The sequence below is a fragment of the Bradyrhizobium yuanmingense genome (genome assembly GCF_029167105.1).
GTDB lineage: Bacteria > Pseudomonadota > Alphaproteobacteria > Rhizobiales > Xanthobacteraceae > Bradyrhizobium > Bradyrhizobium yuanmingense_A.
Map to the genome: position 1 here is coordinate 56436 of NZ_JARFML010000001.1, position 55622 is coordinate 112057.

A 55622-nucleotide genomic window follows, 5' to 3' on the forward strand; every position below is an offset into this window, starting at 1 on the left:
TTCATTCCCGGCCGACGATTATGTCGGCAACGCGCTGGTCTGGGACAGGGACACGGCGCGGGCGATGACGGACGCGATCAAGTCGGCGACGGGCCTGAGCTGGGCGCTGGCGCTGTGCCGGAAGAAGAAATTCTCCGAGTACCTGCTTTACGGAAACTTCGTCGCGACCTCGCCAGAGCACATGGCGCGACATCGGATCACCGAAGACAGCATCGCGGTTTCGCACTGGGACGATACGCCGCTCGACCGCCCGGCCATCGAAGCGATGATGCGCACGGCCTCGCCCGAACAGGTCGCGCTTTGCATTCAGTCCTATTCGTCGACGTCGATTGCCGACATCCGCGACGTGTTCCGCCTCTCCTCGCGCGAGCGGCGCGCGCCGAGCCTGGCCCCCGATCATATCGGCGATGTGGCCGCGTTCGAAACGCCGAAGACACGCTGATCTCTAAGCGCCCTTCGTGAACTTGCTGATGACGTCCATGAACGGCTTCGGCTTGAACTCGCCGTCGAGCGGCAGCGGGCGGTTCGGCTGCTTGTCCTTGCGGGCGAAGGTGCCGTTGATCCAGCTGTAGCGGTCCGAGATGCCCCAGGTCAGGATCGACCGCACCGGGCCGCTCGCGGCAACGGCCGTCAGCAGGTCGTCGACGCGCTTGGCGACGACGGCGTCGCGCTCCGCAGGACTTCCCGCCAGCTTCTGGTCGTCGACGTCGAGCTCGGTGATGAGCACCTCGAGCCCCCACGAGCGCAGCTCGGTGACGAACTCGGCGAGCCCGTGCGTGTCGATCTCGAGCTCGGCGTGAAGATGCGCCTGCAGGCCGACGGCGTGGAGCGGAACGCCCTGATCGAGCAGGTCCATGATGAGGGTGCGATAGGCGGCCCGCTTGGCGATGAAGGAATCTTTCGCCGACTCGATGTCGTATTCGTTGATCGCGAGCTTGACGAAGGGGTCGGCCGCGGCCGCCGTGCGGAACGCCAGCGGAATCCAGCGATCGCCGAGATGTTGCGTCCAGAAGGAGTCGCGCCGGTCCTTCGGGCTGCGCGGATTGTCCGGGATCGGCTCGTTGACGACGTCCCACGACGTCAGCTTGTCCTTGTAATAGGAAACGACGGTGCCGATGTGGTCGAGATAGGCGCGCTCGACGCCCTTGCTGCCCTTGATCTGTTTGGTCCAGTCCGGAATGTCGTGATACCAGGCGAGTGCGTGGCCGCGCATGGTCAGATCGTTGTCGCGCGCGAAATCCAGGATCGCGTCGGCGCGCTCGAAGGCGAACGTATGGGCGTTGGGCCGCAGCATCGGCCACTTCAGCTCGAGCACCGGCACGACTTGCGTGCAATAGGTGCTGATGGCTTCGCCGAGCCGCGGATCGGCTTGCAGGTCCCAGAGCGTGGCGGCTGCGCCGTAGCCCGGGCGGCGCTGGGAGAACTTTGAGGCCGGCGCGGCTGACGTCGATGTAGCCGCCGCGAGCGTTGCGACACTGCCGAGCAGGAATTCGCGTCGGTCGAGCCCGGTCACGCGTGCCGCTGCATCGCGGCTTCCGCGATTTCGTAATAGTGAAGCGCGCCCTTCTCGAGCGTCAGGTGGTCCAGCACATAATCGCGCGGCGCGAAGCCTCCTGCGTCGACGTGCGACCAGAAACGGCCCCAGCCCGCCGCGAAGTTGCCCGCATCAGTGAAGGTCATGCCGCAGCGCGCGTCGAAATAAGGCACCGAGGACACGTTGCCCTCGTATCGCACCTTATCCGGAAAATATTTCGGATCCTGCCAGGGTCCGCCGCGATCCCAGGCGAAGACGGGCACGCCGCTCGACAGTGCTTGCTGGCAGGCGATGCCCTGGCTCTCGTGCTCGCAGAGGAAGATCATGCTGCGGCAGCGCGCCAGCGCGGCCTTGTAATCCTCTTCCTTGTAGTGGCCGTAGCGGATCGTTTCGACCGTGCGGCCGCTGGCTTCGAGAAACTTTCGGATCGGCTCGATCAGCTCCGGCTGATACCGGTCGTAATCCCAGCGGACCTTGTCGTAGAGCAGCACGTCGATCTTCTTCTGCGCGGCCGGCGTCGGGACCCAGAGATCCGTCTCGATGCCGACGGGCCAGGCACCGACATGGGGCCAGTGCGGACGGAACATGTCGGCATACCAGGCGCACGGCAACAGCACCCGCCTCACGTCGAGGTCCTTCAGACTTTCCGGTGCGTCGATCGGATGGTCATACATGGCGACGCCGAGCAGCAGCGGATTCTTCCACTCGAACCAATCGAGCACGAACGGCCGGCCGATGATGCAGGCCAGCTCCTCCGGATGCTTCCGGATGTAGCGATAATCGTTGACGCGGTAGCGAATGCCGAGCCGATCGAGACCTGCGCACAGATTGAGCAGAACGCGCCGCTGTCCGCTGATGAAGGACTTGCCCAGCAGCAACCGGCGCAGCAGCGGCCGAAGGTGACGGTCGCCGGGAAACCAGCGGTCGTCTCGTTCCTCGAAGAAGAGGTTGAGGACCATCCTGTCGCGGCCTTCCGCGCCGGGATACGCCGGAACCGCGGGAGCAGTGGCGGTTCGACGCGGGAGGGAGGTCGATCTCGCCCGTGTTCGTTCGACAACGTCCATATCAGTCACATCTGTGCGTCGGAGGAGTCGGGCGACCTTTCGCTATCAATACTTCTTTTCTGTGATCGCGCCCGCTCCTTCAAGAACAGGGCAAATTTAACGCTAACGCGCGATAACCGCGCGCTCGCTCCATTAGCGATCCGATTTGCAGGGTTATCCGGCTATCCTTGACCTATCCTCGACCTATCCTTGGCAATGCCAGCGGCGAGCCCGATTGTCGTACCCGATCGTCTTAACGACCCGTTAATCCTGATGGCTGCCCACGGTCCCGTGCTCGCATGCTGAACCGCCATTTCTCGATTTATCTCGTTGCCTACATCCTGCCTGCGGCGGTGGGCTTCTTCGCCGTCACGGCCTATACGCGGCTCCTCAGCCCTGCGGAGTACGGCGTCTATGTCGTCGGCATCAGCCTTGCCGGGATTCTGGGCGCGATCTTCTTTGCCTGGATCAAGCTGTCGGTGTCGCGCTATCAGGCGATGTCGGCGGAGGTCGATTTTCGCGGCACGGCGATCGTGGCGTTCGCGCTCACGGCCGCCGTGCTCTGCGCCACCACTCCGCTGGTTGTCCTGGTCCGCAGCGATCTCAGCGTCGAGCTGCTGCTCGCCAGCATGTTCGTCGCGATCATGGCCAATGCGGTCGATGTCGGCCAGGAGTTCGAGCGCGCCAAATTGCGCCCCTACCGCTTCGCGGCGATCTCGATCGTGCGCAGCGTCTCCACCGTCGGCTTCGGTCTTCTCGGCATCTGGCTCGGCTGGGGTGGATTGGGGCTGCTCGCCGCATTCGGCCTGGGGTCGCTCGCCGGCATCATCCTGAACCTCGTCGGCGACCGCACTGGGATCGCGCGCTTCCAGCGCAGCCAGTTCATGCAGCTGGCGCGCTACGGCCTGCCGCTGACGCTGGCGGGATTGTCCGTGGCGGTCTATTCGGCCTGCGACCGCCTCATCGTCGCTTATCTGCTCGGCAAGGATGCTGCCGGCATCTTCGGCGTTGCCGCCGATCTGCCGCGCCAGTTCATGGTGATGATCGCATCCAGCGTCGCTGCGGCGACGGTGCCGCTGGTGTTCCGGTCGTTGTCTGAGAACAACGGCGAGACGACGCGGGAGCGGCTGACCGAAAGCCTCGAGCTGCTGCTGGTCGTGGTGGCGCCCGTTGCGGTCTGGCTTGCGCTTGCGGCGGACCAGGTGGCCGGAACGCTCGTCGGGATCGACTTCCGCGCCGGCGTCTCGGCCCTGTTGCCGACGCTGGTGCTGGCGCGGCTTTTCGGCATCGCCAATCAGTTCTACGTGCAGATCAGCTTCCAGCTCGCCCAGCGGCCGTTCATGCTGGCGGCGCAATCTTTCCTCACGCTGGTGATCAGCGTGATCCTGATGTTCGCGCTGATCGGCGGCTACGGCCTTTACGGCGCGGCGCTGGCGACCTTGGCGACCGAGGCGATCGGCTTCCTCGTCGCACTCGTCCTGATGCATCGGGCCCATCCGGTCCCGTTCGAGCTCAATCGCCTCGCCGGCGTCGCTGCCTCCGCGGCCGCGATGGCCGCCGCGATCCTGATTGCGCGGTCGCAAGTGGGCGGCACCGGCCTCGCCTCGCTCGTCATCGTCAGCCTCGCCGGCGGCCTTGCCTATGCGGCTACTGCTTGGCTGCTGAATGTTGCGAACGTGCGAACGTTGTCGCTGCGTTTCCTGCGAACATTGAACCGCAAGGCTCTCGGCGTCTAGCGGAAGGACTATTCGCGCGTCCGTTCGGTTGCACCAAAAGGTGATCCGGACATTCTGCCGCAGCGATCGAGGCCAGCTCGGGCCGCCCTCGGCTGACGGCCGCCTTCCGCCTTCGCCAACCCTCGTATATGAGAGATTTGTCGCCCGAACGTACCGAATCCCGCCACAGACGGAACGTAAGGCGGCTGCGATTTCTTAATGCAATGATTCCAATCTGCTGTGACCGACAGCAGCAGGCTGGCAGCTCGACCGAGGATGGGCATGAAAAATCAACTGGCGACGGCGCAATTCACCAAGGCGGTGTGGCGCCGGGGGCCTGCCGGAATCATTGCGCTCGTGGCGGCGGCAACGCTTGCGGCGGCCTCCCCCGCGATCGCGGCCAAGCAGCAGCGCCAGGTGGCGGAGGCGGTCGCGCCGCGGGTGGCCGGCGATCCGATCATGGCGATCGTGTCGATCAAGAGCCAGCAGGTCACGTTCTACGATGCCGACGGCTGGATCGTGCGCGCGCCGGTATCGACCGGCACCACCGGACGCGAGACGCCGGCCGGCGTCTTTGCCATCCTCGAGAAGAACCGGGAGCATCGCTCGAGCCTTTATGACGATGCCTGGATGCCGCACATGCAGCGCATTACCTGGAACGGCATCGCCCTGCATGGCGGACCGCTGCCCGGCTATGCCGCCTCGCACGGCTGCGTGCGAATGCCGTTCGGCTTCGCCGAGAATGTGTTCGACAAGACCTATATCGGGATGCGCGTGATCGTCTCGCCGCATGACACGGTCCCGACGGAATTCTCTCATCCCTCGCTGTTCGTGCCAAAGCCGGAGGCCATCGCGGCCGTGCCCGGCCGGGCCGACAAGCTCTCCGCCGAGGCGGAGGAGGCCACAAGGGCGGCCGACGAGGCCAAGAAAGCTGCGTCCGCCGCCGCGAAGGAAGCCGCCGCGCTGCCGGCCGCGCTGCGCAAGCTCGAACAGCAGAAGACCCGCGCCGATGCCGAGCTCGCCTTCGCCGACAAAATGCTCGCAAATGCCAAGACGGATCAGGCCCGCGCCAAGGCCGAGGAGCTGAAGCAGAAGGCAGCAAGCAAGGCTGCCGACGCGGCGACGCAGCTCGAGGCCGCCAAGGCCGCCGCGCAGCCGAAGCGCGATGCGGTGGCCGCGACCAAGGAAGCCGCGAAGGCCGCTGCGGCCAGAAAGACTGAGGCCGTCAAGGCCGCGACCGACGCGAAGCTCGCGGGCGAGCCGGTCTCGGTCTACATCAGCCGCGCGACGCAGAAGCTCTATGTGCGGCGGAACACGCACAAGCCGGCGCCCGACGGCGGCGGCGAGGTCTTCGACACCAGCATCGAGGTCCCCGTCACGATCCGCAACCCGGAGCAGCCGATCGGCACGCATATCTTCACGGCGATGGCGAAGACCGGGACGGGCCTGCGCTGGAGCGTTGTCACGATCGAGAACGGCGATGAGGCGCGCAACGCGCTCGACCGCATCACCATCCCGCAGGACGTATGGGATCGCATCGGGCCGACCGCGTTGCCGCGCTCCTCGATCGTCATCTCGGACGAGCCGCTGAGCAGCGAGACCAATTACCGCACCGAGTTCGTCGCGGTGCTGAGCAACGAGCCGCAAGGCGGCTTCATCACGCGCAAGCCGACCGCGCCCGCCATGGTCGCCAGCGACGACGGCTGGGACAACGGCTTCGGCTTCTTCTACCGCGATCCCTACGTCCAGCCGGCCAACCCGCGCCGGCGCAGCCAGTACCAATATTACCAGCCGGCGCAGCCGTTCCAGCGCGGCTTCTGGTAAGGGGCGCTGCCTCGGCCAACGGGCCGCAGCTACAGGCGGGCCTCGATCACGATCGCCTGGATCTTGCCCTCCACCGGACCGGATCCATGACGGGCCCGGATTGCCTCCGCGACCGTATCGGTCGCGGCCTGAAGCTTGCCGGCATCCCGTGCCTCGATCTCGCTGCGCAGCGGCGTGCCCTGGCAGAGCGCAAGGGCGACATATTCGGCTGAAGGCGCACGGCTGATTTCGGATCGGGTTTCGATCGATATGTCGCGGAAGCCCGCTCGTTCGAGATCGCCCCTGATAACGGCCTTGTCGTGATAGCCGTGCGGCGTCCGGATCATGAAACGCGGCGGATCATCGGGAAACAGCCTTTCGAGCGCGGCCGTGGCTTCATGCGTCAGCACATTGTCCTCGATACGATCCCAGACGTTGAACACGAACGTGCCGTCGCCCTTCAGGACTCGTTTGACCTCTCCATAAGCCTTCACCCGGTCCGGAAAGAACATCGCTCCGAACTGGCAGCAGACCACGTCGAACTCGGAATCGCCGAAGGGCAGGGCCATTCCGTCCGCCTGTCGCCAGGTGATGCGATCGTCATTCGCCTGGCGCTGCGCTGCGACCGCGAGCATCGGCTCGTTGAGATCCGTTGCAACGTATCGAATGCCGCGCGGCAGCGCCGCCGCCACGGCGCGCGTCACGGCACCGGTGCCCGCGGCGATCTCGAGAAGCGTGGAAGGAGAGCGTGCGGCGACGCGCTTTGCGATCTCCTCCGCATAGACGGCGAAGATCATCGGGACGAGATACTCGTCATAGATTTTCGGAATCGAGCCGGCGAAAACCTTGTCAGTGTCGGGCATGCTCGCCTCGCTGAAGGTTCGGACACGAGGTGCACGTTACCATGGTTTCCCGCCAGAGCCAGCAACGGCGCAAATTGCGGGCGATCGGTTCTACGATCTCCCGCCGACCTCGCGGATCGGCCGCGTGCCGTCCCAGCTCATCGCGGCCTGGCGGACCTTTTCGAAGAACGGTCCCTTGGTGCCGCTGATGTCGGAGATCTCGATCACCGTGCCCGGATGCGCCTGCGTGTCGAAATAGGCAAAGCGTCCCTTCTCGCCGCCGATCTGGCCCTCATGGCCGATCCTGTAGCCGAGCCCGAGCGCCTTATCGTAGAGCGCCTGATAGTCGTGGCTCCAGTACGACATGTGCTGGAGGCCTTCATGCCCGGCATCTAGAAATTCCTTGTAGAGCGAGGGCGCGTCGTTGCGCTGCTGGATCAGCTCGATCTGCAGATCGCCGGAATTCGCCAGCGCAATGCTCATCTCGACGGCGGAATCCTGGCCGCGATGCCGGAACCAGTCGGTCTTGACCCGGTCCATGTAGTACCAGGGGCCGACGCCCATCACCTCGATCCAGTGCTTCATCGCGGCGTGGATGTCCCGCACCACATATCCGTTTTGGCGCACCGCGCCGAAGATGCGGCTCATGTCCGCGCTCCTGCTCTCTTCCTATTCACGAGGGGACCTCATCCTGAGGGCCCGCCGCAGGCGGGCGTCTCGAAGGATGGCCGCACGCAAGCTGCCTGCTCGCGCTCCCAATCACTTGACCTCGATGCCCGCGTCCTTGGCAACCTGCTTCCAGGCCGTGATGTCGCGCGCGTTGATGTCGCGCTGCTCCTCGCCGGGCACGAATTGCGGGGTGATGCCGAGCGCCAGCAGCTTCTGCTTCACGACATCATCGCCAAGGGCCTCCTTCAGCGCCGCCGACAGCTTCTGCGCGATCGGCGGCGCGACACCGGCCGGCGCATACATCGCCCAGGACAGGCTGCGGTCGAATGCCACTCCCTGCTCCTTGTAGCTGGCGATTTCGGGCAGGCTCGGCGACCGCTCGCCGCAGGCCGCCAGCGCCTTGATCGAGCCCTCCTTCACCAGCGGCGTTGCGGTGGCGACGTCGAGCGTCGCAAGCGAAATGTGGCGGCCGAGCAAATCGCCGGCCAGCTTTGCGATGCCGTTGAACGGCACATGGTCCATCCTGATGCCGGTCTGCTGCATCAGGATTTCCGCGCAGAATTGCCCGGTCGAACCGACGCCCCAGCTGCCGTACTGGATCGGCTCGCCCTTCTTGGCCAGCGCGACCAGACCCTTGATGTCGTTGGCGGCAAAGTCCTTGGTCGCCACCAGCATGATGGAGGAGACGCCGACGCGCCCGATCGTCGTGAAATCCTTGATCGGATCGTAGGGCAGTTTTGGATAGATCGCGGGCGCCAGCACATGCGTGGTCATGCCGCCGACGGTAATGGTGTAGCCGTCATTGGCGGATGTCGCGACCATCTGCGTGCCGATCGTGCCGGCGGCGCCGGTGTGGTTCTCGATATAGATGCTCTGCCCGAGCGTCTTGCCCATCCTGTCCGCAAGCAGCCGGCCGACCACGTCGCCACCGCCGCCGGCCGCATAAGGCAGCAGCATCCTGATCTTGCGGGTGGGGTAGGCGGCTGGGTCCTCGGCGCGGGCGGGCGCCGCCGCAGACAAGATCAGCAGCAATGATGCGACGATGCGAAGCGCTGCGATGGTTTGAGCGGGTAAAAGGCGAGCGTGGCTTGCCATGGCGTTGTTCCCCCAATTGCTCTCCGCTTATCGAGCGGAGTTGAAACGAACGATCGTTCGTACGGTTGACTAGCGAACGAGCGTTCGTTAGTCAAGCATCATGGCTGTCCACACCTCCAGCGCGGCGGCAGCGGCTGCGCCCACGACGCGCGAGCGCATCCTCACCGAAGCGCTCAATTTGTTCGCGCAGAGCGGCTATGGCGGCGCCTCGATGCGCGAGCTCGCGCGCCGCGTCGGCATCCGCGAGAGCAGCCTCTACAACCATTTCCCCGGCAAGGCGGCGATCCTCGAGGCGATCGTCAGCGAGCACGGTCCGGCCAGCTCGGCGAGCCGGCTGGAGGAGCCGCGCTACAGGCAGCTGGTGCGGCAGCCAGCGGAGTTCTGCCGGCAGTTCGCGCTCGACCTGGTCGAGCAATGGTCCGATCCGCGCGAGCACCAGTTCCAGAAGGTCATCACCGCCGAGCGCAACCGCGTGCCCGGCATCCGCGCCAAATTCGCCGATCATTTCTACGCGCGCGAGCAGAGGCTGATGACGGACTATTTTCGCGGCTTCGCGCTCGCCGGCCTGATCTCGACGCCCGACCCGCGCGAGACCGCGCGGCTGTTCGCCGCCGGTCTGATCTACATCCGCCTCGAGCATTACGTGATGGGCGCGGTGCCGTCGCCGCGGCCGAAGGTGATCGAGGCGATCGACCGCTATCTCGCCTTCTTCCTGTCGCTGATCGCGGCAGGCGGTGACGCCGACAACAAGAAACGAAAGTTCAAGGGAGAAACGCGTGGCAAGGCTGCCCCTGATTGATCCGGAGACGACGAGCGGCGACATCCGCGCCTCGTTCGACCGCATGCCGGTCAAGCTCAACATCTTCCGCATGATGGCCCATGCCGAGGCCAACATGATCCCGGCGATGCGTCTCGGCAATTCCATCCTGCACAAGCAGAAGCTCAGCGCGGTCAACCGCGAGCTTCTGATCCTCCAGTCCGCCCAGCTCGAAGGTGGCGCCTACGAGTGGCGCCAGCACGTGCCGATCGCGCTCGGCGTCGGCTGCACGCAGGACCAGATCGACGCCGTCGACCGTAGTGACTACGACGCCGCCGGCCTGAGCGAGGCCGAGCGCGCGCTGCTGAAGTTCGGCCGCGAGGTGGTCGAGAACGTCCGCGTGGCGGAAGTGACCTTCGCGGCCGTGCGAAAACATTTCAGCGACCAGGAAATCGTCGAAGCCATCGTCGCGCTCGGCTTCTACATGATGATGGCGCGCCTGACCGAAGCAACGGAAACCGATCTCGATCCCGCCGCCGGCATGCAGGTCTATGACGGCGGCAAGAAGCCAGGCGGCTGAGATGGCGGACAGCGAGAGCAAGCCGGAGCGCTATGTCCGTCCGCCCAGCAAGGAATCATCCGGGCAAGCGCCGGGCAGGGGGCGCCTGAAGGGACGCCGCGTCCTGATCGTCGGCGGCGGCCAGCGCGTGTTCGATGCTGCGAGCGATCCGATCGGCAACGGCCGCGCCATGAGCATCCTGTGCGCCCGCGAGGGCGCCAAGGTCGCGGTCGGCGATCTCGATCGCAGCTCCGCCGAGCAGACGGTTAAGCGCATCACGGATGAAGGTGGCGAGGGTTTTGCCATCGCGGCCGACGTCACCTCGGAGGCCGACGTCGTCCGCATGATCGACGAAGCGCACCGCGCCATGGGCGGGCTCGACGGCATGGTGCTGAACGTCGGCACCTTCGGCAAGGTCGGGCTCGATGCCGTCAGCCCCGAGGAGTGGAACAAGATCTACGACGTCAATGTCCGCGGCCCCATGCTGTGTTGCCGCGCCGGCTTGCCGAAATTCGACGATGGCGGCGCCATCGTCTTCATCTCCTCCATCGCCGCGCTGAAGGCGGGCTCGCAGATGGCGGTGTACGATTCCTCGAAAGCCGCGCTCGGCGGCCTCATGCGCAACATCGCCCATCTCGGAGCCCGCCGCGGCATCCGCGCCAATCTCGTCTATCCCGGCCTCGTCGACACCCCCAACGGCCGCGAAGCCGGCGCCGGCCGTCCCTCCCGCGGCAAGAGCCACATCCCGTTCGGCCGCCAGGCGACAGCCTGGGAGATTGCTTATGCCGTGCTGTTCTTCCTCTCGGATGAAAGCGTCTACGTCACCGCACAGACCCTCGCGGTCGATAGCGGCTTGAGCGGGATGTAGACGATATCCTATCGTTTGGCCGACCGCGCGCGACAAACGAGATGATCGAGCGAGATGTGCCCCGGCCCGTAAGCCATGAGGGCAAGTGCCATCGCTGCCCAGGTGAGATGGATCGGCCAGCCGTCGGGCACCGTGAGCTCGACGATCACCGTCATCACCAGCAGTCCAAGCGCTGCGAACCGAGTGCCCAGACCCAGCACCAGCAGGATCGGGAACATGATCTCGCCGGAGCCCGAGAGAAAGGCCATCACCGTCGGGGCCGGAAAGTGATAGGGACCGCCGGGCAGATGCAGCATGAATTCGTCGCTGAACAGCGTTACTGCCGTGTCGTTGAGCTTGAGGAAGCCGTCCCATTTGAGCAGGCCCGAGCGCCAGAACGGCACGGCGAGCGCAAGGCGCAGCACCAGCAGGACCAGCGATGGCACTGCGAGCGCCTGCACCAGATGATTGGCTCTGTCGATGAGTGCTCCGGGCGACGGCAGGCCGCTGGCGGGCGTCATGGGTTGCTCCGTGATCATGATGGGTCTCCGCAACAGAGCGAGGTGAAGGCGCCGGCTTCGATCAGCCCGGCAATGTTCGCGGCGATGTCGAATTCGCTTGCCGCCTCCAGCGCCGCCGCAGCGGCTTCGCCGAGCGGCCGGCCCGACACGAGATGGTGCGCGAAGACCGCGCCTCCGGGTGGCAGGCGGCGCACGGCGACGTCGAATTCGCCTCGCGTGATCAGGGCATCTTCCGGCGTCGAGGCATCGATTCGCATGACCGGTGCGTCGTCGCGGTTGGCCGCAAAGATCGTCACGGCAGCGTAATTCGAACGCAGGCATCGCGCGGCCGGGTGCGGAATGAACACCAGATCAGCCAGGCGGTCGGGTGTCACTGCCGAGAGCCGGGCCGGCGACAGCGGGACGGCGTCGGCGGCGTGATAGGCATCGAGCCAGGCCCGCTCGAGACGCGCGACGTCGGCGAGCCAGGGCATATCTTGCGCATGCTCGTAAGCTTCGATGAACTCCGGGAAATCGCGGCCGTATTCAAACAGCAGCGGCGATGTCGGCGGCTTGCTGCGCACATGCAAGCGCGCCATCGCGCGGAAGAAGTCCATGCCGGTGATGCGCTGCACCGCCGGATAGATCGCGGCGAGCGCGTCGATCAGGCTGACCGTGACATTGTTGCGGTAGACGTCGTAGCGCCGGCCAGCGGCCTTGCCGTTCGGGCCGGTCACGAGCTCAGGCGTGCTGCGCGCCGGATCCAGCAGCGCCGGCGCGAACGATGCGGCAAAGCACAGACCGGGCTCAGGCGGCATGACGCTCTCCTGCCGGCGCGGCGGACTGATGGCGATCGAGGATCGCCTGGGCGGCAGCGGCTTCCGCTTGCAGCACCGGCCAGTCCGGAATCTTGCTGTCCCATTCGATAAGGGTCGGCACCGGCCCGCGGCGGCGGATCACGATCTCGTAGAGCTTCCAGACGGCGTCGGCCACCGGGCCATCGTGGCTGTCGATCAACAGCAGGTCACCTTCGTCGTCGGCCTGCTCGGCATGCCCGGCGAGATGAATTTCCTCGACGCGCGACAGCGGGAAATCAGCGAGGTAGTCGAGCGCCGAATATCCATGGTTGGCCGCGGAGACGAATACGTTGTTGACGTCGAGCAGCAGGCCGCAGCCGGTGCGCTCCGCAACGGCGCGGATGAATTCGGTCTCGTGCATCGAGGATTCGCGGAAGGCGAGATAGGTCGACGGGTTTTCCAACAGCAGCGGCCGCCGGATCGCCTCCTGCACCTGATCGATGTGATCGCAGACGCAAGTCAGCGTCGCCGCGGTGTAGGGCAGGGGCAACAGATCGTTGAAGAAGCTGGTCTCGTGCGTCGACCAGGCGAGATGCTCGGAGACCAGTGCCGGCTGATAGCGCGCGACCAGGCCACGGAAGCGCGCCAGATGCGCCTTGTCGAGCGGCCGGGGCCCGCCGATCGACATGCAGACGCCGTGCAGCGAGAGCGGATGATCGCGGCGGATCGCCTCCAGTGCGCGATGCGGCGGCCCGCCGGCGCCCATGTAGTTCTCGGCGTGGACCTCGAAGAAGCCGCCCCGAGGCTTTGCCTCGAGGATTGCCGGGAGGTGCTCGGGCTTGAAGCTCGTCCCGGCAACGCCGCCGATCGGCGTTGCGAAGCGGAGCGGCAGCGCTGCTGGCGGGGCCGGCTTGATTGTGCTCATCGTGCTGCTCCGTTCGCGCTTGCCGTTGCGCCGGCCGTTACACCGGCTTCAGCGAACCCTTCTTGCCGCCCGGCAGCTCGATGCTGGTGCAGGTGCCGCCCTTGACGAATTTCCAGGCATTACCCTGGTAGTCCACGGTCGAGGTGCCCTGGCAGGTGGTGCCCGGTCCCGCCGCGCAATCGTTCTGGCCTTTCAGTGCGACGCCGAAGCACTTCTCTTTCTTGGCGGCGACGGCGGCATCGGCTTCGGCCTTGCTCAGAGGGGCGGCGGAGGCAAGGGTCGCGAGGGCGGTCGACATCGCACCGGCGAAGACCAGGGAGGTGACGGTATGTTTGGCAGACATCGAGGTTCTCCTGTTCGAGGTGGCATCGCCTGGCGGGGATGCGCGCATGGTCTCCTTCGCTCCGCGTGCCGCCCGCGTTACGGCGGACTGCTCACAAATCCGTGAGACCGGTTGGGATCGGGCGCACGGGCGGTGCGCTTGGGTGAGGAGTAGCGGGCAAGTGGGGGGTAAAGCCAATGCCTTGGCGCTATCGACACGTTAGAGCGAGAGCATTGGATGCGTCTGACCAAACTTGGCAGAGGTAACGGACGGTAGGAAATCTGCGTAGAGCGATGACAGGAGTCGCGCCCACCCAAAGGCGGATAAAACCATGAATGTCGATCCCGGACGCCAGCTTCGCGCGATCGCAAGGATGACGGTGAGCATCCGCCTTGCGGTCTCCGCGCTGGTCCTCGCCGCGATCCTGCTGACCGCGGCGCTCTCCAGCCTGCTATGGTGGCGCACGGCGGAGGCGGCCAGCCGGCAGCTCGCCTCGACCATCAACGAGCAGATCGTCGCGGCGGTGCGCAAGGAGGTCTCGGCCATCGTCGACGAGGCGCGGGCCGCGCACACCGCGATCCGCACGCTATTCCTCCAGAACGTGCTCGACACCCGCGAGGCCGACAAGCGCGAATTCGTCTTCCTCTCGCAATTGCAATCGCAGGCCACGATTTCCTGGGTCGCGTTCGGCTGGCCTGACGGCTCCTTCTTCGCCGCGCACAAGCTCGGCGATCGGCGCCTGGAGATGATGGAGATCTCGCTGACGGATCATCCGGGCGAGCGCCGCGTCGACGAATACGACGTGGTGCCCGGCGACATCGAGTTCGCCAACCGCCGCTTCGAGCCGACCGATTTCCGCGTCGCCGATCAGGCCTGGTTCAAGGCCGGCCTCGGCGCGGACGACCCGCAATGGTTCAGGGTGATGGACCACGCGACCGGCGAGCGGCCGTCGATCGCCTTCGCCGGCCCGATCGACGTCTACCAGGAGCGCCAAGGCGTGCTTGCCGTCATCATCGAATATACCAGGCTCGCGCGCTTCCTGTCGCAGCTGGAGGTCGGGCGCACCGGCACCGCCTTCATCGTCGACGGCAGCGGTGAGCTTGTCGCGGCGCCCGATAAGGACGCCGACGAGCTCCATCCGGCGCGTGGCGACACGGCGCTGCTGCCGCTGGCGCGCGCAGCGCTCGACCAGGCCGGGGACGCCGGCCGCAAGGAGGCGTGGCGAAGTCGGCTCATCTCGGGCGGCGCGGCCTATGAGGTTGCGCTGACGCCGCTGCCGTTTCCCGGCTGGTCGCTCGCGACCGTGATTCCCGAGGCCGAATTTCTCGGGCCGGTCGAGACGACATTGCACCGGCTCATCCTCGGTCTCGCCGTCGGCGCCGTGCTCGCGGCGCTGGCCTCGGCGATGCTGGCGCGGTCCGTCATCGCCGCGCCGCTGTCGCGCGTCGTCGGCGAACTGCGCCATGTCGAAGCCTTCGCGCTGGAGCAGGTCCGTCGCCATCCGTCGCGGCTGAAGGAGATCGCAAGCCTGTCGGGTGCGATCGCGGAGATGGCGGCCGGCCTGTCCGCATTCCGCAAGTTCATCCCGGCCGATCTCGTCCGTGGCCTGCTGCGCCAGGGCGTCGAGGCGAAGCCCGGCGGCAGCGTTCAGGAGCTCAGCGTGATGTTCATCGACATCGCCGGCTTCACCGGACTGTCGGAGCGGCTCGGCGATCGCGTCGTGCCGCTGCTGTCGCGCTATCTCGACCTCACCTCGGAGATCATCGTCGCCAATGGCGGCACCATCGACAAGTTTATCGGCGATGCCGTGATGGCGTTCTGGGGCGCGCCGCAGCCGCAAGGCGATCACGCCGCGCGATGCTGCCGCGCCGCGCTCGCCTGCCGCCGGGCGATCGACGAATCGGGCCTCGTCGACGATCTCGGTCAGCCGCTCCAGATCCGCATTGGCATCAATTCCGGCCGCATGCTGGTCGGCAATATCGGTTCGGAGCTGCGGCTGAACTACACCGTGATCGGCGATGCCGTGAACGTCGCGAGCCGGCTCGAAGGCGCCAACAAATCCTACGGCACACAGATCCTGATCGGCGCGGCGACCGAACGTCTGGCGCGCGGTGCCGTCGTCGCGCGCGAGGTCGACAGCATCGCGGTCTACGGACGCGAGGAGGGACTCTCCGTTCACGAGCTGATCGGGATGGTGAACGAGATGGCGGTTGGCAGCATCGGCTGGATCGCCGACTACGAGCGCGGCCTCGCCGCCTATCGCGCCCGCCGCTTTGCCGATGCGCTGGCCGATTTCGAGGCGGTGCTGAAGCAGCGCGGCGACGATCGCCCGGCCGAGCTGATGCGTGACCGCTGCCGTCGGCTCGCTGCAGCTGCGCCCGACGTCAGCTGGCGGCCTGTGGCGGCATTGGCGTCGAAATAGCGCTCTAACCGCGCTACAATCGGGTACAAGCCCCAACGTCCCGGACGGCCGCTAAGCATGAAAACGACGCTGTTCAATCCTGAAAACTACACCCGCTCGCCGTGGAAGAACGGCGGCGGCATCTTCACCGACATCGCCGATGCGCATCGGGCCGATGCGCCGCGCAAGGACTGGGACAGCCTGCTCTGGCGCTTCGCGTCGACGCCGATTCTTGCGCCCGGTCCCTTCTCCCATATGCCCGGCATCGACCGCTTGCAGATGGTCGTCGAGGGCCGCGGGCTGGTGCTGAAGTCGCCGACGCAGGAATTCGACGAGCGTGAACCTTTTACGACGGTGCGTTTCACCGGCGAGGATCAGATCGTGACCGCGCTCGAGGCCGGTCCCGTCGAGGTCGTGAACCTCATGGCGCGGCGCGGTGCGGCGGAGATCGATCTCCTAGCGCTGAAGCAGCCCGGCGAATGGCACCTCGGCGCCGGCACGCATCTGGTCTACGCCCCGCGCGGCGAATGCCGCATCCGCCTCGACAATGAGGAATTTGCGATTCCCCGCACCGGCACGCTGAAGCTGGAGCTGGCCGCGCCGTCGCAGCTTGCGCTCGTCGCGGGCCTGGCGGTGCTGGGGTCGATCCGGCTCTTGGTCTAGAACCTCGGACCGATGCGCACAATCCATGCAACTGGCCAGGTTGACGCCGCCCGGCCGGCACACGATATCTGCTTCGCTAAAGATGCCAGCTCGAGGGGCAGGATATGAACGCGCCAGACACATACGCCCCAACGCAGGCCGACGGCGTCATCGACTGGCTGACCAACGGCACGCGCGACGAGCGCTACATCGACGATATCTTCGCGCAGATGTGCATCCGCCTGCAGCAGGCGGGCATCCCACTCAAGCGGTCGACGCTTCACGTGATGATCCATCACCCGCAATGGCTGGGCGCCCGCATGATGTGGTCCGACGGCAAGCGCGAGGCGGAGATCACGCTGGCCGACTATGACGTTCGCGAGCGGTCCGAATATATCGGCAGCTCCGCCAACGAGATCCATGACGGCGCCGACGAGGTCCGCGAAAAGCTCGAACAGGATTCCTCGCTCGGTCGCAAACATGCCCTCTATGACGACATGCGGTCGCTGGGCATGACCGACTATGTGGCCTGGCCGCTGCTGCACACGCTCGGCAAGCGCCACGTTGTGACCTTCGCCACTGATCGTCCCGGCGGTTTCGACGATGTCCACATCGCCGGCCTGAAGAAGCTGTTGCCGGTGTTGGCGCTGGTCAGCGAGATCCGCATCAAGAACCGCCTGGCGCGCACGCTGCTGGAGACCTATGTCGGCTCGCATGCCGGCGAGCTGATCCTGGCCGGCGCCACAAGGCGCGGCACCGGCACGACGGTGCGGGCGGCGATCATGATCTGCGACCTCAGGGACTTCACCAAGATCTCCGACAACTGGCCGCGCGACGACGTCATCGACCTGCTCAACGATTATTTCGACGCGATGTCGGAGCCGATCGCGCGGCACGGCGGCGAGATTCTGAAATTCATCGGCGACGGGCTGCTCGCCATCTTCCCGCTTCAGCAGCCGAACGCCTGCGCCAATCTTCTGCACGCGGTGGCCGAGGCGAGGGGAGCCATGGCCGCGCTCAACGAGCGTAATGGCGCGACCGGCCGCGCGCCCCTGAACTACGGCATCGGCGTTCATGTCGGCGACGTCATGTACGGCAATATCGGATCGGCCCAGCGGCTGGATTTCACGGTGATCGGCCCTGCCGTCAACATGGCCTCCCGCCTGGAAGCGCTGACCAAGACGCTCGGCCGGAACGTGCTGTTGTCACGCGATTTCGCCGAGCTTGTCGAGAAGGAGTTCGCGCTGGAGCATGTCGGCCGGCACGAGGTGCGCGGCTTCAACGCTCCGATCGAGCTGTATGCCTATCCGGCACGCGCTATTTCCGGCTAGTTCCGGGGGCGTTCGGCAGGGCCTGCTGGCCGCCCTGGGTCTGCCTGGCCGGATCGTTGTCGCCCGGCCTCATGGTTGACGACTTCGCCGGTGCACTGGCGCCGCCGCTGTTGGCGTCCGATGACGTATTGAGGCTGGAGGCGCCCGCGCCGGTGGTGCCGCCGGTGCCGGTCGAGTTGATGCCGGAGCCCGTCCGCGACGGTCCCGCGCCGCTTTGCGCGAAGGCGGAAGGAGACGAGGCGAGCGCCGCGATGAGCCCTGCTATGACGAGTGCTTTCATGTCCGCTCCTGTGCTCGGCCTAGTGCATGATCCGGAAAAGTGCGCAGCGGTTTTCCGAAAAGATCATGCTCAAACAATAACCTAGAGCGCGATGACGGTTCATCCTAATCGCATCGCGCTCTAGGCGGCCCCGGCCCGGCATCCGGGGGCGGGGCTTGAGCCGAGGCCGCCATTTGCCGGAATGGTGAGACGCCGGCCAAAGGCCAATGCGCGGGAACGCGTGGTCGTTCCAAATTCGATGGCGCGGCCGCAAATCCGCTGAACTAGAGCATGATCCGGAAAAGTGTGAAGCGGTTTTCCGAAAGGATCATGCTCAAACAAAGACCTAAAGCGCGATGACGATTCATCCAAATCTCATCGCGCTTTAGGCTGACCAGCGGTCCTGCTCTTCCTGGTGGGCGTGCTCGTTCAGCCGGTCGGCGATCTCGTCCGCAATCTGCTCAGTCTTCGCCGTGCCCACCGGCTCGCCCTTGTGTGTCTTCAGCTTGTCCTTGTCGGCTTCGATCGGAAAGTCGTCGGGTGTCAGTCCGGTCGTCTTGTTCATGGTGCGCCTCACTGTCTCCAGTTGGGGAAAACACACGTGAAGGGTCGATCGTTGCGACGAAGATGAAGCCGCTGGACCAGGCGGCGTCAGGCGCCGCCGACCGCCCGCGTGATGGTGCCGCTCCCGCCGCAGGTGGCGCAAGGCGCGCCGTCGATGCGTCCCTTGCCGTGACAATCGGGACAGACGTCGTCGCCGGTGCCCTTGGTTCCAGGCGGGGCTTCGTCACCGGGATTGAGCGCTGTTTGCGTCGGAATCTTTGCGTCTTGCGCGTGGGCAGCTTTGGTCTTGGTCATCGGCGCCTCCTCGACAACGCCGCAACGCGCCTTGCCGCAGAAAGTGCCAATCGGCGGGGATCGAGAACCGCGCGCGAGCGCCTATTGCCGATGCGGAACTCTCCGAATAGGCTTCTTCACATCGCCCAACGGTCCTTCCATCGGCCGCGCCTTCATGCCCAAATTCCTCCGCATCGGTGTCCATCAGTCGAACGTTTCTGGATACACCTCGAAGGCGTGGTGCGTCAGGCGGGTCGGTTCGGCGGTCTTCCTGAAATGGGGTGCGGTGGAGGTGCATGGCACCGGAGCCGCGCGCAAGGTCTATTGGTCGCGCCTGCCGCAGGAGAAGACCGTTCGTTGCGGCACCGCGCAGCGCGCGCAGGACTACACCAAAGCCGCGATCGCGCGGCGCCGCAGCCATCGCTATGAGCCGCTGACCGGCACGATCGCGAACCGGCGGCCGTCGGCCGCACGCGGGGCCGAGCTCAAGCAGGCGCTCGCCACCATCCTGATCGTCGACATCGTCGGCTCCACCGCGAAGGCGGCCAAGCTCGGCGATGCGCGCTGGACCAAGGTCATGGGCCATTACTACGCGGCGGTGCGCAAGGAGCTGAAGACGTGCGGCGGCAAGGAGGTCGTGACCACCGGCGACGGTGTTCTGGCAACCTTCAAGAAGCCTGCCGCCGGCATCGCCTGCGCCACGTCGATCCAGAAAGCCGTGCGCACGCTCGGCCTCGAAATCCGCGTGGGCCTGCACGCCGGCGAATACACCATCAGCGGCGGCGAGATGGTCGGCCTTGCTTTCCACATCGGCACCCGCATCGCCGCGAAAGCGCGCGCCGGCGAGGTCTTGGTATCGAGCGCGGTGAAGGAGCTGATGACGGCGCAGGCGGCGATCGCACTGCGGGATCACGGCGTGCACCGGCTGAAGGGCGTCCCGGAGCGGTGGCGGCTGTGGCGGGTGGAGGGGTGACGGGACTGGACGGCCCTTGCGAGGCTGCGCCCAGATGGAAGGCTCCGGCTATTCAAGTTTCCAAACAAGCGTTTCGCGCCATTTCGGGCCGGATTGAGCCGATCGGCGGTTGCGGTCGGCCGTCGGATGTCCCGCGCTTTTCTGTTCCATGCCATGTCGGAACCTAGGCCCGCCGTTCGTCTTGAATCCAAGCCGCCTCGAACCGGAGTTCTGCGTACATGGCCCCGCGCGCCAATTGGAAAGGCTTCCTGAGACTGTCCCTCGTCACCTGTCCCGTGGCGCTCTATCCGGCGACGTCCGAGAGCGAGAAGATCTCGTTCAACCAGCTCAACCGGCAGACCGGCCACCGCATCAAATACGTGAAAGTCGATGCGGAGACGGGCGACGAGGTGCCGAACGAGGACATCGTCAAGGGCTACGAGCTCGAGAAGGGGCAGTACATCGAGGTATCCAAGGAAGAGCTCGAGGAGATAGCGCTGGAGTCAACGCGCGCCATCGAGATCGACGAGTTCGTCGACAAATCGGACATCGACCCGCGCTATCTGATCCGCCCCTATTACATCCGGCCCGACGGCAAGGTCGGCCACGACGCCTTCGCGGTGATTCGCGAGACCATTCGCGAGATGAACAAGGTCGCGATCGGGCGCGTGGTGCTGACCAACCGCGAGCACATCATCGCGCTGGAGCCGATGGACAAGGGCCTCGTCGGCACCCTCCTGCGCTACCCCTACGAGGTGCGCAGCGAGGAGGAATATTTCGACGACATCCAGGACGTGAAAGTCACCAAGGACATGCTCGATCTCGCCAGGCACATCGTCAACCAGAAGGCCGGACGCTTCGCGCCCGAAAAGTTCGAGGACCATTACGAGACCGCGCTGATCGACCTGATCAACGAAAAGCGCGCCGGCAAGGTGATCCGGCCGAAGGAGCGCCCGAAGGGCGAGAACGTCGTCGACCTCATGGAGGCGCTGCGGCGGAGCGTCGGCAAGGAAGCCGGGAAGCAGGCTGCGCCCGCGAAGGCGGACAAGCCGGCGAAGAAGCCGAGGAAGGCGGCGGCTGGCCAGAAGGAGATGCTGATGCCGATCGCCGGCAAGAAGGCGGCCGCCAAGGAGACGTCCGCGAAGAAGCAGGCCTCAGGAGCGCGGCGGAAATCGGCATGAAGCATCCGGTGACGCCGGACGGACGCTACTGCGAAGCTCCTTGCCGCAGGCCTCATAGCCTCTCGTCAGGACACTCCGGACACGTATCGCCGATCGAATCGAGCACATCGTTGAGCTGCGCGACGGCCTGATCGGCGGAGACGCCGTCCGGTGGATGTTGCCGCGCAAGCTCGACCGCGCGATAGCGCGCGTGCGGGTCGGCACGATCCCTGGTCCAGCCGTGCTCCTCGCATTCGCAGATCGCGCCGGCCTCCTGCAGCACGTGGATGGCCCATCCGCGCAGCGTGCGGATCGCCGGCCGTCTTTCCCTCGTCATCAGCATGAGAACCGCTCCTCGCCGGAACGAATCCGTCCGCTCGCCCGCTCGTTCCCGGCGGTTAGCACGGAGCAGGGATTCGCAAACGGCAGGGCTGGGGCTTGTCCACGTGTTCCGGCGGGCTGTGGAGAAGGCAAGATGTGGGGGCGGCGTCTTCTTTCAGGCGGGGGCGAGGATGCGGTGCATTCCGGTAGTGGTGCAACCAGTTCACGCCGATCGGCAAGGCAATCGCAATTCACTCCAGCACTGTCACCGTGATTTCGGTGCCAGGTTATCAGAAGGCCCGCAGGCGGACGCGGCGGATAGTCAGAGCCAGCGGCGAACCTTGGCCTTGTAGCGGCGGTAGTCGTCGCCGAACTTTGCTTCCAGATAGCGCTCCTCGCGGGCGATCACCTGCGTCTGAATCGCGACCAGCACCAACGGCAGCAAGGCGAGGGCGATCGGCCCGTCGAAGCCGATCGCAAGGCCGGCATAGACAAGCGCCATGCCGAGATACATGGGATTGCGGGTCAACCGATAGGGACCGGTCGTTGCGATGAGGGTCGTCGGCTGCGACGGCGGAACGTTGGTGCCGAGCCGCCAGAACAGCCCCGCCGCCGCAAGCATCATCGCCGCGCCGGCAACGAACAGCAGCGCGCCCGTCGCGACCAGCAACCGCCAGTCGATGCCGAACGAGCGGAGGGGGACGAACCGCTCCGTCGCCAGCCCCAACAGCAGCGCTCCCAGATAGATGAAGGGTGGAGGGAAGCGCACACCCGCGCTGTCGGGTTCGACGGCCATGCTCGTCCCCAATCCGTGCTCTTAAGCCAGCATCGACTGCTGGGCGAAGATACCCGCCATCGCGCCCTGCGATGATGCCTGGGTGACCGAGGGCAAGAAGGGTGTGGTGAGGTCGCCGGCGGCGTAGATGCCGGGCATGCTGGTTTGGCGGCGTTCGTCGACCTTGAGGGCGATGCCGGTGGGCGTATCCACGGTGGCGAGGCCGAGTGATTCATGCAGGCTTGCGGACGGCTTGTTGCGCGGATGGGCGAACAGGATGTCGACCGCGATAGTGCGGCCGGTGTCGAGATTGACGGTGGTGATATGGCCCTTGTGATGGGCGATCTCGACGATCCGGCCATCGACGACAGATATGTTGCGACGCGCCAGATCGGCCCGGACATCAGGCGGAATGTCGTGACCGTCGGCGAAGACAGTCAACTTGTCGGTCCAATCGAGGAACAGCCTGACCTGATTGTGCGACTGCGGGCCGGACCAAACGAGGCCCCAATGCTGGCCGGCGACTTCAAAGCCATCGCAATACGGGCAGGGCACGATCGACGTGCCCCAGCTTTCGGCGTAGCCCGGAACATCAGGCATCTGGTCGGCGACGCCATAGCTCAGGATCAGGCGGCGCGCCCTAAAGCTTTCGCCATCGGACGTGCGGACGTTGAAATCGTCGATAGCGCCGAAGACGCTGTCGGCCCGGCCATTGACCAGCCTGATCGTGGGATAGCGCGCCAGCTGCTGCCGCGCCTCGGCCAGGATGTCCAGCGGCGGCTTGTGATCGTGGCCCAGCAAACCATGCGAGTGGCTGGCGAAGAGGTTGCGCGGCAGGCCGGTGTCGAGAACGGTGACCTTGCGGCGGGCACGGCCGAGCTGCAGGGCGCCGGCGAGACCGGCAAAGCTGCCGCCGATGATGATGACGTCATCCATGGTGATGGGCTCCGTTGGAGGACAGGTCGAGACCTACCCATTGGCTTGGACATTTTGGAAACTGCGTGGTATCGTAATTCAAGAATTATGATACTGTCAAGTACTGGAATTGTCGTGACCAAAAACAGCCAGGGCCGGCGCGGCCGGCCCGCCAACGAGGGACTTGGCCAAACGATCATCGACGCCGCGCGCGAACTGTTTGTGGAGCTGGGATTTCAAGCGACGACATTGGACCACGTCGCCCGCCGCGCGAAGATATCCAAGCTCAGCATCTACAGGCACTTCGAGAACAAGGAGGCGCTGTTCAGCGCGGCCATGGCGGCCGGCTGCCAGCAATTGTTTGCACCACAGGCCCTTCTCGAAGGCGACGACGGTTCGGTCGAAGATCAGCTCATGGCGGTGGGATCACTACTGCTTCGCACGCTGCTCAGACCGGACGTCCGCAGTGTCGAAGCCATGGTCATGGCCGACAAGACCAATCAAACGTCGCTAAGCAGGCTCCATTACGAAGCCGGTCCCGCCCATGTCGTCGCCCAGATCGAGGGCCTGTTGCGTCAGTTGCATGCGAAGGCGCTTCTGAATGTGCCCGATCCTCTCCAATCCGCCCGCTTGTTTGCCGCGCTTTTCAAAGGATCCGATCTCCTGATGATCGCACGCTTCGATCAGGCGAGAGCAGAGGACGACGAGGAAATCGAATCCTATTGCCGGTCGGCCGTCGCCATGTTCATCGCCGCGCACGCTGGCAGGGACGACGCGGTATCGCGGTGACAATGCACCTAATTCAGGACTTCGGACCCGCGAAAGCCGGAGTTAATTGTGTGCACTGTCACCGTTATCCCAGGCAGTTTTTCTGCTGAGGAACCTGGTGCCGAGAGGCGACTTGAGTGGTCATCGACTTCTGAGGACTCGCCATGGCCATCGATGCGTTCGCCGGCACCACGCCCATGTTTCTGCCCGAGCAGTTCTTCGTCGGCCGCCTGGAAGGATGGGCGGTGGTCGAGAGCCTCGTCGGCGGGCTTCTGAAGCGCGCGTCGATCACGGCGCATGGCGAACTGGACGCGGACACCGACACCATCGTCCTGACCGAAACCTACACCTTCGATGACGGCCACAGCGACACGCTGCGCTGGACCATTCACAAGCTGGGCGTAGGTCAATACACCGGCCATGAAAATCGCCTGGACGGCGAAGCCACCGGCGAGCAGGCCGGTTGTGCCTTCCATTGGACCTACACGCGCGACACGCCCCAGGGCGATGGCAAGTCGTTCAAGCTGAACTTCGATGACTGGTTCTACGCGATCGATGACCGTGCCTGCATCGTGCGCGGAAGCGCCGGGCGCGCCGGCATTCCGTTCGCGACAGCGCATGTGACGTATCGGAAGCTTTAGGTTCGCCCGACCCGGGCGGCAGCCCCGCTCCCCTGCGCGCCCTTCCTCGCGATTAACATTTTTGAATCGCGAAGGCACCGAAGCAAAGTACGGTGGGCGTTCCCGGGAAGGGATCTTCTGGCGCTGATTGATCCAGGGCGGGGGCGGGGGCGTTGAATTTCCAGGTGACAGTCTTGAAGATCCTGGTGAGCTATCCGGACGGCTTTGCCGTCATGGACGACCTCAAGCGCGACATGGCCATCCTGGCAACCAGTGGCCGCGATTGGGCCGACCGGACGAGGCGTCTCGCCAGCCGGGTGCCGGACCTCGACATCTTTTCACAAGGGCTGGTCGAGCGCATCAGCGGCGGCTGGAGACTGACGTCCAAGGGGCGGGACATATTGGAGTTCATGGAAGCCCGCCCGGCACCAAGCCAGCCGAGGCTGGCGTCGCCCGTCGATGAGGCGTCCCCACCGGTCGTTGAGATTGCTCCGCGTCCCCCGCTCCCGCAGCCAGCCGACCGGGCCAAGCGCCGGCGCGAGCGCCGAGAGCGCCGCCGCGAAGCCCGCGAACGGGCGAGGGCGAACGCCTCCTGAACCGGGATTGAGGTCGACACCGAACGAGCGGTCCATCGCTATGGGCATCTGCACCTGGCAACCTCTTGCGCCGCAGGGTCCGGATCGCCGGCTGTCTTTCTCTAGATCAAGATGAGAAACTGGTCCGCTGACGATGAAGTGACTGCGGTTGTTGCTCTTGGTCCAGAAGTTCTGCCGTCCGCCTCGATATGGCCGATCGTGATGTTTCGAGCTCAGCGCTCGAGCGACAAGCCGCGCGGAATAGGTGGGGCCAATCTCGCCGCGCTCAAAGGGCGGCGACGCGGCGGCGAGGCGTGTTAACCACCCCATCCCTCGTACGGATTATGACCTGGTTCTGGTTGATCATTATAGTGCGGGGTCGGTTGATGGCGGGCCGGCCGTGCCGGTGAATAAGCCCAGGCCGCAGCGGTCCCAGTCGTCAAGACACGAGAATGCGCTGTCGCATGATGCCGATGGACCTGGCCCGCCACCGCGGCGCTGACGGGTGCGCACAGGATAATGAAGAGGCTCAAAACGATACCCGATCGCATGGCAGTTTCTCCGATAGATCTACGATGAGGAGTTAGATGAGCCTCGGTCCACGCCCTCGCAATCGGCCACGCCTGCAAGACTGGTAACGTCCTCGGCATCACGCGCGGGTTGGCGGTCGAATTCGTGCGAATCTGCAAACCCCGCACTCGGCTTCATGCTGGCCGTTGCGTCACGGTTTGGAGTCTTTCGTCGCCGGGGGTGCGTCACGCAATGATGAGCATGCCGATTTGCCATTCGCGCAGGCGTGATTGTTCACCCACGTGTTTTTCCCGAGCGCATCCCCACCTAATGTTCAACGAAGAAATTCGAAGGAAACGCATTTCAACAGAGCAGCCGGTTCGAGTCAGCGCGAATGCTCCGCACGAAAACAACAGCAGTTCGGAGCACGACCATGACTGGATTCAGGACCTTTGTTATTGCAGCGATGATGTCGATTGGCGCGGTAAGCTCTGCGAGCGCCCAGTGCCCGTTGTGGGCGATTCAAGATCCAGATTCGTTTCAGGCGCAATATCCCGATCGGGATGTGCTGAACGACTGCGAATTGACGCCTGCAGGCAGAATGGGCCTGGAACGCCCTGGCGGCGCGGCTCCCTTGTTTGGGTCCAACAGGGCTTATGAGACAACGCCTGACGTTGCCCAGCGCCACGGCTTTCAACACCGATCGCGGTGAGTATCTGAAAATGGATCCGGATGGTCGGATTCCGGCAGAGAAACCGTAGCGCGCCAGGTCGAATGATCAGAAAATCAATCCGCACACCTTCGGTACGCGACCGTTTTCAGCGATTCCTGAGTGCTGTCGGGACCAATCAAATGCGAGTCGATTAAGCCATTGATTTCGTGTCCGTCGCCAAAAGATCGCGAGTCGGAAAAACAAGGAAGTGCGAGTCGTTTCAGGTCACTTCCAAAGATTTGCGAGTCGAATGGGTGATGACGCCGGATCTTGGGTTGGATGCCGCGATTTGTTGTCCAGATGTCGTGGTCTTGTGGAGCTTGGTGCTGCGAGCGCGGCCCGCAATGAACAACCTGCTCGAGGAAAACCGTCGGGGCCAAATTTAGTACAAGTCGTCTGAAGCGGTGGAGCGCTATCGAGAGATCGATGTGCGATCGTCGAGCGCCGCCGGTCGAGGCCTTATAGTCGGGATGGGCGCAGGGGAGTGCGCAACAGCTTCCTCGATCGCGGGAGATGAGCGAGGTTCCGCCTTAGCTATTCTGCGGTCGCCACCGCGGCGATCAGGCCGCTTTGCAGAAGTGCACGGAAGCACAGCGTGAGCAGCGCACTTCGGAAGAAGGACGCGATGCTCACGAGCTTACCGCAGGACGTGCCTGACGTGGCCACGCGCGAATAGAACGACGCACTTCATCGACTCTATCCTCGACGCGATCGGCAATGCGTCCCCGCTGGTCCAGACCAATGGTTGCTGAGTGCGGGGGTTAGCTGCAGCTCAGCGGTAACGGCAGGTCGGGATGCAACTCGTACCAGTCGTAGCAATCTGGATAGGCGCCGTAGAATCCATAGCCGCCTCTGCGGAAGTGGTGAAACGCGTGCTGGCGCAGGCCTCCATCATGACCACCGAAGCCAAGGTGCTCGCCGCCGAACCGGGCGCCGCCGGCAAAATCTCCCTCATGGCCCATGCCGCCGAAATGCGCGCCGCCGCCGAAGCCCGCATGTCCAGCGCCGAAGCCTGCATGTCCGCCGCCAAAGCCGCCGCCGCCAAAACCACCGCCGTGGCCACCGCCACCACCGCCGCCATGTGCATTGGCCGCGCCGACGGCGAGCGTCGAGGCGAGTGCTGCTGTCGCCAGAATCATGATTGCACGTCTCATGGATGACTCCTCTTGTTGCGCTGTCCGGGCACGTTCCGCGCGAGGTTGCCGATGGCCGGGTCAGTGATGAGGGAGAGGTAGGTCCGGTACGCGGCGATCCAACTGAATTCGGTGACATATATCAGGCAAGCCGCTCGCGAACAGCGTCTCGCGGATCGGCGCGACGCACGCGTAGGAGCGGGCCGACCAACGCAGTCCGCTCCTTGTCATTGCAAAACGCGGCGAACCTACAAGGCAGGCCGCGTCACCTAATCAGTACCAGCTGCCTGTGCCCGGCTCACACGGCACGTTGTTGCCGGTCCACGGCGCGGTGGCAAAGGCGCCGACGCGCGGCGCCGGAACGCAGGCGCGCTCGCCCGGATAATGGAACGGCGTGGTCGCCGCGACTGTATCGGCGGCCACGTCAGGCCGCTGCGCGGCGCGCTGGTGCTCGCGCGCCATGACTGGGCTACCCAGCATTGCGGCCGCGATCAATCCGATCGAGAATAGTTTGGACGTGGTCATTCGCTCTCTCCTCTGACGACATCAGGCCGATCAAGCCGGCTCAGCGACGATGTGCGAACGATCGGCTACGTTTCCAACGCACGATTTGCTCACTGCATTTCAACCGCCCGAGAGCCGCTGCGGTGTCGCGACCACGATCGTGCGAATGCATAACATCCGTGGCGCCTGAGACGACAGCACGTGCGTTGACGGCATATGTTCGATCCGGCGCGGTTGGCAGCGGAGCCCGGAAGATGATCATTACATTCGTAACACACATCGTGCGCGCGCTCGTGCTGTTGGCGGCACGCACAGCCGACAACATGAATCGCAATTTAGTGGCGCGGTGCGCCCGGCAAGCCTACCTCATAACGCAGCAGGCGACCGGCAACAGGCGGCATCAGCGACGCGCGTCCGACGTACGCGGGCACGGAGCATGACACGGCCCGACGCCGTACCCGTGCAGTCCAACCGCGCATCAAGGCGCCGTGAGGACTATGGGGCGAGGCTCATGACCCGGATTCTCCTGATTGAGGACGACACTGAAACCGCCGAGGCGATCCTCGCCGAACTCGGAGATCGCGGCTTCGAGGTGCAGTGGGCCGGCAACGGCGTCGAGGGTCTCGCGCGGGCGCGTGCGTCGAGTCCCGATGCCATGATCGTCGATCGCATGCTTCCCGGGGTTGACGGGCTGACCGTCATCGAGACGCTGCGCAAGGAGCAGGTGAGGACGCCCGTGCTGGTGTTGAGTGCGCTTGGCGCCGTGAATGACCGGGTGCGCGGGTTGCGCATGGGCGGGGACGACTATCTCACAAAGCCGTTCGCGCTTATCGAACTGGTTGCGCGAATCGAGGCGCTGCTGCGCCGGCCGAGCGACAGCCGCGAAACCATCCTGCATGTCGGGCCCCTCGAGCTCGATCTGATCGAGCGCGCCGCGCGACGCGGCGAGCGCAGGCTCGACCTGTTGCCGCGCGAATTCCGCTTGCTCGAGTACATGATGCGCCGGAGCGATCAGCTCTTGACGCGCGCGATGCTGCTCGAGGAGGTCTGGAACTACAAGTTCGTTCCGGCGACCACCAACCTGATCGACGTGCATATGGGCCGGCTTCGCCACAAGGTGGACGGTCCAGGGGAGACACAGCTCATCCACAATGTCCGAGGCTCCGGCTTCGTCCTTCGCTCGAGGTAGGAGGGACGGGCGATGCAGCAGACACAGTTGATCCGCTCCAGCACATTTCTCTGGGCTCTGGCCGTGGCGGCCTCCTTCGCGCTGTTCGTGGTCGCCTTGTTCGCCTTCATCTACTGGAAGCTCGATGCCTATCTGGTTGCGCGGTCCGATCGCATGATCACCACGCAGATCCACTTCGTCGCGGAATTGTCCCCGGCCCGCCGCGTCGGGGCCATCGCGGATCACCTCGCGCAGGATTCCAGGGGCGTGCAGTACGCGGGACTGTTCGACGCCGCCGGCAAGAGGCTGGCCGGCAATATCGACCGCGTGCCGCGCGAACTCGGGCTCGATGGGGCGGCGCAGGGCGTGCGACTCGATCTGCTGGAGAAGCCGACGGCGCATGGTCCCGTCGTCAGGGCGGTCGGCAGCCGTCTCGAGGGCGGCGATGTCCTGGTGATGGGACGGAACGTCGACGAGACGCGCGAGATAGCGAGCGTGGTAGGCCAGGCCCTGGCCCTGGGTCTGCTGCCGGCCTTCAGCCTCTGTCTGCTTGCGGGTGCCTGGCTGAGCTTGCGCGCCCAGCGACGCGTAGAGGAGGTCAACCAGCGGGTCCAGCGCATCGTGGCCGGCGAGCTGCGGGAGCGGCTTCCGGAGGGCGGGACGGACGACCCGTTTGCGCGGCTGGCGAGGATCGTCAACGGCATGCTCGACGAGATGGAGACGATGATCAATGCGCTCGCCGGCGTCGGCAACGACATCGCTCATGATCTCAGGACGCCGCTGACCCGCGTCCGTCTGGCGCTGGAGCGCGGCCGGACGCATGCGGCGACGCTGGAACAGCTGCAGGACGTTGCGGACAAGGCCATTGCCGGCATTGACCAGTCGCTCGCGATCGTCACGGCCTTGCTGCGCCTGACAGAGATCGAGAACAACCGCCGTATGGCCGGCTTTGGCGACGTCGCGCTCGACGAGATTCTGCGGGAGGTGTGCGACGTCTACGAGCCGATTGCCGAGGACAAGCATGTCGGGCTCGGCGTCGTCACCGAGTGCAATGTGCAGGTGTGGGGTGACCGCGACCTGCTGTTCGAGGCAGTCGCCAACCTCGTCGACAACGCCATCAAGTTCACGCCGTCCGGCGGGCGGGTGGACCTCGCCCTGCAGGCGGAGGACGAGACCGCGCTGGTGCGGGTTAGCGATACCGGGCCCGGCATCAGCGAGCAGGAGCGCGAAGCAGTGCTGCGGCGGTTCTACCGCTCCGACAAGATGCGCAATACGCCGGGCGTCGGGCTTGGACTGAGCCTGGTGGCGGCGATCGTCAAGCTGCACGGCTTCCGGCTGATCATTGGCCCGGCTCCCGGTGGGCGGATCGAGATCCTCGCCTGGATCGGGAGTGCGGGCAGGCCCATCGCGCGCCGGTCACGCGCATTGCTGCACGCAGACGCGGGCCAGATGGGATGAGCCAAATGACGTGTGATGCCTCCGAGATCAATTAGCGGGCCCGGACTATAGGAGTGACAAATGCAGACGAGCCATGAGGTGGTGTGCCGCGATCCTGTTGCCGTGCCGATCGCAGCGGTGTCGACGCCGTTCCTCACCGCCTATTCCGCCGCAATCCGGCGCTACGAGCTACTTGAATCAGGTCAGGAGCAGCAGCTGGCGCGTCGCTGGCAGGAAACGCGGGACCGGCGCGCCGCGGATGCGCTCGTCACCAGCCATCTTCGGCTCGCCGCCAAGTTGGCGAGGGGTTACAGGGGATACGGTCTGCCGCTGGTCGATCTGATCGCGGAAGCGAATCTCGGCCTCGTGATCGCGGCGTCGCGCTTCGAGCCCGGGCACGGCGCCCGATTCTCCAGCTATGCGATCTGGTGGATCAAGGCCACCATTCACGACTACATCCTGCGATCGTGGTCCCTGGTCAAGATCGGGACGACAGCTGCGCAGAAGAAGCTGTTTTTCAAACTCCGCGGCGAGATCAGGAAAGCCACCAGCAGTGCGATGGCCGGGCTCACACCCGACGTCGCCGAATTGATCGCCGGGAAGCTCGAGGTGACGGCGCGCGAGGTGATCGAGATGGACGCGCGGCTCCACCGCGACATGTCGCTGAACGCGCGCGTCGGTGACGAGGACGGTGGAACCGAGCTGGAGGCCCTGCTGGTCGATGGTGCGGTCGACGCCGAGACGATGCTTGCCGATGACGACCAGACGGAGCAGCGCAGCAGGGCTTTGCGCGCTGCACTGGACGGGCTCGCGCCGCGGGAGCGTCATATCTTCGAGGCGCGGCGCCTGAAGGAATGTCCCGTTACGCGCGATCAGCTCGCCCGAGAGCTGTCCATATCCAGCGAGCGGGTTCGGCAGATCGAGATCCGTACCTTCGCCAAAGTCAAACGGGCCGTCATGAACGCCGCGCGTGACGTGTCATACGCCGCCGCGTGCAGCGACTGAATTCGTTTTCATTTGAACGGAGGCGCGGCCGCCCTCACTTGTCCGACGATCCTGCGTAACCCTGTTTCAGGCAGACCAATCATGGGAATTGTTCGCTTCGCGCTGCGGCTTCCGCATACTTTCTACGTGCTTGCGGCGTTGATCCTGTTCCTCGGCGGCATCGCGATTCGCTCGATGCCGACAGACATCTTTCCCGAGATCCGGATTCCCGTCGTCACCGTCATCTGGAGCTACACCGGCCTTTCCACGCCGGAGATGGAACAGCGCGTCAGCACCTACAGCCAGTATTCGATCAGCGCCAATGTCAGCGGTATCAAGAATATCGAGGCGCAGACCCTCAACGGCTTGTCGGTTCAGAAGATCTACTTTCAGCCGGACGTCAATCTCGATCTCGCGATCTCGCAGATCGTCTCGGCGACCAACGCCATCCGCGCCCTGATGCCTCCCGGCATCCAGCCGCCGATCATCGTGCAGTTCAATGCCTCGAGCGTGCCGGTGCTCCAGCTCAGCCTCGAATCGAACAACCTGAATGAGCAGCAGCTCTACGATTTCGGCATCTACCGGGTCCGCCAGCAACTGGCGCCCGTTCCAGGCGTGACCCTGCCCACGCCTGCCGGCGGCAAATACCGCCAGATCATGGTCGACCTCGATCCGAACAAGCTGTTGGCGCGCGGATTGACACCGCTCGACATCGTCAACGCAGTGAACACGCAGAACCTGACGCTGCCGACCGGCACGACCAAGATCGGCGACACCCAGTACACCGTTCGTACCAACGCGACGCCGGCGACGATCCAGGATCTCAACATGATCCCGGTGAAGTTCGCGAACGGGGCCACGATCTTCCTGAAGGACGTCGCCCAGGTCCGCGACGGTGCCCAGGTTCAGCAGAACATTGTGCGCGAGGATGGCCACCGCGCCGTCCTGCTCAGCGTCATCAAGAACGGCAATGCCTCCACGCTGGCCGTCGTCAACGGCGTGAAGGCGGCCCTGACGTCGATCCGCGCGTCGGCGCCCGCGGGGCTGAAGGTGAACGAGCTGTTCGACCAGTCAATCTTCGTCACACACTCGGTCGATGGTGTGCTGCGCGAAGGCGCGATCGCGGCGGGCCTGACGGCATTGATGATCCTGGTGTTCCTGGGATCGTGGCGATCGACGCTCGTCGTCCTGATCTCGATCCCGCTGGCGATGCTGTCCTCGCTGATCGTCCTCTATTTCCTCGGCGAGACCCTCAACACCATGACGCTCGGCGGCCTTGCTCTTGCCGTCGGTATCCTCGTCGACGATTCGACGGTGACGATCGAGAACACGCACCGGCTCTGGACCGAGGAAGGCATGCCGCTGCCAGACGCGACTCTGCACGGAGCCGCCGAAATCGCCATTCCGACGCTGGTCTCGACGCTCGCGATCAGCTGCGTGTTCATCTCGGTCGTATTCCTCGAGGGCCCGGCCAAATATCTGTTCACGCCACTTGGCCTTGCCGTGGTGTTCGCGATGCTGGCGTCTTATGGCCTGTCGCGGACGCTGACGCCGATCACCATTGGCCTGCTCCTGAAGGGCGAGCAACGTCATGGCGAGGGCAATCGGCCGTCAAACATCCTCGCACGCGCCTCCGCGGCATTCGAGCGCGGTTTCGAACGCCTGCGCGACGGCTATTCCGATCTGCTGCTGAAACTGCTGCGGCACCGCGCAGTGATACCCGTCGTCGCCGTGCTGGTGCTGGCGCTCGGTGCCACGATGTTCGCCTATGTCGGCCAGGACTTCTATCCCCTGATCGACGGCGGCCAGATCCAGCTCCATGTTCGCGCCCCCGCGGGCACGCGGATCGAGCGGACGGAAGCGATCTTCCAGGCAGTTGAGGACAAGATCCGCGAGGTCATTCCCGAGCACGACCGGGCGCTGATCGTCGATAATATCGGCCTGCCGGCGCGGCCCTATAACCTTGCTTTCACGGACGGTTCCACCATCGGGGTGAACGACGGCACCATTCTCGTGTCGTTGAAGGAAGGGCACCAGCCGACGGCGGATTACATCAGGAGGCTGCGGCAGGTGCTGCCGACGGCATTCCCGGAGGACACCTTCTATTTCCAGGCGGCCGATATCGTCACGCAGATCCTGAACTTCGGTCTCCCGGCGCAGATCGATGTCCGCACGGTCGGTTACGGCAACAACAATCTCGCCGTCGCCAAGGAACTGCAAAAGAGTCTCGCCGCGATCCCCGGCGTGGTCGATGCACATCTGCAGCAGGAAGTCGATGCTCCCGCATTCTACGCCGACATCGACCGCACGCGCGCCGCGCAACTCGGTCTCAATGCGAGCACGGTGGCAACCAACATCAATGTCAGCCTCTCATCGTCCGCGCAGGTCTCGCCGAACTTCTGGACGGATCCGACGTCCGGCATTCCCTATTACTTGGCTGTGCAGACGCCAGAGTACAGGACCAATTCGCTGAACGCGCTGGGCAACACGCCGGTTTCGGCCTCGCTTGCCGCAAGCGGGCAGACGGTGCCGGGCCTGCTCAGCAATGTTGCGACCTTCAAGCGGGGCATCGTTCCGACCAATTCGAACCAAGCCAATGTGCAGCCGGTTTACGATGTCTATGCGAGTGTGCAGGGCCGTGATCTCGGCAGCGTCGCGGCTGACATCGAGAAGGTGACGTCCACGCTGCAGAAGCAACTCCAGCCGGGCAATTCGATCCAGGTTCTCGGCCAGATCCAGAGTATGCACCAATCGTTCCGCGATCTCTCCCTTGGGCTGCTGTTCGCGGCCATCCTCGTCTACCTGCTGATGGTCGTGAACTACCAGAATTTTGGCGATCCCTTTGTCGTCATCCTGGCACTGCCGGCGACATTCTGCGGCATCGTGACGATGCTGTTTATCACCGGGACGACGCTGAACGTACCTTCGCTGATGGGAGCCATCATGGCGATCGGCGTAGCCTCCGCGAACTCCATCCTGCTCGTGACATTCGCACGCGACGAGCAATTGAAGGGGCATTCGGCATTCCAGGCGGCGCTGAGCGCAGGCCGGACGCGAATCCGGCCCGTGCTGATGACCGCGGCGGCGATGATCGTCGGGATGATCCCGATGGCGATCGGCGGGCCCGGCGAGGAGCAGAATGCAGCGCTCGCGCGGGCGGTTATCGGCGGTCTGCTGTTCGCAACACCGACCACCCTGCTGATCGTGCCTTATCTCTTCGCCATGCTGCGCAAAGGCAACGACGGCAAGCCTCACCATGGGGTATTCGAGGAGCAACCGGAATGAATGACGTTCGCGCAAGGACCGATGACGACGGGGCGACACACCGCCCGGGGGCGGAGAGCCTCCGGATTGTGGAACTGCCGGGAAAGGGCCCTCGATCCGGACGCCGTTACGGCGGCGCGCTGCTCGGCGGAGGCGTGCTCCTGCTGCTTGCGTGCGGTCTCGGCATCGGCGGCTGGCGGCACTATGAGGCCATGCGTGGCGTTGCCGCTGTGGCAGAGCAGGCTCGAACCAACCTTCCCGAGGTTCGGGTCGCGACGGTTAAGCCCGGAGGCGACATCATGAAGGTGAGCCTGCCGGCGACGACGACCGCGTTCGAGGCGGCCAACATCTTCGCGCGGACCACCGGCTACATCGAGAAGCGCTACGTCGATATCGGCGATCGGGTCAAGAAGGGCGAGCTGCTCGTGGAAATCACTGCGCCCGAACTCGACCAGCAAATCGCGCAGGCGCAAGCGACGCTCGCGCAGGACCAGGCCGCGCTTCAGCAGGCGGAGGCAAGCCGGGAACTCGCCGACGTGACCAATTCGCGCGACAGCAATCTCGTCAAGCAGGGCTGGTTGACGGCACAACAGGGCGACAATGATCGTCTCACCCTGCGCGCGCAGCAAGGCGCGGTGGGTGTCGCCCAGTCGAACATCACGGCGCAGGAAGCGCAGATCCGAGTTCTCCAGCAGGAGAAGTCCTATCAGCGTGTGGTGGCGCCATTCGACGGCGTGGTCACGCAGCGTAACGTGGACAACGGCAGCCTGGTATCAGCCGGGTCCACCTTCATGTTCACGCTGATGCATTCCGACGTGATCCGAACCCAGGTGTTCGTGCCACAGGACGAAGCGTTCGGCGTTGGCCCGGGCGTCGATGCGGATATCCGCGTCCCCGAGATTCCGGGGCGGACCTTTGCGGGCAAGGTCACGCGGATCGCAACCGCGTTGCAGCCGGGAAGCCGGACGCTGCTAACCGAGATCGACGTGCCCAATCCGGATGGCCTGCTCAGTCCGGGCATATATTGCACGGTCGAACTATCGATCCCGCGCAGGACAGCATCGACGACGATCCCATCCGATGCGCTCGTCTTCGACCAGAACGGCCTCCATGTCGTGGTGGTGCGCAACAACACGGTCCATTTTCAGCAGGTCTCGATCACCCGGGATTTCGGCACCACGGTGGAAGTGCGCGATGGCGTGCAGCCCGGCGACCAGGTCGTGCTCAATCCCGCGGTCAATCTGGCGGAGGGAAGCAAGGTCACGGTTCGCAAGAGCGAGACGAGCTAGGACGCGAAAGATGATGCGAATTGTACTCGCAGCGACGACGGCGTTGCTGCTCGGAAGCTCTCCTGGTCAGGCACAGGTCGCAACGACCGGCACGACTGCAATGGATCTGCCGACGGTGCCGGGCGCGATCGTGGTCTCACCGCTCAACAGTCCCGGGCCGTTTTCCGCAACGACCGTGTCAGGTGCCCCGGACACGACGCTGGCGCCGGTTCCGCTCGCGTCGGATCCGACGACGCCGGGGACGGTGGTCGTCTGCGCTCCGCCGTCGTCATCGCCGACGCCGGTGCCGGCGACGCCGACCGTATCGCCGATAGGCCTTGCATCACCGGGCATCGCGGCGCCGTTGCTGCCGGTGATAAGGCAGAACAGCAGCGCCACCGGTACGATCTCCTCAGCTGCGTCCTCAGGAACAGGTACGACGGTCGGATGCAGCTCGACGCCGGGGGGAGAGGTGACGAGCGCTGCGTCCCTGCCATTGTCGATCCCGCAAGTGGCAACAAGCCCCGCACCTGGTACGATTCAGGCGGAAGCCAGTGGTGCCGGTGGGACGGGCATAGACCCGAACGCTGCGGTTGTGCCCAGCCCGAACAGTTCGGCTTGCATGGAAGGCGTCTCGATGAATCTCGCCTCGCCTGCGACTGTGCTGCCGGCGAACGCTTCAGGCGCAGCACCAACGCCCGGCGTGTCGCCGGTGCTGCCGCCCGGATGCTGAAGTGCTTGGCCTGCGCCCGGCGGCCGCGCGTGACGTGCCGGTTTACTGGCTGGCGCTGCTACTTGCCGTGCTGGTCACGCTTGGAATCTACGCCTTCATGCGCTCGCACCACGGCCTTGCGCTGTCCGCGAGCCGTGACAACGCAGCGGCGGCGCGCAGCGTCGGCGTCCGTACCGCGCGGACGCGCCACGTGCTGTGGATCGTGGTCGCGTTCGCCACCGGCGTGGTCGGCGCCGTGGTTTATTGCAGAAGGCGCGTCGGTTACTCGCGGCCGTCATGTTCGAGATCGAAGGTGAAGACTCCATCGGGACTCGAAGGGCGCGCGAGCACCTCGGGATGGCGCAGCGTGCGCAGGGCGTCGTGGTAGCCGGCGCGCCAATGCTCCTGCATCGACAGCCGCGAGAACTCGTAGTCCTTGGAGTGTCCCTCGTGGTTGCGTGCGCGATAGATGAGATGGACGATGTTGTAGACGTTGCGGGAGACAGCCGTGCTGAGCAGCTTCACGTCCTCGTGTTGCCTGAGATCGTCGGGCAGCCGGCCGAGCAGCTCCGTGAGCGCGCGCCGCAGGCGCTGCACCCGCTTGAACTGGTTGGTGCGGGCGCGCGTACGGCTGGAATACTGGATTTCCTTATGCCGTGTGATCACTTCGGCCATGTTGGCGGGAAGTTGGCCGCGCGCGCTCCAGAGGTCGACCTGAAAGGCCAGGATGTCCTGCGGGGCATCCGATTCGATCACCCATTGCAGCGGCGTGTTGGAAACGAGACCGCCGTCCCAATAGTGCTCGCCCTCGATCTCCACCGAAGGAAAGCCCGGCGGTAGCGCGCCGCTCGCCATGATGTGCTCCGGCCGAATGGTATGGATGGTATTGTCGAAATAGACGAAATTACCAGTTCTGACGTTGACCGCGCCGGCGCTGAAGCGCGTCAGTCCGCTGTTGAGCCGATCGAAATCGACCAGCCGCTCCAGCGTGGTCTTGAGCGCACGCGTGTCGTAGATGCTGGTCGCATCGCTGGCTCCGCCGGGCTGCAGCCAGGGTAACACGGGACGGGCGGAGAAGAATCCGGCGGCGCCACACGTGGCCGCAAGACCGGCGTTCATCTGGTTGATGAGGTTGCGTGTGCTGTCGCTCTTTGTCCAATCGCTGAAAGCCGACCAATCCCAGGGCGCCGGCGCGGTGACCTGGGTCCAGAATTCGCGCAGGCGATCGACGCGGCACTCCGGCGGGTTGCCGGCGATGATAGCCGCATTGATCGCGCCGATCGAAATGCCGGCGACCCAATCGGGGTGGATGCTGGCTTCGGCGAGGGCTTCATAGACGCCCGCCTGGTAGGCGCCGAGCGCACCGCCGCCTTGCAATAGCAGGGCGATGCAATCAAAGGGAAGCTGCCGCTGCGCGGGTGAGAGCTGCGGTCGAGGCTGGAAGTTCATGACGAGTGGGCTCTTTGACTGGTGATAGCGATGCCTTGTTAACGGCGGCTCGATTCCTGCTTTCCGACTTTGGGCGGCTCGAGCGTCACCTCTTTCAAATGGTCGCCGCTGGCGACCACGATCACGAAGTTGAGCTTGCCGTCCTGACGCATCAGTCCACCGGCCAACGCGCTGCCGGCTGCCGCTCTCTCGGCGACCCGCACGGCATCCGACAATTCCTGCTTGATCCATCTGAGGGTGAGGATGTTGGCGAGGTCTTCCCGGTCGAGCTCCTTCAGCGAGAACGTCAGCTCCTTTCCGGTGATTCTGCCGGTATTGGCGTCAATGGCGTTCTCCCACACGTGCTCATTCCTGATGGTGCGGACGCGGTAGAGGGGCGAGCCCGCCGACTCGAAGCTGATGTCGGCCGTCTTCGAGCCGCTATGCAGTTGTTCCGCGATCGCCATGGCGCGGCTGAGGGGGATGCGTGTGGTGCGGAATTCCGAGAGGACGCGGCGGATGTCGGCTTCCTCGTTGTCGCTCTGCGAAGCCGCGCCTTGGCTGTCGACCGGCGAGAAATTGCGGACGTCCCCGACGGCGGCGCCGGCGGCGAGCGTGGCGGACCACACGATCAGTGCAAACAAATGTTGTTTCGACATCGGATCAATCCCGGTCTGGTCGGTCAATTATTCGCCGCCGGCGAGTGCGCGACGACGATCTCCTTGTCGGAGGGCCCCGGCAGCGACTGATTGGTATCGATCACGACGCGCTCCGGTGGCTTCACGTCGGAGTGGATGCGGATTGGGAGTCGTGCAGGACCCGGCTCGGCGGGATGAGCGGGCAGTTGCGCCGGCAGCACCCAGTTCGCCAGGAAAAGCAGGCAGACCAGCGCTCCACCCACCGACAGGAAGTAGCCGCGCAAGGGGAGGGCGGAGTCGGTCGGCAGGCTCGCACGCATGAACTTTGCGGATCGTCGGCTCACGGCAGGTCGCTCCCGACGGGCACATCGGTCAATCTCATCATCAGATACTCCAGGGGCGCGGGTGCCGGCGTGCGAGCTCGACATCGAGATAGCCACGCTCGTCGAGCCAGTCCGTTGGACAAAAGGCGCGGGCTTTCGGATCGATCATGAATCCGTCGCGCTGGAGCGCAGATCGCGTTCCGGTACGACCGGTCCAGATGGCCTCTCCGCTGGTCGGATTCACTTCCATCACGTCAAAGACTTCGATGAAGTTCAGCATGTCAGGATACCGGGCGCCGTCTCACGTCGACTGCGACATGCGGTCGAATTCCTCGGGGGCGACGCCCCTGCGCGCGAGCTCGGACTCGATCACGTCGAACAAGCATTCGACCGGCGCGATCCAGACATTGACCCAGTAGATGATGCAGTCGCGGGCGATCAGCAGGGCCGGTGTCATGCGAGGGTCCTCCGCTGCAGTCGAACGGTGCCGGGCCGGCGCGCGGCAAGCGTATGAGCCCAAGCGATGATTGCGATCGTGATGCCAAGCAGCACGCTCAGGGTCACGAGGCACAGGGCGACAATCGCGTTCAGCGATGCGGCGGCGAGGCCGGGCAACGGATTTTCGCGCATCAACGCAAACAGCAGTGTTGACATTTCGCGTCTCCTTAATAAAATATACCGTATAGTTCATATAAATCACGCGCCGCTGCCGGAGTCAAGGCGAGTGCCTCACAAGCGCGTGTGCAGGATCAATGCGGCGAGGCTCCGCCAGGGCTGACCAGAAGCCTCGAGTAGAGAAGGGATCTGACATGACGAGATTGACGCAGGTGTTGTTCGCTGCGGTCGTGGTCGCGCTTGGTGGCGCAGCATCTGCCCAGGAGAACCAGGGCACCGCCGAGCAGCGGGCGGCCTGTACGCCCGACGCCTTTCGTCTGTGCAGTGCCTACATTCCCGATCCGTCAGGCGTCGAAGCGTGCCTGCGGCAGAGAAAATCGGATCTGAGCGCGGCGTGCAAAGCGGTCTTCGACCATGCAACCACCGGCTTGGCGAAGGGCAGATGAGCGACGTTGCGGCTGATGTGACCGGGCTCTGCCCTGGATCGCATCGGCGTCCCGATGGAGACAGAGCGATCTCATGAGTGCGGTCTACATACCCGCCCTGGCCGCCTTCGGTGGCTCGGCGTTCGGCGCGGTTTCGACCATCGTCAGTGCCTGGTTTAGCAAACGCAGAAGGCTTCGCGAGCGCCATCATGCCCGCTCGTTCTCGAAGCGCGAACGGCTGTACCGCAGCTTCATCGAGGAGGCATCGCGGCTCTATGCCGACGCACTCGTCAGCGACAGGGCGGAAATCCCGCAACTCGTCAGTCTGTACACGCTGGTTGGCCGCATGCGGATCCTCTCGAGTGACGAGGTCGTGCATGCCGCCGAGCGAGCCGGTCGTCTGATCATCGAGACCTATTTGTCGCCAAATCGGACGTTCGTCGACTTGCCCGATTTCATCGAGGAGATGGACCCATTGCGCGACTTCGGCGAAGCCTGCCGCAGCGAGCTGATGAACCTTCCGGTGCGGTGAGAAGCATGCGCGAGCGGATTGACGACCGAACCAGGAGCACCCGCCGAAGGATCGTGCAGGCTGCCATCCATCTCTATGGCGAGATGGGGCACAACAAGATCACCGTCGCCGACATTGCGCGGCACTTGTCGATGTCCTCAGGCAACCTCTATCGATTCTTTCCCTCGAGGCGGGCGATCGAGGAGGCTGTGGTGGAGCAGGTGCTCGAGGAGGCGGTCAGTGCGGCGGCTGAGGCGGCCGGCGGTAGCGGGCCGGCGCTACGGCGCCTGGCCGCAATCCTGAAGGCCATCGCCGACTGCAATGAAGGTCGGCCGGCGAAGCATCGACGACTGCAAGACCTGATAAGTCTGGCCGTTCGTCAGAACTGGACGGTCGTCCTCACCTACGACGACAGAATCCGTGGGCTGGTGCGACCGATCATCGGCGTGGGGCAAGCACGCGGCGAACTGCAGGGCGGCAGTCCGATGGCGCTGACCTGCTGCCTGCTGGAAGCCATGGACGTCCATCTCAATCCATCGCGGACCGGAGCTGCGACGCTGCGACCGAGCTTCGAGGAGATGTTGCGATTTTGCACGAGCGCTTTGCGTCGCGCGCCATTCCTGCAACCGGCCGAGTTGACAGCCCACGTGCAGCTCAAGGCCGCCGGCTGACGGGTTGCCTCTGGCGTGCCGTGCCGACGGCCGCAGGGCTGCTACGACCAGTCCGTCTCGCAGGCTGCCAGGAAAAAGCCGACGCGTTCGCGCACGAAGGCTGGAAGTTCCTTCTTCAGGTCCTTCTGAGTTTCACCGACGAGCGACCGGAACAGCATCGGCAGCAGGATCAGGTCGAGAAAGATCTGCGCGGTAGCGCGGCTTCGCTTGGCGCTGAAAGGGCCTCTCGGGGTGCGAGCAAGCTTCTGCGTGGCGTCGTCCAGCAACTGGGACACCGCGGCCAGGGAGCGATCGCGCGCGGCGTCGTGAACGTTACGACTCAACTCGGGGAACCGCTGCGATTCCGCGATCGTCGCGCGCACCATGCCGAGCGATTCCTCGACCACTCTCTCGACGATGGCGGTCCCGAGGCTCGTCAACTTGTCCTCGATGGTGCGCCCCTCGGGCGAGAATCCTTCGAAATCCGTCAAGCCGTCGATGGTGCGGGCCACCACCGCCGCGAACAGCGCTTCCTTGCCGGGGAAGTGGGCGTAGATGGTCGGCTTGCTCGCAGGAGCAAGCTCGGAAATATCGTCGATGCTGGCGCTGCGGAAGCCCTTCTCCAGAAACAGCTGTTGGGCCGCATCGAGAATGCGCGCGGGCGCGTCGCCGGCAAGATCCTTGGGCGGTCTGCCGCGCTTCGTCTTCTTCATTATTTGACCTCCGAAATCACGAGTCTGTGCGCTTCGCTTTCTCACTTGACATCGTTCGCGAAGAAAGGCAAGAAAAAGAAAATATACGGTTTAGTTTATTAATGCGTTGGTCCCAAGCGTTGGCGGCATGGCGCGTGGTCCGATGATCCTGGCCCCCGAACGGTGGGGCGTTCGACCCGGTCGTCGAAGCAGATGGAGAATGTGGTGACTGTCTCGAACCAAGAACCCGCCGGCTTGCAGGAAGGCGTGCTGCTGCGCGAGCTGAATCGCCGGGTGACCAACGGCGTTGCCTTCGCCATCAACCTGGTTTCCGCTGCCGCCATCCGGGCCGAGGGGGCGGAAGCCAAGCGCGCGCTCAGCGATGTCGCTGAGCTGCTGCATGGCTACGCCGATCTGCATCGCGCGTTGGCGGTGCCCGCGGGCGAAACGCTGATCCATGCCGCGACTTACCTTCGCAAGCTTGGCTGTGGCATGCGCCGGGCAGTCCTGGACCGGATGAACATTAAGCTGGCATTCGCGACCCAGCCTCTTGCGCTTCAGCCGCCGCGCTGCTGGCATCTGGGACTGATCGTCCATGAGCTCGTGATGCACGCGGCGCGGCACGCTTGTTTCGACGACCGGGCCGGGCAGATCAGGATCAAGCTGACGCGCATCGGCGGATTGGTGAACTGCGTGATCCTGGACAACGGCTCGCGTCCCGCGCGGGAGACGTCCGACCGCGAATTGCGCATTGCCAGGGATATCGCCCGGGCGCTCGGCGGCCGGATCGAGCAGGGTTTCGGCGCCGATTTCACCTCGATCGTCCTGTCGTTCCCGCTGACCGAACGCGAGCGCGGCGCGAACTGGTCGATCGCAACGCGGCAGATGAGGACGCCGCGCCGCACGCGAGCCACTGCTCCCGATGACGCTGCACACGTTTCCTGCCGCGCCGCGGATGCGCTTGGCGGACTGTTGTCACCATCCCACCACATGGACGCGCCATGACAAGCCGATTCCCGAATCCCGTTCGAACGCCGCAGGCGGGGAAGGCCCTCGCCGCAGCGACCGTGCTTGTCAGCATTACGCTGACCGGTTGCACTGACCACGCGGCGCAGACGACCACACGGGCGACGCCGGTCCGGACCACGATCGTGCAGCCGCGGGACCGGCAAGCTGCCATTACGTTGACGGGCGAGGTCCAGTCGCGCTTCCGTGCCGATCTTTCGTTCCGCGTCAGCGGACGTGTGATCGCTCGCACCGTCGACGTCGGTGCTCACGTCAACAAGGGCGACGTTCTCGCTCGCCTCGATCCGAGCGAGCAACAGGCCGATGTCGATGCCGCCACGGCGGCAGTGGCCTCCGCCGAAGCCCAGCTGCGCGTGGCGAAGGCGACGTTCGAGCGGCAGAAAGCGCTGATCGCAAGCGGCTTCACGACCCGTACCGTCTATGACCAGGCCCAGGAAGGCCTGCGAACCACAGAGGGTGTGCTGGAGGCGGCCAAGGCGCAGCTGGGCACCTCGCGCGATGCGCTCGGATATACCGTTCTGCGCGCCGAAGCGGACGGCGTCATTACCGCGCGAAATCTCGAGGTCGGCCAGGTCGTTCCGGCTGCCCAACCCGTGTTCTCGCTTGCACAGGAGGGGGAGCGGGATGCGGTGTTCGAGGTCTACGAATCCGTCTTTCTTAACCAGACAGAGAGCCGCCGCGTCACGTTGGCGCTGGTCTCCGATGCCAGTGTGACAGCGACGGGTGAGGTGCGAGAGATTTCACCGGCGATCGACGCGAAGAGCTCCACGATCCGGGTCAAGGTGTCCATCGAGAAGCCGCCGGCAGCGATGACGCTGGGCAGTGCCGTCGCGGGAACGGTGAAGGCGGAAGCTCAGAAAGAAATCACCTTGCCGTGGAGCGCGCTGATGGCCGCTGGCAGGAAGCCTGCTGTCTGGACCGTCGACCCGAAAACGCAGACAGCGTCGCTGAAGCCCGTCACGGTCCGCGCTTATGAAGCCGGTCAGGTGCTGATCAAGGCGGGCCTCGAGCCCGGCGAGCGCGTCGTGGTCGACGGCGGTAAGCTCTTGAGCGTCGGCCAGTTAGTCACCGAGGAGGGAGGTCAGTCATGAAGCGACAGGTCATGATGATCGCTGGCACGCTCGCCGCGGCCTCGTTGCTCGCGGGCTGTCAGCAGGAGGCGAACGCGCCGGAACCCGTGCGCCCAGTACTCTCAATGGTAGCCAAGCCGAATAGCGGTGACAGCACGGTTGCGGTCGGCGTCGTCGAGCCGCGCTACAAGACCAACCTCGGCTTTCGCGTACTCGGACGGCTCACTTCGCGCTCAGTCAACGTTGGCGACATCGTGAGCGAAGGACAAATCATCGGGTCGATTGATCCCACCGCACTCGATCTTGCCGTTCGCGCGGCCAAAGCTCAGCTTGCGAAGGCCGAGGCGCAGCTTGCGACGGCCAAGGCCACGGAGCAGCGGCAACGCACGCTTATCACCAGCGATGCGACCACGAGGCAGACGCTGGATAATGCCGAGCAGGCCCGCGCCGGCGCAGAAGCGAGCGTCGCGCAGGAGCAGGCGAACCTGACCAAAGCGATCGAGCAACTCGGCTATGCCCAGATCAAGGCCGACTTCGGCGGCGTCGTCACCGCCGTCGGCGCGGAAGTCGGCCAGGTGGTCTCGCCCGGTCAAACCGTGGTGACGGTCGCGCGCCCGGACATTCGCGAGGCGGTCGTCGATATCGGGGAAGACCTGCCTGTGCCGCTGGACGTCGGTCTCCCGTTCAGCGTCAGCCTGCAACTCCTCCCCGCCGTTCAGGTCGAGGGCAGGATCCGCGAAATCGCCCCGCAAGCCGATGCGGTGACGCGACTGCGACGTGTTCGGATTGCGCTCGAGAACCCGCCCGAAAGCTTCCGGCTTGGCGCGACGGTCACGGCAAGGCTCGGCAAGGGCCAGAGCAAGGTCTTGCGCCTGCCGGCATCGGCGGTGCTCACCAAGGACGGCGCCGATTTCGTCTGGGTGGTCGATCAGTCCGCCGGCACCGTCTCGCTGCAGAAGATCGATGGCATCGCCGAACCGGCGGGTCTTCGCGTCACCGGCGGGCTTGCCGCGGGCACCCGCGTCGTCACCGCCGGAATTCACAGCCTCAAGCCGGGACAGCATGTCCGCTTCGAACAGGATCAAGAGCCATGAAGTCGTTCAACCTCTCCGACTGGGCGCTCGGCCATCGTTCGCTGGTCTGGTATTTCATGATCGCCTTCATGGCGGCCGGCCTGTTTGCCTATCTCCAGCTGGGACGGCAGGAGGATCCTGACTTCACCATCAAGACCATGGTGATCCAGGCGCAGTGGCCGGGCGCCTCGCCCGAGGAGATGACGCGTCAGGTCACCGATCGGATCGAGAAGAAGCTCGAGGAGCTGGAATCGCTCGACTACACCAAGAGCGTCACCATCGCAGGTCAGACCACGGTCTTCGTGTACTTGCGCGATTCGACCAAGGCCGCCGACGTCAAGCCGACCTGGGTGCGTGTCCGCAACATGATCGCCGACATCAAGGGCGATTTCCCGCAAGGCGTGATCGGACCCGGCTTCAACGACCGCTTTGGTGACGTGTTCGGCAACATCTATGCCTTCACCAGCGACGGCCTGAGCCAGCGACAACTCCGCGACCAGGTCGAGGACATCCGCGCGAAGGTGCTGACCGTGCCCGACGTCGGCAAGGTGGACATTTTGGGCACACAGGACGAGGTGATCTTCCTTGAATTCTCCACCCGCAAGGTCGCAGCGCTCGGCCTCGACGTTCACGCGATCATGACCTCGTTGCAGGGCCAGAATGCGGTCGCGCCGTCGGGCGTGTTCCAGGAAGGCCCCGAGCGGATCAGCGTCCGCGTCAACGGCCAGTTCACGTCCGAGGCCAGCCTCAAGGCCGTCAACCTGCGCATCAACGACCGCTTCTTTCCGCTCACGGACGTCGCGACCATCACGCGCGGCTATGAGGATCCGCCACAGACCCTGTTCAGGTACAACGGCCAGCCCGCGATCGCGCTCGCGATCGGCATGAAGTCCGGCGCTAACCTCTTGAATTTCGGCGAGGCGCTGAAGCAGGAGATGACGAAGATCATTGCCGATCTGCCGATCGGCGTCGGCGTGCACCTCGTCGCCGACCAGCCGGTGGTGGTCGAACATGCCGTCTCCGGTTTCACGGAGGCGTTGTTCGAGGCGGTGATCATCGTGCTCGGCATCAGCTTCCTCAGCCTTGGCATGCGCGCCGGTCTCGTGGTCGCGATCGCGATCCCGCTCGTCCTTGCCATCACCTTCGTGGTGATGGCCTATTGCGGCATCTCGCTGCAGCGCATTTCGCTGGGCGCCCTGATCATTGCGCTCGGCCTTCTGGTCGACGACGCCATGATCGCGGTCGAGATGATGGTGGCGCGGCTCGAGATTGGCGATCCCCTCGAAAAGGCGGCGACCCACGTCTATACGTCAACCGCTTTTCCGATGCTGACGGGAACGCTCGTCACCGTGGCCGGCTTCATCCCGATCGGGCTCAACAGCAGCAACGCCGGCGAATTCACCTTCACCTTGTTCGTGGTGATCGCGGTATCGCTGATCGTCTCCTGGGTCGTGGCCGTATTGTTCACGCCGCTCCTCGGTGTCACCATCCTGCCGGCCAGGATGAAGGGACATCACGAGCAGAAGGGCCGCATGGCGCAGATGTTCGCGCGTCTGCTCCTGTTCTGCATGCGTCATCGCTGGAGCACCGTCGCCGCGACGGTCGGCGCCTTCCTTCTCGCTTTGTTCGGCTTGCAGTTCGTGCAACAGCAGTTCTTCCCCTCGTCCGATCGTGCCGAGCTCGTGATCGACTGGAACCTGCCGCAGAACGCTTCGATCACCGAGACCAACACGCAGATGGCTCGCTTCGAGCGGGAGCAGTTGCGGGGCAACGATTCCGTCGAGCACTGGTCCACCTATGTCGGCACCGGTGCGCCGCGCTTCGTGCTGTCGTTCGACTTGCAGACCGCCAACACCTGGTTCGGCCAGCAAGTGATCGTGACCAAGGGCGGCATCGCCGCGCGCGACAAGCTCAAGTCGCAGTTCGAGGACTATTTGAGGAAGACCTTCCCGGGCACCGACACCTACGTCAAGCTGCTCGAGGTCGGCCCTCCCGTCGGCCGTCCGGTGCAATACCGCTTGAGCGGCCCCGACATCGCCGAGGTCCGCGACCTCTCGCAGAAGCTTGCCGGCGTCATTCGCGGCAATCCCGATCTGGGCAACGTGGTGTTCGACTGGATGGAGCCGGCGCGCGTCGTCAAGGTCGACGTGCTCCAGGACAAGGCGCGCCAGCTCGGCGTGACCTCGGAGGACATTGCCACCACCCTGAACTCCGTGCTCCGGGGCTTGCCGGTCACGCAGGTGCGCGACAGCATCTATCTGGTCAATGTCACGGGACGTGCAACCGCCGCGGAACGCGCCTCGATTGACACGCTGCGCGATCTGCAACTGACCGGGCTCGGCGGCCAATCGGTGCCGCTGGGGGCCATCGCCAATCTGCGCTACGAGCTGGAGCAGCCCACGATCTGGCGGCGCGCGCGGATCCCGACCATCACGCTCAAGGCCGCCGTCGCCAGCAACGTTCAGCCGAAGACGGTCGTCGACCAGCTCGCGCCGAAAGTCGCGGAATTCGCCAAGCAGCTGCCCGCGGGCTATTCGATTAAGATCGGCGGCTCGGTGGAGGAGAGCGCCAAGAGCCAGGGGCCGATCATCGCTGTCGTGCCGCTGATGCTGTTCGTGATGGCGACCGTGCTGATGCTTCAGCTGCAGAGCTTCTCACGCTTGTTCCTGGTATTCGCGGTCGCTCCGCTCGCGCTGATCGGCGTCGTCATGGCCATGCTGCCGAGCGGCGCACCGCTGGGCTTCGTGGCCATCCTCGGCGTGCTCGCCCTCATCGGCATCCTGGTCCGCAACTCCGTCATCCTCATCGTGCAGATCGAGGATCTCAAGAACGAGGGCAGGCCGGCCTGGGATGCCGTGGTGGAAGCAACCGAGCACCGCATGCGGCCGATCCTGCTCACGGCCGCCGCGGCAAGCCTCGCGCTGATTCCGATCGCGCGTGAGATTTTCTGGGGCCCGATGGCCTACGCCATGATGGGTGGCATCATCGTCGGCACGCTGCTGACGCTGCTGTTCCTGCCGGCGCTCTATGTGGCGTGGTTCGGGATCCATCCGGATCATGCGGATGAAGCACCTTCACATCAGCCCGAAGCCGTTGCGAACCACGCGCGCGAAGACGGGCCCGCTCGCCATGCTCCGCAGCCTGTGCTCGAGCCACAAATCTAGAACGGAGACGACGATGCTCTCGAATACGCTATCAGCCTTTGCTGTCACGGTGACGGTCGCGGCGAGTTCGCTCGCTTCGTCGATTGCATTTGCGCAATTTCCGCCGCCGCCACCGATGGCGCCCGCCGGGCCTCCGCCGATGGCTCCAGCAGGTCCCCCCGCCATCGCGCCCCCCGGTCCGGCCGCTGTCGCTGGTCCCGGACCTCGGCTCGGTCCAGCAGACGGGCCGCGCGCCGATCTCGCGGCGCGAGGTGTCGGCGGAGGGCCCGCCGCCGTGAACGCCGCACGCGCGACGGCAATCAATATCGGAAATGGCGGCGGCTATCGCTATGGCGGTGTGCACGGATATGGATACAGAGCGCGCGCTGCGAGCTATGCCGGCGCATACGCGGCCGGCGCTTATGCCGGGTACATCTATGGCGGAGCGCGCTCCAGCTACTACTCGAGTAGCGACTGTTACTACGTTTATAGACGCCATCGCAGGTATCTCGTCTGCGACTAGCCCCACGAGCAAGCATGCATATGAGGCCCTCTTGCTGAGGGCGCCGTGCATCCCAGCGCCGATCGAACTACGGAACAAGTATTGCCGTTCTTTTTGGGTTGCGCGATGTTTTGCCGCGAGTGAACAACTTCACACTTGTTTCGCTGAAGTAGCCATATGTTGTCAGGGTAATCGGCGGAGAGGCTGATGCACCGGCACTTGAATCGCGTCGCTGCGAAATCGATCTGCTCAAACTTGCCCGCTGCGCTGGAGCGCGATGCGTGTGCTGCCGGCATTTTCTCGAATGTTCGTTGGCTCGGCATCACATGACGATAGTCTGTCCCAACTGTCATCGCGACAATCCTGCCGGCAAGGGATTCTGCAGGTTTTGCGGGAGCCGCCTCACACCGCCGCCACCAGAACAAGATGCCGCCGTCGACAACGATGAGACGCACCGGTTGCTCGAGGCACTGCGCGAAAGCAAGCAAGCGATGGGCTCGTTGCAACAGGACTTGGAGAGCGCGACGCGTGAGCTGGACGAAGCAAGGGATGAGCTCAACGTCCTGCGGCAAAAGGCAATTACCGATACGGTGAACGATACCGAGGAGCGCATGGCCGAGCAAAGTCGCCTGCGCGGCAGCCTTGCCGAGAGTCAGAAGAGTGTCGAGACTCTGCGGTCGGAGCTTGAGACCGCAAAACTGCAGTCCAGTGCCATTCAGGACAAGCTCGAGGAGGAGATCGCGGCCGGCCAGGCGAAGATTGCGGCACTTGCGCTGGAACTTGACACGACGAAGCAAGAGGTTGCGGCCGAGCTCCATGGCAAGGTTGCGGCAAGCGAGAAGCTCATCGACAGGATGAAGCAACAGCATGCCAATGAGATCAGGAAAGCCACGGACGATCACCACGAGAAGATCGCAGCGCTTACGCGCGATCTTGCGACGGTCAAGGAAAGGGTCGTGGCCGAATTCCAGGGCAGGCTGACAGCAAGCGAGAAATTGATCGAAACGCTGAGGCAGCGCCATGTCAACGAGATCGGCAAGGCCGCGGACGATAGCCAGGAAAAGGTCGCGCAAAAGGATTCGCTGATCGAGGGATTGCAGAAGAAGCTGCATGGCCTGGTCGAAGACGGCAAGGTGCCAGCCACGACCAGGCGGTCCTTCGGCACGATGGCGATGGCGGTGCTGGCTACAGTTTCGGGCGGCGCCGGTAGCGTTGGCGGATACTTCCTTCAGCCAGGCGCGGCTTCCGGAGCTAAGCAGGCCGAGTTGGACGAGGCCAAGGCGCTCAATGAAAAACTGCAGACCGCCTTGCAGTCCCAGAACGAGGTCTACGAGAGGACCCTCAACGACTTGAAGCGGGCCGAGGCTCGGCTCAGGGATCAGCCGGCGCCGAATGCCAATACCGGCGCAAATGAGGAACTGCAGCGGCAGTTGAACGAGGCGCGCGCGACCAGCCAGCAGCAGCTGTCGGAGGCGCGTGCCAAAGATCAGCAGCAGGAGGGCAGGTTGGCGGCGCTTCAGGCCGAGCTCGACCGGAGCAAGCAGGACATTGCGGCGCGAGACCAGACCATCGCCGCGCGGAATCAGACCATCGAGCAGCTGAACAGCCAGCTGCAGGCCGCCAATTCCTCGGATGCTCGAGCGCCAGAAGCTAAGCCATACGAAAGGGAAGTGAAGCCAAGGCCGCGCAGCAAGACGATCGATCTCGAACAGACGATCAGAAACCTCGAACGGGAATATGGCATTCCCAGAATTGGCAGGTGAACGGTTCTGCCGTGAGAGATTCCGGTCCCTCAAAGCAGGCCCCATCTCATCTGCCGGGCCGTCATCACCTGCAGATGACCTCGACGATCCCTTCGGAACCTCGTGACACCAAACATAATCGCGTCGCTGCGCCTACCAAAGGGGCGCGGCAAGGGAATCTATTGCTCATTCGGTTGTTCGCTCCAGATGTTCATCGCTTAAGAGGATATTTCGATGCCCGTCGCCCTTTCCTATCCTGGCGTCTACGTAGAAGAAGTTCCAAGCGGTGTCCGGACGATCACCGGTGTCGCGACGTCGGTCACGGCGTTCGTCGGTCGCGCGATTCGAGGGCCCGTCGACAAGCCGATCACGATTTTTGGATTCGGTGATTTCCAGCGCCAGTTCGGCGGCCTCGGGGTCGATCATCCCATGAGCTACGCTGTCGCCGATTTTTTCCGAAATGGCGGCGGCCAGGCGATCATCGTCCGCATCTTCAAGCCCAAGAAGGACGCCAACGAGAGGGACTTCAAGGCGAGTGTGAATGTCGGAGGTCTGGCGCTGGAGCCCGCTCATCCGGGCGCATGGGCGAGCGGACTTGAAGTTACGCTCGAGAGGAACCTCTCCGAGGATGCGGCGCGACGGTTCGGCCTCGAAAAGGATGATCTCTTCAACCTGAAGGCCGAACTGACGGTGAACGGGCAGGTGGTCGCGCGAGAACAGTTCCTCAATCTGACGCTAAAGGACAACCCGGCAGCCCGTGCGCAGCGGGTCGATCGCGTCCTTCAGCAATCGTCGGAACTGCTTCGTGTTTCTGCTTCTCCGAGCCTTCCGGACACGATCACCATGCCCACCGATCGGAGCGCCGTTTCCGCCAAAGCTGAGATGCCTGACGATGGCGTCGAAGACGCGATCGATGACAAAGTCTATATCGGCGACAGGAACAACAAAAAAGGACTATACGCGCTTGAGAATGCCGACCTCTTCAACCTGCTTTGCATCCCGCCGGACCAGCCAGGTGGCGACACCGCTCCGGCAGTTTACAAGGAAGCGATGAGCTACTGCACCGAGCGGCGTGCGATGCTGATCGTGGATCCGCCCTCGGATTGGGGCGACAACTTTGCGATCGACAACCCCATCGACAAGCTTGGCAAACTCGGTTTCAGCGTTAACGATACACGAAACGCTGCGCTGTTCTTTCCACGGGTCAAGGCTCCCGATCCGCTCAGCAAGGGGCAGCAGGCGACGTTCGTCCCCTGCGGTCTTGTCGCCGGCGCGATGGCTGCAACCGACGCGCGGCGCGGCGTATGGAAGGCGCCGGCTGGTTTGGACGCGGGATTGAGCGGCATTGATGGACTCGCGACGAAGCTCACCAATGGCGAGAACGGCGTGCTCAACCAGATCGGCATCAACTGCCTCCGTAACTTTCCGATCTACGGCAACGTGATCTGGGGCGCCCGTACGTTGCGTGGCGCCGATCAGATGGCGGACGAGTACAAATACATTCCGGTGCGTCGGCTCGCGCTCTTCATCGAGGAGAGCCTGTTCCGCGGTACCCAGTGGGTTGTCTTCGAGCCAAATGACGAGCCGCTCTGGGCTCAGATCAGACTGAACCTCGGCGCCTTCATGCACGACCTGTTTGTGCAGGGCGCCTTCCAGGGCTCGACGCCGGCTGCCGCCTACTTCGTGAAGTGCGACAAGGAAACCACGACGCAGAACGATATCGATCTCGGGATCGTCAACATCCATGTCGGTTTCGCGCCGCTGAAGCCTGCCGAATTCGTCGTGCTGCGGATCCAGCAGATCGCCGGCAACATCCAGACCTGAAATTGGGGGAGATCATCATGGCTCAGTTCAGTGTGAATACGACCCGGTTCGATCCCTACAAGAACTTCAAGTTCAGGGTGAAATGGGACGGCAAGTATGTCGCCGGGATCAGCAAGGTCGGCGGCCTGAAGCGGACCACGGAGGTGGTCAAGCATCGCGAGGGCGGCGATCCCAGCAGCAGCCGGAAGTCACCGGGCCGCAGCGAGTATGAGGCCATCACGCTCGAGCGTGGCGTCACCCACGATACCGAGTTCGAGAAGTGGGCGAACAAGATCTGGCATTTCGGTGCCGGGCTCGGAAGCGAGGTTTCGCTGAAGGATTTCCGCAAGGACCTGCTGCTGGAGATCTATAACGAGGCCGGGCAGGTCGCGATCACCTACAAGATCTATCGCTGCTGGGTCTCGGAATACCAGGCCTTGCCCGACCTTGACGCCAATGCCAACGCGGTCGCGATCCAGCATATCAAGCTGGAAAACGAGGGTTGGGAACGCGACGAGAGCGTGGTCGAGCCATCCGAACCGACCTTCACCGTGCCCGCACAGTAATGCGATGGCGGTTCCGTCGACACAGCATCTGCTAGCGGCCTGGGAACGCGGACGAGCGGTGTCGCGGCAGGACGAACGCGCGCTCGCTCTGTTGACGGCAGCGCACGTGGACCTGTCGCGCGAGGCCGCCGCCAAACTGCCGATCGGCGAACGAGACCGCCGGCTTCGGACGCTGTACCAAGACCTGTTCGGGTCGAGGGTCACGGCCCTGGCAACCTGTCCCGAATGCAGCGAATCGCTCGAACTCGAATTCGATGTCGAAGCGTTTGGCGCCGCATTGGAGCATGGGCCCGCCGCCGAACCGGCGCCGGCGCAATTGTCGTTCAGTCGTGACGGCTATGACATTCTGTTTCGTTTGCCGAACAGCCGCGATGTCCTGGCCCTCTGCCACGGCCGGCCGGTTGAGAATAACAGGCTGCGTCTGCTCGAACGCTTGGTGCTTCGCGCGTCATGCGGCGAACAGGAGGTGGCGGCGGCAGATATGCCCGCGACATTGATCCACGCACTCGACGAGCGGCTGTCACTTGTCGACCCGCACGCCGACATTCGTCTGGATCTGGGCTGCTCCGCGTGCCGGGCGCAGTGGCAGGCGCCGTTCGACATCGTGTCTTTTCTCTGGAGCGAAGTCGATGCGTGGGCGCTACGCTTGTTGCGTGACGTGCACCGGCTGGCACGCGCCTATGGCTGGCGCGAAGCGGATATCCTGGCGCTGAGCTCACCCCGGCGCCAATGCTACCTGGAGCTGCTGGACGAATGAGCGGGTATTTGGCCAATCTCGTAAGACGTACAACGGCGCTGGAGCCTGCGATCAGGCCGCGCCTGCCGTCGATCTTCGGTCCGGCGCCCGCTTCGGCATGGGATGGTCCGGCCTCCGTGAGGGAGGATGCGCCCCAGGTCGAAGATGCTGCGCGGCGTCGCCAAGATGCGGCCTCCGGAGCATCCGTGTGGCCGTCCGAGGCGTCTGCCGAGAACGAACCTCCAGCGGAGCAGGCCAGTGCGTCGCAACAACGCGCCGCATTGCTCCTGCGCAGGGGCGGGATCGTCGCGCCCTCGGTGAGGTCTGTCACGGCAACGGCCGCGACTGATCGTCCGCCGGACAATACGACAACGGCCGCGCTCGGTGTCCCGCTGGAAGCGCCGGCGCGTGGAGCGCCGGATGAGGCGGCCGGCAGCATTTTGACGGCGCAAACGGTCAGTGCTCGACCACACTTGCGCGCGGGGGCGGATGACGTGGTGCGCAGCGACGACCGGCCGGTCGAAGCGCCGCGGCCTCTGTCGATGGGTCCAACCTCGACTGCAGTGCGAGGCAGGGAACGCCGTGGACGATCCTCTGATGCGCCGCCGGCCGATCCTGCTCTCGCTTCTGGCGCGGTCCCCAGATGCGCCGATCCGAACGATCGGCCCAGCGATGACCGTGATGAGCCACCACGGCCCATGACGGCGCAACCTGCGTCGCAAGCCTCGGAAACGCGAGGTCGCGCAGCGCCCGCAAGTCCACCGGTTGCGCACGCTGATCTGGTGCCGGATTTCACCGAACCGTCGCGGCAATCTTCGCGGGATCGGAGCGACCAAATGCTCCGCGCGACGGCAGAGTTTGAGGCGACGTCACCCCGTCGAAACAGATCGGACACGGGCCAAAGATGGCCGCAGGCTGCGCCGTCTGCGCGCCAGGACCGGCCCATTCGAAACGAGGCTCCGTACGACGAGCGCTCGTCGGCTGCACAGCCGGTGGTTCATGTGTCGATTGGGAGGGTTGAGGTGCGGGCCTCGATGTCAGCCGAGCCAAGGCAAAGAGCACGGCCGTCAACCGGTGCAACCAGTCTCGACGACTATCTGCGTCAACGTTCCGGGCGGAGCGGCCAATGAGCAATCCTGCAGCTATCGCCGCCGTTACCGCGACCATTCGCAACCTGCTTACCATGGGCGTGACGACCGACCCCGATCTGGTCGACACCACGGTCACCATGCAGGCACCGCATCTGGCGCGCATCAATGGCAACAGTGCCAACCAGATCAACATCTTCCTCTATAGTGTGCGACCGAGCGGAAGCTGGTCCAACATGCCGTCTCCGGCGACGGTACGGCCCGGGGAGTTCGGCGTTCCGGTTCTCGGACTCAATCTGCATTATTTGATCACGGTGTTCGGCCGCGACAACGACGCGCAGCGTCCGTTCAGCCACCAGCTGCTCGGCCGCGCCATGAGCACGCTGCACGATCATCCGCTGCTTGGCGCCGACGAGATCAAGGCTGCGCTCCCGGGCAACGATCTTTGGAATCAGACGGAACGTGTGCGTTTCACGCTGCACCCGCTCTCGATCGAGGAGATCGGAAAGATGTGGCCGGGCTTCCAGACCCATTATCAGCTGTCGGTGGCCTACGAGGCCGCCGTCGTTATGATCGACAGCACGCGGCCCACCGTGACGCCGCTTCCGGTTCTCACGCGTGGGCAGTCCGACCGCGGTATCTCGGCGCTTGCCAGCGCGCTCTCGCCGTTTCCGACCATCGACAGGGTGGAGCTGCCGAACAAGCAACCGGCGGCACTGCCGGGGGATGAGATCAAGCTTGGCGGCCGCAATCTGTCCGGGGACCGTGTGACGGTGAAGTTTGCCAGCCCGCGACTGGCCGAACCGATCGAGTTTCCGGCCGAGATGCCGGCTGATGATGTGTCGAGCGATTCCAATGTGAGCGTCAATTTGCCCGCTGAGCCGGCGAATTTGCCTGCAGGCCTCTACACGATTGCGGTGATTGTCCGCAATCCG

Annotated in this window: 59 protein-coding genes (2 of these 59 cut by a window edge); 34 read left to right on the forward strand and 25 right to left on the reverse strand. The window is 64.4% G+C overall.

The genetic code is table 11. The features are described from left to right. A protein-coding gene (locus P0R31_RS00255; protein ID WP_275512361.1) for a DUF6492 family protein crosses the window boundary here: on the forward strand, positions 1-442 show its final stretch. 506 nt of this gene lie to the left of the window's left edge; only the last 442 of its 948 coding nucleotides appear in the window; its start codon lies off the left edge, out of view; it ends in the stop codon at positions 440-442. Positions 443-445: 3 nt separating this feature from the next. On the opposite strand, the gene P0R31_RS00260 is transcribed toward P0R31_RS00255, so the two are convergent. Both P0R31_RS00260 and P0R31_RS00265 read right to left on the reverse strand, forming a co-directional pair. Continuing rightward, the gene (locus tag P0R31_RS00260) at positions 446-1513 is read right to left on the reverse strand and encodes an endo-1,4-beta-xylanase (protein WP_275512362.1); all 1068 of its coding nucleotides are present in this window, start codon (positions 1511-1513) and stop codon (positions 446-448) included. After that, a complete protein-coding gene (locus P0R31_RS00265) occupies positions 1510-2598 on the reverse strand; it encodes a glycosyltransferase family 1 protein (protein WP_275512363.1) in 1089 nt (362 codons plus the stop codon). Before P0R31_RS00265 ends, P0R31_RS00260 begins: the two co-directional genes overlap by 4 nt. 278 nt (positions 2599-2876) lie before the next feature. On the opposite strand from P0R31_RS00265, the gene P0R31_RS00270 reads away from it, so the two are divergent. Then, on the forward strand, positions 2877-4313 hold the full coding sequence (locus P0R31_RS00270; RefSeq protein ID WP_275512364.1) for a lipopolysaccharide biosynthesis protein: 1437 nt from the start codon (positions 2877-2879) through the stop codon (positions 4311-4313). Between the two features lie 261 nt (positions 4314-4574). Next, positions 4575-6116 (forward strand): L,D-transpeptidase, encoded by a 1542-nt coding sequence (locus P0R31_RS00275; protein ID WP_275512365.1) that lies wholly within the window; start codon positions 4575-4577, stop codon positions 6114-6116. Positions 6117-6145: 29 nt separating this feature from the next. On the opposite strand, the gene P0R31_RS00280 is transcribed toward P0R31_RS00275, so the two are convergent. The 3 genes from P0R31_RS00280 to P0R31_RS00290 all read right to left on the reverse strand — a co-directional run bounded on the left by P0R31_RS00280 (position 6146) and on the right by P0R31_RS00290 (position 8701). Next, positions 6146-6958 carry a class I SAM-dependent methyltransferase gene (locus P0R31_RS00280; RefSeq protein ID WP_275512366.1) on the reverse strand — a complete coding sequence of 271 codons (813 nt, stop codon included), beginning with the start codon at positions 6956-6958 and terminating at the stop codon, positions 6146-6148. Positions 6959-7048: 90 nt separating this feature from the next. Further along, positions 7049-7585, reverse strand: a complete 537-nt coding sequence (locus P0R31_RS00285) for a VOC family protein (RefSeq protein ID WP_275512367.1) — start codon at positions 7583-7585, stop codon at positions 7049-7051. A 111-nt stretch (positions 7586-7696) separates the two neighbouring features. Continuing rightward, entirely contained in the window at positions 7697-8701 is a 1005-nt protein-coding gene (locus tag P0R31_RS00290) for a Bug family tripartite tricarboxylate transporter substrate binding protein (protein ID WP_275512368.1), read from the reverse strand. A 100-nt stretch (positions 8702-8801) separates the two neighbouring features. Here P0R31_RS00290 and P0R31_RS00295 point away from each other — a divergent pair, with 100 nt between their 5' ends. From P0R31_RS00295 to P0R31_RS00305, 3 genes are read left to right on the forward strand one after another with little or no spacing between them, the layout of a single operon-like run. Then, entirely contained in the window at positions 8802-9500 is a 699-nt protein-coding gene (locus P0R31_RS00295) for a TetR/AcrR family transcriptional regulator (RefSeq protein WP_275512369.1), read from the forward strand. Next, the gene (locus P0R31_RS00300; RefSeq protein ID WP_275512370.1) at positions 9478-10038 is read left to right on the forward strand and encodes a carboxymuconolactone decarboxylase family protein; all 561 of its coding nucleotides are present in this window, start codon (positions 9478-9480) and stop codon (positions 10036-10038) included. Before P0R31_RS00295 ends, P0R31_RS00300 begins: the two co-directional genes overlap by 23 nt. A gap of 1 nt (position 10039) precedes the next feature. Further along, positions 10040-10885 (forward strand): SDR family NAD(P)-dependent oxidoreductase, encoded by an 846-nt coding sequence (locus P0R31_RS00305; protein WP_275512371.1) that lies wholly within the window; start codon positions 10040-10042, stop codon positions 10883-10885. Positions 10886-10893: 8 nt separating this feature from the next. Here P0R31_RS00305 and P0R31_RS00310 read toward each other — a convergent pair whose 3' ends face one another. The 4 genes from P0R31_RS00310 to P0R31_RS00325 are packed head-to-tail and all read right to left on the reverse strand — an operon-like array spanning position 10894 to position 13429. After that, the gene (locus P0R31_RS00310) at positions 10894-11403 is read right to left on the reverse strand and encodes a DoxX family protein (protein WP_275512372.1); all 510 of its coding nucleotides are present in this window, start codon (positions 11401-11403) and stop codon (positions 10894-10896) included. Next, positions 11400-12182: a DNA-binding domain-containing protein gene (locus tag P0R31_RS00315; RefSeq protein ID WP_275512373.1), complete on the reverse strand. Its 783-nt coding sequence runs from the start codon at positions 12180-12182 to the stop codon at positions 11400-11402. The genes P0R31_RS00310 and P0R31_RS00315 overlap by 4 nt, the downstream gene beginning before the upstream one ends. Continuing rightward, a complete protein-coding gene (gene bufB / locus P0R31_RS00320; protein ID WP_275512374.1) occupies positions 12172-13086 on the reverse strand; it encodes an MNIO family bufferin maturase in 915 nt (304 codons plus the stop codon). The genes P0R31_RS00315 and bufB overlap by 11 nt, the downstream gene beginning before the upstream one ends. 37 nt (positions 13087-13123) lie before the next feature. Continuing rightward, the gene (locus tag P0R31_RS00325) at positions 13124-13429 is read right to left on the reverse strand and encodes a BufA1 family periplasmic bufferin-type metallophore (protein WP_275512375.1); all 306 of its coding nucleotides are present in this window, start codon (positions 13427-13429) and stop codon (positions 13124-13126) included. 310 nt (positions 13430-13739) lie between these two features. Here P0R31_RS00325 and P0R31_RS00330 point away from each other — a divergent pair, with 310 nt between their 5' ends. From P0R31_RS00330 to P0R31_RS00340, 3 genes are all read left to right on the forward strand, one after another. Beyond that, positions 13740-15830 carry an adenylate/guanylate cyclase domain-containing protein gene (locus P0R31_RS00330; protein ID WP_275512376.1) on the forward strand — a complete coding sequence of 697 codons (2091 nt, stop codon included), beginning with the start codon at positions 13740-13742 and terminating at the stop codon, positions 15828-15830. A 57-nt stretch (positions 15831-15887) separates the two neighbouring features. Continuing rightward, positions 15888-16472 carry a HutD/Ves family protein gene (locus P0R31_RS00335; RefSeq protein WP_275512377.1) on the forward strand — a complete coding sequence of 195 codons (585 nt, stop codon included), beginning with the start codon at positions 15888-15890 and terminating at the stop codon, positions 16470-16472. 104 nt (positions 16473-16576) lie between these two features. Continuing rightward, the gene (locus P0R31_RS00340; protein WP_275512378.1) at positions 16577-17782 is read left to right on the forward strand and encodes an adenylate/guanylate cyclase domain-containing protein; all 1206 of its coding nucleotides are present in this window, start codon (positions 16577-16579) and stop codon (positions 17780-17782) included. Here the strand turns inward: P0R31_RS00340 and P0R31_RS00345 are convergent. The 3 genes from P0R31_RS00345 to P0R31_RS00355 all read right to left on the reverse strand — a co-directional run bounded on the left by P0R31_RS00345 (position 17769) and on the right by P0R31_RS00355 (position 18899). After that, positions 17769-18062, reverse strand: a complete 294-nt coding sequence (locus P0R31_RS00345) for a hypothetical protein (RefSeq protein ID WP_275512379.1) — start codon at positions 18060-18062, stop codon at positions 17769-17771. The genes P0R31_RS00340 and P0R31_RS00345 overlap by 14 nt on opposite strands. A gap of 364 nt (positions 18063-18426) precedes the next feature. After that, positions 18427-18606, reverse strand: coding sequence for a hypothetical protein (locus P0R31_RS00350; protein WP_275512380.1), 180 nt, complete (start codon positions 18604-18606; stop codon positions 18427-18429). A gap of 86 nt (positions 18607-18692) precedes the next feature. Further along, the gene (locus tag P0R31_RS00355; RefSeq protein WP_275512381.1) at positions 18693-18899 is read right to left on the reverse strand and encodes a hypothetical protein; all 207 of its coding nucleotides are present in this window, start codon (positions 18897-18899) and stop codon (positions 18693-18695) included. A gap of 154 nt (positions 18900-19053) precedes the next feature. Here P0R31_RS00355 and P0R31_RS00360 point away from each other — a divergent pair, with 154 nt between their 5' ends. After that, positions 19054-19851, forward strand: coding sequence for an adenylate/guanylate cyclase domain-containing protein (locus tag P0R31_RS00360; protein WP_275512382.1), 798 nt, complete (start codon positions 19054-19056; stop codon positions 19849-19851). 218 nt (positions 19852-20069) lie between these two features. Continuing rightward, entirely contained in the window at positions 20070-21011 is a 942-nt protein-coding gene (locus tag P0R31_RS00365) for a Ku protein (RefSeq protein WP_275512383.1), read from the forward strand. Between the two features lie 52 nt (positions 21012-21063). Here the strand turns inward: P0R31_RS00365 and P0R31_RS00370 are convergent, their stop codons facing one another. From P0R31_RS00370 to P0R31_RS00380, 3 genes are all read right to left on the reverse strand, one after another. Then, positions 21064-21333: a hypothetical protein gene (locus tag P0R31_RS00370; protein ID WP_275512384.1), complete on the reverse strand. Its 270-nt coding sequence runs from the start codon at positions 21331-21333 to the stop codon at positions 21064-21066. A gap of 300 nt (positions 21334-21633) precedes the next feature. Beyond that, complete coding sequence (locus P0R31_RS00375) at positions 21634-22107, reverse strand: methyltransferase family protein (protein WP_275512385.1); 474 nt, start codon at positions 22105-22107, stop codon at positions 21634-21636. 21 nt (positions 22108-22128) lie between these two features. Then, on the reverse strand, positions 22129-23022 hold the full coding sequence (locus tag P0R31_RS00380) for an NAD(P)/FAD-dependent oxidoreductase (RefSeq protein ID WP_275512386.1): 894 nt from the start codon (positions 23020-23022) through the stop codon (positions 22129-22131). Positions 23023-23136: 114 nt separating this feature from the next. Here P0R31_RS00380 and P0R31_RS00385 point away from each other — a divergent pair, with 114 nt between their 5' ends. The 4 genes from P0R31_RS00385 (at position 23137) to P0R31_RS00400 (ending at position 26186) form a co-directional block, all read left to right on the forward strand. Next, positions 23137-23790: a TetR/AcrR family transcriptional regulator gene (locus P0R31_RS00385; RefSeq protein WP_275512387.1), complete on the forward strand. Its 654-nt coding sequence runs from the start codon at positions 23137-23139 to the stop codon at positions 23788-23790. A 143-nt stretch (positions 23791-23933) separates the two neighbouring features. Continuing rightward, positions 23934-24410 carry a DUF3833 family protein gene (locus tag P0R31_RS00390; RefSeq protein ID WP_275512388.1) on the forward strand — a complete coding sequence of 159 codons (477 nt, stop codon included), beginning with the start codon at positions 23934-23936 and terminating at the stop codon, positions 24408-24410. 152 nt (positions 24411-24562) lie between these two features. Continuing rightward, on the forward strand, positions 24563-24985 hold the full coding sequence (locus tag P0R31_RS00395; protein ID WP_275512389.1) for a hypothetical protein: 423 nt from the start codon (positions 24563-24565) through the stop codon (positions 24983-24985). A gap of 922 nt (positions 24986-25907) precedes the next feature. Continuing rightward, a complete protein-coding gene (locus P0R31_RS00400) occupies positions 25908-26186 on the forward strand; it encodes a hypothetical protein (RefSeq protein WP_275512390.1) in 279 nt (92 codons plus the stop codon). Between the two features lie 761 nt (positions 26187-26947). On the opposite strand, the gene P0R31_RS00405 is transcribed toward P0R31_RS00400, so the two are convergent. Further along, the gene (locus tag P0R31_RS00405; protein ID WP_275512391.1) at positions 26948-27340 is read right to left on the reverse strand and encodes a hypothetical protein; all 393 of its coding nucleotides are present in this window, start codon (positions 27338-27340) and stop codon (positions 26948-26950) included. 252 nt (positions 27341-27592) lie between these two features. Then, the gene (locus tag P0R31_RS00410; protein ID WP_275512392.1) at positions 27593-27844 is read right to left on the reverse strand and encodes a hypothetical protein; all 252 of its coding nucleotides are present in this window, start codon (positions 27842-27844) and stop codon (positions 27593-27595) included. A gap of 490 nt (positions 27845-28334) precedes the next feature. On the opposite strand from P0R31_RS00410, the gene P0R31_RS00415 reads away from it, so the two are divergent. The 5 genes from P0R31_RS00415 (at position 28335) to P0R31_RS00435 (ending at position 35965) form a co-directional block, all read left to right on the forward strand. Continuing rightward, positions 28335-29012, forward strand: a complete 678-nt coding sequence (locus tag P0R31_RS00415) for a response regulator transcription factor (protein WP_275512393.1) — start codon at positions 28335-28337, stop codon at positions 29010-29012. Positions 29013-29024: 12 nt separating this feature from the next. Beyond that, positions 29025-30449 carry a sensor histidine kinase gene (locus tag P0R31_RS00420; protein WP_275512394.1) on the forward strand — a complete coding sequence of 475 codons (1425 nt, stop codon included), beginning with the start codon at positions 29025-29027 and terminating at the stop codon, positions 30447-30449. Between the two features lie 60 nt (positions 30450-30509). Continuing rightward, positions 30510-31433: an RNA polymerase sigma factor RpoH gene (gene rpoH, locus P0R31_RS00425; protein ID WP_275512395.1), complete on the forward strand. Its 924-nt coding sequence runs from the start codon at positions 30510-30512 to the stop codon at positions 31431-31433. An 81-nt stretch (positions 31434-31514) separates the two neighbouring features. Beyond that, positions 31515-34697: an efflux RND transporter permease subunit gene (locus tag P0R31_RS00430; RefSeq protein WP_275512396.1), complete on the forward strand. Its 3183-nt coding sequence runs from the start codon at positions 31515-31517 to the stop codon at positions 34695-34697. After that, positions 34694-35965 (forward strand): efflux RND transporter periplasmic adaptor subunit, encoded by a 1272-nt coding sequence (locus tag P0R31_RS00435; RefSeq protein WP_275512397.1) that lies wholly within the window; start codon positions 34694-34696, stop codon positions 35963-35965. The genes P0R31_RS00430 and P0R31_RS00435 overlap by 4 nt, the downstream gene beginning before the upstream one ends. A 66-nt stretch (positions 35966-36031) precedes the next feature. Here P0R31_RS00435 and P0R31_RS00440 read toward each other — a convergent pair whose 3' ends face one another. Further along, positions 36032-36343, reverse strand: coding sequence for a hypothetical protein (locus P0R31_RS00440; protein ID WP_275512398.1), 312 nt, complete (start codon positions 36341-36343; stop codon positions 36032-36034). Between the two features lie 368 nt (positions 36344-36711). On the opposite strand from P0R31_RS00440, the gene P0R31_RS40980 reads away from it, so the two are divergent. Next, complete coding sequence (locus P0R31_RS40980) at positions 36712-37044, forward strand: ABC transporter permease subunit (RefSeq protein WP_430516785.1); 333 nt, start codon at positions 36712-36714, stop codon at positions 37042-37044. Here the strand turns inward: P0R31_RS40980 and P0R31_RS00445 are convergent. From P0R31_RS00445 to P0R31_RS00470, 6 genes are read right to left on the reverse strand one after another with little or no spacing between them, the layout of a single operon-like run. Continuing rightward, positions 36939-38105, reverse strand: a complete 1167-nt coding sequence (locus P0R31_RS00445; RefSeq protein ID WP_275512399.1) for a DUF3734 domain-containing protein — start codon at positions 38103-38105, stop codon at positions 36939-36941. The genes P0R31_RS40980 and P0R31_RS00445 overlap by 106 nt on opposite strands. Positions 38106-38143: 38 nt before the next feature. Beyond that, positions 38144-38743, reverse strand: coding sequence for a PepSY domain-containing protein (locus tag P0R31_RS00450; protein WP_275512400.1), 600 nt, complete (start codon positions 38741-38743; stop codon positions 38144-38146). A 23-nt stretch (positions 38744-38766) separates the two neighbouring features. Beyond that, entirely contained in the window at positions 38767-39066 is a 300-nt protein-coding gene (locus P0R31_RS00455; protein WP_275512401.1) for a hypothetical protein, read from the reverse strand. Positions 39067-39106: 40 nt separating this feature from the next. Continuing rightward, positions 39107-39325: a hypothetical protein gene (locus P0R31_RS00460; RefSeq protein WP_275512402.1), complete on the reverse strand. Its 219-nt coding sequence runs from the start codon at positions 39323-39325 to the stop codon at positions 39107-39109. Between the two features lie 21 nt (positions 39326-39346). Continuing rightward, positions 39347-39502, reverse strand: coding sequence for a hypothetical protein (locus P0R31_RS00465; protein WP_275512403.1), 156 nt, complete (start codon positions 39500-39502; stop codon positions 39347-39349). Further along, a complete protein-coding gene (locus P0R31_RS00470; protein ID WP_275512404.1) occupies positions 39499-39699 on the reverse strand; it encodes a hypothetical protein in 201 nt (66 codons plus the stop codon). Before P0R31_RS00470 ends, P0R31_RS00465 begins: the two co-directional genes overlap by 4 nt. Before the next feature lie 155 nt (positions 39700-39854). On the opposite strand from P0R31_RS00470, the gene P0R31_RS00475 reads away from it, so the two are divergent. From P0R31_RS00475 to P0R31_RS00485, 3 genes are all read left to right on the forward strand, one after another. Beyond that, complete coding sequence (locus P0R31_RS00475; RefSeq protein ID WP_275512405.1) at positions 39855-40106, forward strand: hypothetical protein; 252 nt, start codon at positions 39855-39857, stop codon at positions 40104-40106. A 73-nt stretch (positions 40107-40179) separates the two neighbouring features. Then, positions 40180-40617: a hypothetical protein gene (locus P0R31_RS00480; RefSeq protein WP_275512406.1), complete on the forward strand. Its 438-nt coding sequence runs from the start codon at positions 40180-40182 to the stop codon at positions 40615-40617. 5 nt (positions 40618-40622) lie between these two features. After that, positions 40623-41267: a TetR/AcrR family transcriptional regulator gene (locus P0R31_RS00485; RefSeq protein ID WP_275512407.1), complete on the forward strand. Its 645-nt coding sequence runs from the start codon at positions 40623-40625 to the stop codon at positions 41265-41267. 41 nt (positions 41268-41308) lie between these two features. Here the strand turns inward: P0R31_RS00485 and P0R31_RS00490 are convergent, their stop codons facing one another. Then, positions 41309-41959: a TetR/AcrR family transcriptional regulator gene (locus P0R31_RS00490; RefSeq protein WP_275512408.1), complete on the reverse strand. Its 651-nt coding sequence runs from the start codon at positions 41957-41959 to the stop codon at positions 41309-41311. Positions 41960-42163: 204 nt separating this feature from the next. Here P0R31_RS00490 and P0R31_RS00495 point away from each other — a divergent pair, with 204 nt between their 5' ends. From P0R31_RS00495 to P0R31_RS00540, 10 genes are all read left to right on the forward strand, one after another. Next, positions 42164-42943, forward strand: coding sequence for a sensor histidine kinase (locus P0R31_RS00495; RefSeq protein WP_275512409.1), 780 nt, complete (start codon positions 42164-42166; stop codon positions 42941-42943). Next, positions 42940-44055, forward strand: coding sequence for an efflux RND transporter periplasmic adaptor subunit (locus P0R31_RS00500; protein WP_275512410.1), 1116 nt, complete (start codon positions 42940-42942; stop codon positions 44053-44055). The genes P0R31_RS00495 and P0R31_RS00500 overlap by 4 nt, the downstream gene beginning before the upstream one ends. Next, positions 44052-45128 carry an efflux RND transporter periplasmic adaptor subunit gene (locus tag P0R31_RS00505; RefSeq protein WP_275512411.1) on the forward strand — a complete coding sequence of 359 codons (1077 nt, stop codon included), beginning with the start codon at positions 44052-44054 and terminating at the stop codon, positions 45126-45128. The genes P0R31_RS00500 and P0R31_RS00505 overlap by 4 nt, the downstream gene beginning before the upstream one ends. Beyond that, positions 45125-48271, forward strand: coding sequence for an efflux RND transporter permease subunit (locus P0R31_RS00510; RefSeq protein WP_275512412.1), 3147 nt, complete (start codon positions 45125-45127; stop codon positions 48269-48271). Before P0R31_RS00505 ends, P0R31_RS00510 begins: the two co-directional genes overlap by 4 nt. A 274-nt stretch (positions 48272-48545) precedes the next feature. Beyond that, a complete protein-coding gene (locus P0R31_RS00515; protein ID WP_275512413.1) occupies positions 48546-48773 on the forward strand; it encodes a hypothetical protein in 228 nt (75 codons plus the stop codon). 290 nt (positions 48774-49063) lie between these two features. Then, complete coding sequence (locus P0R31_RS00520) at positions 49064-50515, forward strand: hypothetical protein (RefSeq protein ID WP_275512414.1); 1452 nt, start codon at positions 49064-49066, stop codon at positions 50513-50515. 213 nt (positions 50516-50728) lie between these two features. Further along, entirely contained in the window at positions 50729-52318 is a 1590-nt protein-coding gene (locus P0R31_RS00525) for a phage tail sheath family protein (protein ID WP_275512415.1), read from the forward strand. 17 nt (positions 52319-52335) lie between these two features. After that, positions 52336-52863 (forward strand): phage tail protein, encoded by a 528-nt coding sequence (locus P0R31_RS00530; RefSeq protein ID WP_275512416.1) that lies wholly within the window; start codon positions 52336-52338, stop codon positions 52861-52863. 58 nt (positions 52864-52921) lie between these two features. After that, a complete protein-coding gene (locus P0R31_RS00535) occupies positions 52922-53620 on the forward strand; it encodes a hypothetical protein (RefSeq protein WP_275512417.1) in 699 nt (232 codons plus the stop codon). A gap of 1105 nt (positions 53621-54725) precedes the next feature. Further along, positions 54726-55622: the 5' portion of a DUF4255 domain-containing protein gene (locus P0R31_RS00540; RefSeq protein WP_275512418.1), read on the forward strand. Its footprint extends 375 nt past the window's final position; only the first 897 of its 1272 coding nucleotides appear in the window; the start codon lies at positions 54726-54728; its stop codon lies beyond the right edge, outside the window.

What these genes read in the sequence shown, in the direction of transcription:
- P0R31_RS00265 (WP_275512363.1), bottom strand. Translation starts at nt 2,598, where the DNA reads ATGGACGTTGTCGAACGAACACGGGCGAGATCGACCTCCCTCCCGCGT.
- P0R31_RS00270 (WP_275512364.1), top strand. Translation starts at nt 2,877, where the DNA reads ATGCTGAACCGCCATTTCTCGATTTATCTCGTTGCCTACATCCTGCCT.
- P0R31_RS00275 (WP_275512365.1), top strand. Translation starts at nt 4,575, where the DNA reads ATGAAAAATCAACTGGCGACGGCGCAATTCACCAAGGCGGTGTGGCGC.
- P0R31_RS00280 (WP_275512366.1), bottom strand. Translation starts at nt 6,958, where the DNA reads ATGCCCGACACTGACAAGGTTTTCGCCGGCTCGATTCCGAAAATCTAT.
- P0R31_RS00285 (WP_275512367.1), bottom strand. Translation starts at nt 7,585, where the DNA reads ATGAGCCGCATCTTCGGCGCGGTGCGCCAAAACGGATATGTGGTGCGG.
- P0R31_RS00290 (WP_275512368.1), bottom strand. Translation starts at nt 8,701, where the DNA reads ATGGCAAGCCACGCTCGCCTTTTACCCGCTCAAACCATCGCAGCGCTT.
- P0R31_RS00295 (WP_275512369.1), top strand. Translation starts at nt 8,802, where the DNA reads ATGGCTGTCCACACCTCCAGCGCGGCGGCAGCGGCTGCGCCCACGACG.
- P0R31_RS00305 (WP_275512371.1), top strand. Translation starts at nt 10,040, where the DNA reads ATGGCGGACAGCGAGAGCAAGCCGGAGCGCTATGTCCGTCCGCCCAGC.
- P0R31_RS00310 (WP_275512372.1), bottom strand. Translation starts at nt 11,403, where the DNA reads ATGATCACGGAGCAACCCATGACGCCCGCCAGCGGCCTGCCGTCGCCC.
- P0R31_RS00315 (WP_275512373.1), bottom strand. Translation starts at nt 12,182, where the DNA reads ATGCCGCCTGAGCCCGGTCTGTGCTTTGCCGCATCGTTCGCGCCGGCG.
- bufB (WP_275512374.1), bottom strand. Translation starts at nt 13,086, where the DNA reads ATGAGCACAATCAAGCCGGCCCCGCCAGCAGCGCTGCCGCTCCGCTTC.
- P0R31_RS00325 (WP_275512375.1), bottom strand. Translation starts at nt 13,429, where the DNA reads ATGTCTGCCAAACATACCGTCACCTCCCTGGTCTTCGCCGGTGCGATG.
- P0R31_RS00330 (WP_275512376.1), top strand. Translation starts at nt 13,740, where the DNA reads ATGAATGTCGATCCCGGACGCCAGCTTCGCGCGATCGCAAGGATGACG.
- P0R31_RS00335 (WP_275512377.1), top strand. Translation starts at nt 15,888, where the DNA reads ATGAAAACGACGCTGTTCAATCCTGAAAACTACACCCGCTCGCCGTGG.
- P0R31_RS00340 (WP_275512378.1), top strand. Translation starts at nt 16,577, where the DNA reads ATGAACGCGCCAGACACATACGCCCCAACGCAGGCCGACGGCGTCATC.
- P0R31_RS00345 (WP_275512379.1), bottom strand. Translation starts at nt 18,062, where the DNA reads ATGAAAGCACTCGTCATAGCAGGGCTCATCGCGGCGCTCGCCTCGTCT.
- P0R31_RS00350 (WP_275512380.1), bottom strand. Translation starts at nt 18,606, where the DNA reads ATGAACAAGACGACCGGACTGACACCCGACGACTTTCCGATCGAAGCC.
- P0R31_RS00355 (WP_275512381.1), bottom strand. Translation starts at nt 18,899, where the DNA reads ATGACCAAGACCAAAGCTGCCCACGCGCAAGACGCAAAGATTCCGACG.
- P0R31_RS00360 (WP_275512382.1), top strand. Translation starts at nt 19,054, where the DNA reads ATGCCCAAATTCCTCCGCATCGGTGTCCATCAGTCGAACGTTTCTGGA.
- P0R31_RS00365 (WP_275512383.1), top strand. Translation starts at nt 20,070, where the DNA reads ATGGCCCCGCGCGCCAATTGGAAAGGCTTCCTGAGACTGTCCCTCGTC.
- P0R31_RS00370 (WP_275512384.1), bottom strand. Translation starts at nt 21,333, where the DNA reads ATGCTGATGACGAGGGAAAGACGGCCGGCGATCCGCACGCTGCGCGGA.
- P0R31_RS00375 (WP_275512385.1), bottom strand. Translation starts at nt 22,107, where the DNA reads ATGGCCGTCGAACCCGACAGCGCGGGTGTGCGCTTCCCTCCACCCTTC.
- P0R31_RS00380 (WP_275512386.1), bottom strand. Translation starts at nt 23,022, where the DNA reads ATGGATGACGTCATCATCATCGGCGGCAGCTTTGCCGGTCTCGCCGGC.
- P0R31_RS00390 (WP_275512388.1), top strand. Translation starts at nt 23,934, where the DNA reads ATGGCCATCGATGCGTTCGCCGGCACCACGCCCATGTTTCTGCCCGAG.
- P0R31_RS00400 (WP_275512390.1), top strand. Translation starts at nt 25,908, where the DNA reads ATGACTGGATTCAGGACCTTTGTTATTGCAGCGATGATGTCGATTGGC.
- P0R31_RS00405 (WP_275512391.1), bottom strand. Translation starts at nt 27,340, where the DNA reads ATGAGACGTGCAATCATGATTCTGGCGACAGCAGCACTCGCCTCGACG.
- P0R31_RS00410 (WP_275512392.1), bottom strand. Translation starts at nt 27,844, where the DNA reads ATGACCACGTCCAAACTATTCTCGATCGGATTGATCGCGGCCGCAATG.
- P0R31_RS00415 (WP_275512393.1), top strand. Translation starts at nt 28,335, where the DNA reads ATGACCCGGATTCTCCTGATTGAGGACGACACTGAAACCGCCGAGGCG.
- P0R31_RS00420 (WP_275512394.1), top strand. Translation starts at nt 29,025, where the DNA reads ATGCAGCAGACACAGTTGATCCGCTCCAGCACATTTCTCTGGGCTCTG.
- rpoH (WP_275512395.1), top strand. Translation starts at nt 30,510, where the DNA reads ATGCAGACGAGCCATGAGGTGGTGTGCCGCGATCCTGTTGCCGTGCCG.
- P0R31_RS00430 (WP_275512396.1), top strand. Translation starts at nt 31,515, where the DNA reads ATGGGAATTGTTCGCTTCGCGCTGCGGCTTCCGCATACTTTCTACGTG.
- P0R31_RS00435 (WP_275512397.1), top strand. Translation starts at nt 34,694, where the DNA reads ATGAATGACGTTCGCGCAAGGACCGATGACGACGGGGCGACACACCGC.
- P0R31_RS00445 (WP_275512399.1), bottom strand. Translation starts at nt 38,105, where the DNA reads ATGAACTTCCAGCCTCGACCGCAGCTCTCACCCGCGCAGCGGCAGCTT.
- P0R31_RS00450 (WP_275512400.1), bottom strand. Translation starts at nt 38,743, where the DNA reads ATGTCGAAACAACATTTGTTTGCACTGATCGTGTGGTCCGCCACGCTC.
- P0R31_RS00460 (WP_275512402.1), bottom strand. Translation starts at nt 39,325, where the DNA reads ATGCTGAACTTCATCGAAGTCTTTGACGTGATGGAAGTGAATCCGACC.
- P0R31_RS00465 (WP_275512403.1), bottom strand. Translation starts at nt 39,502, where the DNA reads ATGACACCGGCCCTGCTGATCGCCCGCGACTGCATCATCTACTGGGTC.
- P0R31_RS00470 (WP_275512404.1), bottom strand. Translation starts at nt 39,699, where the DNA reads ATGTCAACACTGCTGTTTGCGTTGATGCGCGAAAATCCGTTGCCCGGC.
- P0R31_RS00475 (WP_275512405.1), top strand. Translation starts at nt 39,855, where the DNA reads ATGACGAGATTGACGCAGGTGTTGTTCGCTGCGGTCGTGGTCGCGCTT.
- P0R31_RS00480 (WP_275512406.1), top strand. Translation starts at nt 40,180, where the DNA reads ATGAGTGCGGTCTACATACCCGCCCTGGCCGCCTTCGGTGGCTCGGCG.
- P0R31_RS00485 (WP_275512407.1), top strand. Translation starts at nt 40,623, where the DNA reads ATGCGCGAGCGGATTGACGACCGAACCAGGAGCACCCGCCGAAGGATC.
- P0R31_RS00490 (WP_275512408.1), bottom strand. Translation starts at nt 41,959, where the DNA reads ATGAAGAAGACGAAGCGCGGCAGACCGCCCAAGGATCTTGCCGGCGAC.
- P0R31_RS00500 (WP_275512410.1), top strand. Translation starts at nt 42,940, where the DNA reads ATGACAAGCCGATTCCCGAATCCCGTTCGAACGCCGCAGGCGGGGAAG.
- P0R31_RS00505 (WP_275512411.1), top strand. Translation starts at nt 44,052, where the DNA reads ATGAAGCGACAGGTCATGATGATCGCTGGCACGCTCGCCGCGGCCTCG.
- P0R31_RS00510 (WP_275512412.1), top strand. Translation starts at nt 45,125, where the DNA reads ATGAAGTCGTTCAACCTCTCCGACTGGGCGCTCGGCCATCGTTCGCTG.
- P0R31_RS00525 (WP_275512415.1), top strand. Translation starts at nt 50,729, where the DNA reads ATGCCCGTCGCCCTTTCCTATCCTGGCGTCTACGTAGAAGAAGTTCCA.
- P0R31_RS00530 (WP_275512416.1), top strand. Translation starts at nt 52,336, where the DNA reads ATGGCTCAGTTCAGTGTGAATACGACCCGGTTCGATCCCTACAAGAAC.